Raw genomic sequence first — 55,159 nt, 5'->3', positions numbered from 1 at the left:
GCGCGATTTTCTCGATGACGATCCGTTCGAAGATCTTGCCGTCGTTGTCGTAGGACTCGACGGTCCGGAAATAGGGCGCGTGCAGGTCGAGCCCAAGGACTTCCTTCTTCGCGTAGAACTGCGGCCGGCCGGTCGGCGTTTCGTAGGTGAGCGCGACGACGCGCACGCCGTTGATCGTTTTGGCTTCCACATCGGTCGGCCGCTGCACGCCGGCTTCCAGATATTTCTTCCCTTCGGTCAGGTACAGGTTCGTGATGAACTCGGTGCCGAGATCCTTCACCTGGTGATTCGACTGGGCGCGCGCAAGTGCGCCGTCGATTGCCGTCCACAGCGGAATCTTGCCGAGCAGGCCGCCAAGGTGTCCGTACATCTCGTCCTTGCGCTGCGTCGTGTCGTAGATGGTCTCCTGTCCGGCATGCGCGCCGCCTGGCAGCCATTTCGCATAGACGCGCAGCGGTTCGCGGGTGGTCTTCACGAGCATGCGGTCGGGCGTATCGGACCATTTCCCGCTGATGCGCTCCTGGCGCACCATCGTGAACTGGTAGGACGGGTAGCCGTTCGGACCGTTACGGATATAGAGCGGCACGGCGAGCGGATCGAGTGCCTTGAAGAGCGCCGTGAGCGTTGCGTCGTCGAGTTGCACGAGCGTGCCGCGCTGCGCGGCCGTGCGCAGCCAGCGTGCCTGCTGCACGACCGGCTCGCGTACGACTTTCGCGAGATCCGCCGGCAGTGCGACCTCCTGCGCTGCGCTCACGGCGCTGGCCGTTTCCTGTGCATGCAGGCCAGTCTGGGCGAGCGACAGCATGCACGCCGCTGCCACGGCGGCGGCGTGCCGCGCGTGGTGCTTCTTTCCTTCGTTCATCGACGGCGTCTCCGGGGGCGATGGATCGTTCAGCCTTGCTTCGCGGCCTTGATTTTGGCGAGTTCCTCGTCGCGCAACGCGCGGCGCAGGATCTTGCCGACGTTCGTCTGCGGCAGCGCGTCACGGAACTCGACGAATTTCGGCATCTTGTAGCCGGTCAGGTTCTTGCGGCAGTGCGCGAGCACGTCGTCGACCGTCAGCGACGGGTCGCGGCGCACGACGAACACCTTGATCCGTTCGCCCTGGACCTCGTCAGGAATGCCGATCGCCGCCGCTTCGCTGATGCCCGGATGCATCACCAGCACTTCCTCGATCTCGTTCGGATACACGTTGAAGCCCGACACGAGGATCATGTCCTTCTTGCGGTCGATCAGGCGGATGAAGCCGCGTTCGTCCATCACGCCGATGTCGCCGGTGCCGAGCCAGCCGTCGGCGTCGATCACCTTGGCCGTCTCGTCGGGGCGCTGCCAGTAGCCGCGCATCACCTGCGGACCATGCACGCACAGCTCGCCCGGTTCGCCGATGGGCGCCCAGGTGCCGTCCTCGCGGCGAAAGCGCACGACGGTGGACGGCGCGGGCAGGCCGATCGAACCGCTGAACGCGGCCATGTCGTTCAGGTCCACGGGGTTCATCGTGACGATCGGCGAGCACTCGGTCAGGCCGTAGCCTTCGACGACCGGCCGCCCCGTCACCTGCTGGAAGCGCTCCGCGACCGCACGCTGCATCGCCATCCCGCCGGCCATCGCGAGCTTCAGCTTCGAGAAATCGCGCTTGCGGAATTCCTCGTTGTCGAGGAACGCGTTGTACAGCGTGTTGATGCCGGTGATCCCGGTGAACGTCTCGTTGCGGATGATCTTCATCACCATCGTCATGTCGCGCGGGTTCGCGATCAGGATGTTGCGCCCGCCGAGCCCCATGAAGATGAATGCGTTCACCGTCAGCGAATAGATGTGATACAGCGGCAGCGGCGTGAGCACGGTTTCGACGTCGCCCGAGACCTGGTCGGCGATCCACGCCTTCGCCTGCAGCAGGTTCGCGATCAGGTTGCCGTGCGTGAGCATCGCGCCTTTCGCGACGCCGGTCGTGCCGCCCGTGTATTGCAGGAACGCGAGGTCGTCGCGCGTGATCTGCACGGGCTGCGGCTTGCCGCGCGCACCGAGCGCGAGCGCGGAGCGCAACCGGATGGCCTGCGGCAGGTGGTAGGCCGGCACGAGCTTCTTCACGTGCTTCAGCACGAAATTGATCAGGCGTCCTTTTGCATTGAAGCCGTCGGCGAGCAGGTCGCCGAGCGCGGTGACGACGACGTTCTTCACCTGCGTTTCCGGCAGCGCGTCCTGCAGCGTGCGCGCGAAGTTCTCGAACACGACGATCGTCTGCGCGCCGCTGTCCTTCAGCTGGTGCGCGAGTTCGCGCACCGTGTAGAGCGGATTGACGTTGACGACGATCGCGCCGGCCTTCAGCGTGCCGAACAGCGCGACCGGGTACTGGAACGTGTTCGGCAGCATGATCGCGACGCGGTCGCCGGGCTTGATGCCGATGCTTTGCAGGTACGACGCGAACGCGTCGACTTTCTGCGCGAGCGTGCGATAGGTCATCGACGCGCCTGCGCTCACGTAGGCGACGCGCTCGGCGAAGCGGCTCGTGCATTCGTCGAAGAACTGCACGAGCGATGCGTATTGCGTGACGTCGATCTCGTGCGGGACGCCGGGCGGGTATGACGCGTACCAGATGCCGTCGGTGTTCGGCGGAACCTGGGCCGCTGCGGTTGCTGCGGAAGATGACATGACGAGTCTCCGGTCTTTGCTCTCGGCGAGGGCGGGCGCTTCAGCGCCGGCCCGTGCCCCGTGCCGCACGGTCGATCGACGGGGCGCCTCGACGCCCCGCACGACCGCGCGTTTCAATCAAATCGTGAACAGGAAGCCGCGCGTGGCCTCGCGCGTTCAGTTCGTGGAATGCAGCGTCGCCGTATCGACGGCGGTCGCAGCCGACTGCGGCAGCCCGAACGCTTCGCTGGCCCCCGCGTCGTCGAGCACGGCCGCGAAGATCGACAGTTGCGCACTGTCGGGCATCGGCGCTTTCAGGGCGGCGACGATCAGCGACGACAGTCGCGCGATCATCTGCACGTCGTTCATCGTGCGACCCTGCGAGAATTCGTCGATCAGGCTTTCCGTCTCGGCGCCCGCGAGCGCGCCGGACAGCGCGCCGATCGCGAAGTGCAGTCGCCAGCCGAGCTCCGTGCGCGGCAGGTGCGGCAACGCGCGCTGGAACGCGTCGAAGAAGCGGCCAGCGACGCTCGCGTAGTGCGCGGTCAGGAAGTTGCGCACGAACGGTGACGGATCGGTGTACGCACGACCGATCAGCCGCAGGAACCCGGGCCCGCCGCGCTCGGGATTGCGCGATGCCTTCAGCGCGGGAATGAACATCGCGCCGAGCACGTGCTCGCAGGTGATGTGCGTGCCGAGTTGCGCATCGAAGCGGTCGAGGATGCCGAGGCGTTCCTGGTTGAGCTGGTCGAGCCGGCGCGACAGCATCGCGTGGATCAATGCTTCCTTGCTGCCGAAGTGGTAGTTGACCGCGGCGAGGTTGACCGCCGCGCGCGAGGTGATCTGGCGCATCGACATCGCCTCGAAGCCATGCTCGATGAACAGATCCTCGGCCGCATCGAGGATGCGCGCCTTCGTCCCGCCGGTCTGCCGCGTGCCGGATGACCGTGCCCCGGACGGCCGTCCCGCGGATGGCCGTCCCTCCTGACTTACTGCCATGTCCCGCCTCCCATGCCGGTCGCCCGGCCGCGAACTGGTGATTTGTTTGTCTGATTCAAACAGTCGTTTTTATTAAGATAAAAAATCGCGGACGGAGCGGGCAAGCAGGGAATCTGGACAAATTCCTCTAGTTCGATGTGCGAATGCGGAAAGTTTCGCGCGTGCCCTCGGCAGGACGGGGCACGCACGATGATGCGGTGCGGCAATGCGCGGGTTCAGGTGACCGTGCTACGCGTATTGACCGATTGCGTCATGTCGATGCCGCGCCGCTCGCGGCTGAACAGGATCAGCACGGCGATCACGACGGCGACGATGCCGGCCACGAGCGCGAGCGCGAAGCTGTAATTGTTGTTGTTCGAAACGGCGAGCGAGGCCTGCATCGTCGCGTTGCCCGACGCGAGCAGGTTGCCGAGCTGGTAGACGACGCCGGGGAAGGTCGCGCGGAGCTCGTCGGGCGAGATTTCGTTCAGGTGAACCGGGATCACGCCCCACGCACCCTGCACCGAGATCTGCATCAGGAACGCCCCCGCGGCGAGGGCGACCGGGCCGCTCGAGAACGCCCACAGCGGCAGCACGGGCAGGGCGATCAACGCCGCGATGAAGATGGCGCGACGCCGGCCGATCCGCTCCGAGATCGCGCCGAACGACAGGCCGCCGACGATGGCGCCGATGTTCAGCACGATCGTGATCCACGACACGGTATGCGGATCGAAGTGATGCTGTTCGCGCAGGAACGTCGGATAGAGATCCTGCGTGCCGTGCGAGAAAAAGTTGAACGCGGTCATCAGCACGATCGCGTAGATCGTGAGCTTCCAGTTCTGCTGCAACGTTGTGCCCAGGCTCGGGCGTGGGCGCTTCTCCATCTGTTTCCACGCCGGCGATTCGGGAACGTGAGCGCGGACGTACAGCACGAGCAGCGCGGGCAGCACGCCGACCATGAACATCCCGCGCCAGCCGATGTACTGGTAGAACAGGCCGAACACGACGGACGCGAGCAGGTAGCCGCTCGGATAGCCGGCCTGCAGCAGCCCCGACACGAAGCCGCGCGCATGGGTCGGCACGGTTTCCATCGTCAGTGCCGAGCCGACACCCCATTCGCCGCCCATCGCGACGCCGAACAACGCGCGCAGCACGAGCAGCGCGGTCAGGCTCGGCGCGAAACCGGATGCGAGTTCGAGCAGGGAGTAGCACGCGATGTTGACCATCAGCGTCGGGCGGCGGCCGAAGCGATCGGCGAGCCGGCCGAAGATCAGCGCGCCGAGCGGGCGCATCGCGAGCGTCAGTGTGAGCGCGAACGCGACGGCGGGAATCGTCGACCCGAATTCGGCGGCGATGTCCTTCAGCACGAAGACCATCAGGAAGAAGTCGAACGCATCGAGTGTCCAGCCGAGGTAGGCGGCGATCGTGACGTTGCGTTGTTCGCGGGTCCAGCTCATGTCCGAGGTCTCCTCGTTGGCTTGCGCGCTTACGATGTGCATGCGGATGCCGGCCGGCTTGCGCGCGGTGCGGGGGCATTGATCGAGTGTAGGCCGCGACACCGGACGATGTGGGGCGCGATAACGTCGAATCGGGAATAATCCCTAGGAAATGAACTGTTTCGGAATTGGAAACGCCGTCGCACGAAACACGCGACAGGCATCTGTATCATTCCGGAAGGCTGTTTGTATCTGTTTTGTAATGCGCTCGTGCGTACCATCACCGAATCAGGAGTCCCGATGACCGAACGTTCCGCCGCCACGCTGCCCGTGCTCGAAACTGCGCGGCTGTGGCTGCGTCCGCGTGTGCTGGCCGACCTCGATGCGTGCATCGAGATGGATCGCGATCCCGAGGTCACGCGGCACATCGCGGGGCCGTGGCACGATCCCGTCGAGCATCGGCGCTTCGTCACGCACCGGATCACGTGCGACTATCCGCCGGGCCTTGGCTACTGGTCGATCTTCGAGAAGGCCGCGCCCGATGCGTTCATCGGCTGGATCCTGCTGATTCCCGACTACGTGGACGGCGCGCGCGACGTCGAGATCGGCTGGCGGCTGGTGCGTGCGACATGGGGGCGTGGCATCGCGAGCGAGGCAGCGGCAGCCGTCATGCACCACGCCTTCGACACCGTGCGCCTGCCGCGTGTGATCGCCGATATCGCGGAGGCCAACAGCGGCTCGCTGAATGTCGCGCGCAAGCTCGGGATGCGTCGCGTGAGCGTCGTGCACGATGGCATTCCTTACATTCGACATCGTCTCGAACGCAACGATCTGCGCACATAGCGCGGCGCTGCGAGTGCGCGGGAGGGTGTCAGAGATCGTCAACCGGTGGCGTATCGAGGTCATGACGTATTAACGGCCCGCGCGATCAGGAGTATCGTTGCCGGAATTTCGCAACATGGGGTACGACCATGGCACTCGGCAACGATGTTCACCTGATTCCCGTCAAGCTGGAAGAACTGCGTCCCACGCAGATGACGGTCGGCTATCGCGAAGTCAAGGCGAAGCGCAAGCACTGGAAGGCGCTCAGCAAGCGCGCGCGCAAGGCCGCGATCGAATCGCACTGGTTCCCGGCGGTGCTCGGCCCGGACGGGCTGCACTACATCACCGATCACCACCATCTCGGCCTCGCGCTGATCGAGGAAGGCGAGGCGCGCGTGAACGCGATGCTGCTGAAGGATCTGTCGTGGCTCGACGACACGATCTTCTGGCGGATGATGGAACACAACCAGTGGGTGCACCCGTTCGGCGCGGACGGCACGCGCCGCGACTACGAGAATCTGCCGAAGGCGCTGACGGGGCTCGTGGACGATCCGTACCGCAGCCTTGCCGGCGAGCTGCGCACGGCGGGCGGCTATGCGAAGGATGCGACGCCGTTCAGCGAATTCCTGTGGGCCGACTACCTGCGTCAGCACGTGTCGCTCGACCAGATCCGCAAGAACTTCGCGAAGGCGCTCGACATCGCACTGCATCGCGCGCATGAGCAGGATGCGCGCTATCTGCCCGGCTGGTCGGGCGTCATCGCCGTCAAGCCCTGACCTCTCATGACGACCGCCCCGATCCGCCCCGATGCCGGCCCGCAGCATGCCGACCATTTCGCCGCGCTCGACGCGGCCTCGCCGCCGCCCACGCGACGCATCGGCCTCGATGCGCTGGCTGGCCTGTCGATCGCGGGCCTGCTGATCCCCGAGGCGGTCGCATACGCAGGGCTGGCCAACCTGCCGCCACAGGCCGGTCTCATCGCGCTGCTGTCGGGGCTAGTCGTCTATGCGCTCACCGGCAGCAGCCGCTTCGCGATCGTGTCGTCGACGTCGTCGTCGGCCGCCGTGCTCGCGGCGACCGTCCTCGCGGAGTCGGGGATGGCGCTTGCCGCGCAGCTCGCGCTCGCCGCCGCGCTCGTCGCGATGACGGGCGTGCTGTTCATCCTGGCCGGTGCCGCGCGGCTCGGCGGCATGTCGGACTTCGTCGCGCGGCCGGTGTTGCGCGGCTTCACGTTCGGCCTCGCGCTGACGATCGTCATCAAGCAGTTGCCGAAGATTCTCGCGATCTCCGTGCAGCACAGCGATGCGCCGCATGTCGCGCTCGACCTGATCACCGGCGCGCCGCATGCGAACCTTGCGAGCGTCGTGCTCGGTGCGATCGCACTGGCGTTGCTGTTCGCGCTCGGGCGGAGCTCGCGCGTGCCCGCGACGCTCGTCGTGATCGTGCTGTCGATCGCGGCCGGCTATGCGATCGACTGGCAGCGATACGGGATTGCGATCGTCGGTCATATCGATTTCAAGCATATCGAGTTCGGCCTGCCGACCCTCGACCGCAACGCGTGGATGCAGACCATCGAGCTTGCATTCGCGCTGATGTTGATCCTGTACGCGGAATCGTACGGATCGATCCGCAACTTCGCGTTGAAGCACGGCGACAGCGTGTCGCCGAACCGCGACCTCGTCGCGCTCGGCTGCGCGAATCTCGTGTCGGGCCTGCTGCACGGGATGCCGGTCGGCGCCGGGTATTCGGCGACCTCGGCAAACGAAGCGGCCGGTGCGCAGTCGCGCTTTGCCGGCCTGTGGGCGGCGGGCGTGGTCGCGCTGATCGTCTGGCTGCTGCTGCCGCAGCTCGCGCGCACGCCGGAGCCCGTGCTCGCGGCGATCGTGATCTTCGCGGTCAGCCACTCGCTGCATCCGTCCGTATTCCGGCCGTACTGGGCCTGGCATCGCGACCGGCTCGTCGTGATCGCCGCGCTGCTCGCGGTGCTCGTGCTCGGCGTGCTGCACGGGTTGCTCGCGGCCATCGGCGTGAGCCTGCTGCTGACGCTGCGCAAGCTGTCCGAACCGAACGTCAGCGTGCTCGGCAGGCTGCGCGACAGTCACGATTTCGTCGACGTGGCGAGCCATGCCGACGCGAAGCCGGTGCCGGGCGTGCTGATCGTGCGGCCCGAGGCGCAACTGTTCTTCGCGAATGCGGACCGGATGCTGAACCGCGTGCGTGCGCTGATGAAGGCCGAGCCGGACGCGCATACCGTGATGCTGAGCCTCGAGGAAACGCCGGATGTCGACAGCACGACGATCGAATCGTTGCGCACGTTCGCGGCCGAATGCACGGCGCGCGGGTTGCGGCTCGCCATCGTGCGGCTCAAGGTGCACGCGCTGCATGCGTTGCGTCGCGCGGCCGACGATACGCTGCACGAGGATGCCATGTCCGAACTGAGCGTCGACGAGAGCCTGCAACTGCTGCAGGCCGGGATGCCGCCGGACGGCAGCGACGGCACGACCGCCGCGTGACGAGGCGGCGCGCCGGCGCGTGCTATTGCGACACCACGGTGTCGGCGGAGCGATCGATCATGTCGGTCACTTCGGCCGCTGTCGGCGCATAGGCGCCTGCATGCGCACAGGCGACCGCCGCGCACGCCGCTGCGTAGCGCAAATGCTCGGCGGCTGATGCATCTGGACGCGTGAGCTGGCTCGCAAGCCAGCCGCCGATGCTCGCATCGCCGCAGCCGACGGTGTCCGCCACGTCGGTCGGGAACGCGGGCTGAAACAGCACGGTGTCGCGATGCAGGAGCTGCATGCCCGATGCGCCGCGCGTGACGAGCATTGCCGCGTCGGGCGCCCACGTGCGCAGTTGCGCGAGCGCGGCGGCTTCATCGAGTTCGGGAAACAGCCCGCGCAGATCCTCGTCCGATACCTTGATCCAGTCGGCGAGCCCGGCCAGCTTGCGCAGCGTGTCGCGATACGACGGTGCCGCCATCGGCGCGCGGAAGTTCGGGTCGAACGAGATCCGCTTGCCGGCCGCCCGCGCAGCTTGCGCCACGTCGATCAGGCGCGACGCGAGCGGCTCGCGTACGACGCCGAGCGAACCCACGTGCACGATCTCGGCCGCGTCGAGTGCGCCGGCGGGCAGGTCCGCCGGATCGAATGCGAGATCGGCGCTGTTCTCGCCGATGAAGAAGTAATGGGGCGGCTGCTTCGATACGACCATCGCGAGCAGCGGCGCGCGATCGACCTGCCGGATGAAGCGCAGGTCGAGCCCTGCGTCGGCGCTCTTGCGCATCAGCTCGTCGCCGAAGGTGTCGCGGCTGACCGTGCCGGCGAAGGCCGTCGGCACGCCGAGTCGTGCACCGACGCGCGCGACGTTCCAGCATGAGCCGCCGGCGACGCTGTGCCAGTGCTGCGCGTCGTCGCGGATGAAATCGGTCAATGCTTCGCCGAATACGATCAGGCGGGGAAACGTCGTCGTCATGTCGAACCTTGTGCCGCGGCGTTGTGCGCGGCCATGCAGCGATTGATCTGAAAAGACGGGCCGTGCGGGCCGTCGCACGTTGCGACGCGGCCCGGCACTGCCCGGTTGCGTGGGCGGACGGGCGGCGCGATCAGCGCGGGGTGCTCCAGCCCTTGTAGCTCTTCACGTTGTCGCGCGTGATGAGCGTCGGTTCGATCAGGATCATCGGGTTGGCCGGCTTCTGGCCATTCATGATGCCGTAGCCGACGTTGACGGCCTGCTGCGCCATCGCCCAAGGATCCTGGCTCGACGACGCCTGCACGAGCGTATTCGACTTGAGCGCGACCTCGATATCGGGCGCACCGTCGACCGACGTGATCACGATGCCCGGGCGGTTCAGCTGTTTCGCGGCGAGATCGCTGCCGATCGCTTGCGGGTCGTTGATCGTGAACACCGCATCGAGCTTCGGAAAGCGCGTCAGGTAGCCCTGCATCGCGTTCATCCCGCCTTCGCGCGAGCCCTTGCCGTCCTGGTCGCTCGACAGCACCTTGATGCCGGCGTTTTTCGCGAGCACGGTCTTGCAGCCGTTGACGCGATCGATCACGGCCGATACCTGCGGGCCGTTCTCGATGATCACGTTGCCTTTGCCGCTGAGTTTCTTCGCGATGTAGTCGCATGCCAGCTCGCCGGCCTTCACGTTGTTGGTCTGCACGGTCGCATTCGCGCCCGCCGCCGCGACGTCGACCGCGACGACCGTGATGCCGGCCGCCTGCGCCTTCTTCACCGCCGGCTCGATCGCCTTCGGATCGGTAGCGTTGAGCAGGATCATGTCGACGTGCGCGGAGATGAAGTTGTCGATCTGCGTGAACTGCTTGTTCAGGTCGTAGTCGGCCGACACGGCCGTGACTTTCGCGTTCGGGTTGATCTGCCTGGCGCGCGCCTCGGCGCCCTTGACGATCGTGACGAAGTACGGGTTGCCGAGCGATCCGACCGTGACGCCGATCGATTTGAGCGGCTTGTCGGCCGCGTGCGCGGCGGAAGCGCCGAAGGCGAGTGCGCAGGCGACGGCGGTCAGGGCGGCTTTGTGCTTGAACATGTCGTTGTGTCTCCGTGAAGTTGCTTGGCGAGCGGGCGCAGGGATCGGCCTGCGCCGCAAGATTGAATGGACGGGAAGGGGTTCAGGTACGCGCGGAATCGCGCTGGCGGTAGCGGTCGAGCGCGACCGCGCCGATGATCACGAGCCCCTTGATGATGTACTGCCAGATGTCGGACACGCCGAGCAGCACGAGGCCGTTCGTCAGCACGGCGATGATCAGCGCACCGATCAGCGTGCCGACGATCGAGCCGACGCCGCCGACGAAGCTCGTGCCGCCGAGGATCACCGCGGCGATCGCGTCGAGTTCGTAAGACTGGCCGAGCTGCAGGCCGTTGGCCGCATAGAGCCGCGCGGCCGACATCACCGCGCCGAGGCCGGCGAGCAGACCCGACGCCGCATACACGAACATCTGGATCGCCCGCACGTTGATGCCCGACAGGCGGGCGGCTTCCGGATTGCCGCCAACCGAATAGATGCGCATCCCGAGCACCGTGCGGCGCAGGATGAACCACGAAATCGCGATGACCGCGCACGCGATCACGACGAGCCACGGTACGCCGAGGATCGTGCCGTTGCCGATGAACGCGAACGGCAATTGCGGATTGAACACGGTCGTGTCGTTGCCGATCAGGCGCGCGACGCCGCGCACGGCCGTCATCGCGCCGAGCGTGACGATGAACGGCGGCAGGCGCAGGAACGAGATCAGGCCGCCGTTGATCGCGCCGAACACGAGGCCGACGATGAGCGCGAACGGCACGCCGAGCCAGCCCCAGCCCGGGATGGTCGACGCGAGCAGCGCGGCGACGGCGGCGGCGGCGAGCACCGAGCCGACCGACAGGTCGATGCCGCCGGTCAGGATCACGAAGGTCATGCCGGCGGCGAGCACGATGTTGATCGACGCCTGCTGCGTGACGATCGACAGGTTCTGCAGCGTGAAGAAACCGTCGGTCAGGAAGCCGAAGCCGATGCACAGGACCAGCAGCACCGGCAGCATGCCGGCGGTGCGGATCAGCGATTGCATGCGGGCGCGGTGATCGGCGCCGCGCAATAGCGGCGTACGGGTGGCCACCGGCTGGGCCGTCGCGGAAGCGAGGTTCCGCTGCTTGGTCGGGTTGATCATTTCGGTAACCTGAATGTAAGAAGGAAATGAAAAGGGCGAGGCTCAGTGCGCGTCGGCGACTTCGGCTTGCGAGCCGGTGGCGAGCGCGATGATGGCTTCCTGCGTGATGGGCGTCTGCGTGTAGCCGCCGAGTTCGCCGGCGATCTCGCCTTCGCGCATCACGAGCACGCGGTCGGCGACACCGATGATCTCCGGCAGTTCGCTCGAGATCACGATCACGCCCACGCCGGCCCGGGCCAGCTCGTTGATGATCCGGTAGATCTCTGATTTGGCGCCGATGTCGACGCCGCGGGTCGGTTCGTCGAGGATCAGCACGCGCGGCTTCGTCTCGAGCAGGCGCGACAGCAGCACTTTCTGCTGGTTGCCGCCCGACAGTGCGCCGACGTTGACGTTCGCGTTCGGCACGCGGATCGACAGCGACGCAATGGCGTCCTGCGCGCGTTCGGCACCGCGCGCGAGATCGAGCGCACCGAGCCGCGCGTCGCGGTTGCAGACCGAAATGTTGATGTTGTCGCGCACGCTCATGTCGAGGAACAGGCCCTGGCGCTTGCGGTCTTCGGTCAGATAGACGAGGCCCGCATCGATCGCGTCGCGCGGCGAGTGCGCGCCGAACGTGCGCTCGCCCACCTTTACGTCGCCGCGCACGCGCGGTTCGGCGCCGAAGATCAGCCGCGCGAGTTCGGTGCGGCCTGCGCCGACGAGCCCCGCGATGCCGAGCACCTCGCCGGCGTGCAGATCGAGGCTGCAGCCGCGCACGCGCGCACCGTCGGCGATGTCGCGGACCGACAGCAGCAGGTGGCCGGGGTCGTACGGCGCGTGTTCCTTCTTGTAGAAGCCGGAGATGTCGCGGCCGACCATCATTGCGACGAGACGCTCGGCCGACAACGAAGCGCGTTCCAGCGTGCCGACGTACGTGCCGTCGCGCAGCACCGACACCCGGTCGGACAATTCGTAGATCTCCGCCATCCGGTGGCTGATGTAGATGATCGCGAGACCTTCCTCGCGCAACTGGCGGATCAGGCGGAACAGGTGTTCGGTCTCGCGCGACGACAGCGGCGTGGTCGGCTCGTCCATCACGAGGATGCGTGCACGGGTGTGCACGGCGCGCGCGATCTCGACGAGCTGTTGCTCCGCGATCGACAGCGTACCGACGAGCGTGTCGGGCCCGAACGATGCGCCCAGGCGCGCGAGCACGTCCTCGCAGCCGCGCGCCATCGCTGCGCGGTCGATCGTGCCCCAGCGCCGGTTGCCGCGCCGCAGTTCGCGGCCGATGTAGATGTTTTCCGCGACGCTCAGGTTCGGCGACAGGCACAGCTCCTGGTAGATCACCGCGACGCCCGCATCGCGCGCGGCAAGCGGGCCGTCGATGTCGATGCGGGCACCGTCGATCAGGATCTCGCCGCCGGCGTCGGCGCGGTATGCGCCCGACAGGATTTTCATCAGCGTCGATTTGCCCGCGCCGTTTTCGCCCATCAGCGAATGGATCTCGCCGGGATAGACGGTCAGGCTGACGTTGTCGAGCGCGCGCACGGCCGGGAACGTCTTGCTGATCCCGCGCATCTCGAGCAACGGGCGGGGCGACTCAGATCGCGACATGGTTGACCTCCTGCGAGTCGGTGCGGGCGCCCTTGAGGATGCCGGCCCGCGGGGAGAAGTTGAAGAACATCGGCAGCGTGGCCGCACCGATCGCACCGGCGTCGGCGCCGAACGTGCCGCGTACGAGCACCGGCGTGCCGCGCGCTTCGGGCGCGGTGGCCACGAGCGCCGCGCGCAGGCGCGTCGTGACCGCGTCGAGCAGGCCCGCGTCGGTATCGGCATCGAGCACGACCACCGGCGCATCGACCACGCACAGCACTGCGCGCAACGCCGGTGCCAGCGCGTCGACGCAATCGTCGATCCATTCGTCGACGGCCGGCAGGCCGCGAGCGATGCACGCTTCCAGATCGGCCCGGTTGTCGACCGTCTCGCCGTGATGGCGCAGGTGGCGCACCAGCGCGTGCAGCGACGCGCGCGCGAGCAGGATGTCCCACGGGCCGCGCGGCGGCGGCGCGGAAGCCAGCCGGCTCGGCGGCACGGGAATCACGGCGATGTCGCCCGCATTGCCGGTCACGCCGCGCAGGCAGTCGCCATCGATCGCGATGCCGCCGCCGATCGCCGGCCCGATGAACAGGTAGACGAAGTCGTCGCACTGCCGGCCGTATCCGTAGAACAGCTCGGCGATCGCGGCTGCGTTACCGTCGTTTTCGCCGAAGACGGGCAGCGACAGCATGCGACCGAGGTCGGCCGCGAAATCCACGTCTTCCCACGCGCGGAACGTGTCGGGTGCGAGGCCGAGTTCACGCATCCACGCGCCGAGGTTGTACGGCTGTGCGACGCCGATGCCGGTCAGGCGCGCGCGCTCGTGGTCGGGGAGGAGGGCCTGCATTGCGTCGATGTCGTGGCGGACGATCTCGAGCACGTCGGCGGGCGGCGGCAGCAGTGTGTCGTGCGAGCGGCGGCCGAGTACGTCACCCGCGAAGTTGACGAGCGCCGTTTCGATGCGCATCCGGTCGAGATGGACGCCGATGCCGAACGCGCCGCGCGGGTCGAGGCGGATCAGCGAGGCCGGCTGGCCGCGCTGGCCTTCGGTGCGGCCCGCGAATTCGATCAGCTTCGCATCGGCGAGTGACCCGATGATGCTGCCGACTGCCGTTCCCGTCATGTTCGCAAGGCGGGCGAGGTCGGCTTTCGATGCGCTGCCTGCGCGGCGCAGCGTCTTCAGCAGCAGGCGCTCGTTGTAACGGCGCACGTTGGCCGAATTGCTTCCCTGGCCGAAGTGCGGGCTTCTCATGGCGTCTCCTTCCATGGCGCGCCGTTCGGTGGCGCATTAAATAAATCACGTTGATTTATTTAACCGCGTGAGCGTCGGCATGTCAGCCTAGGGAAATCCCGGTTTGGGGTGGAGGCGGGGATGCTGGTGCGGGGTGTCCGGAATCGGGGGTGGAACGCGGGGATCGAGAAAGTCAGATTCGGGATGGCTTGCGGGGTGATCCGAACCCTGGGCAACGGGTTGCTGCCGGATTTACCGTATGCCGTCACGGTTCACTGGTGCTGGCCGCGCAAACCGAAGCGACTCGTTTGCGCTCGGAGATGAAGAGGGGTGTTTCCGGATCCGGAAATGAAAAAAGGCCGGCTAGAAGCCGACCTTTTTATAAAACAGATGGTGCCCAGGAGAGGACTCGAACCTCCACGATGTTGCCACCGCTAGGACCTGAACCTAGTGCGTCTACCAATTCCGCCACCTGGGCACGTTTTGCAGTAGCTGCTTGCTGCAAAGAAGCGAAATTATAGCGCGTATTGCGAGGCTGTCAACAGGATTTGAGGTCGCGAACGAAAATAATTTGGCGGGCTTGCTCGGGGTAGCGAGTGGGGTGCGCAAGCGCCGCGGTGGCCGACGTGCGCCGTCGAATGTGTGATTCCGGTTGAGCGCGCGGGCGCATCAATTCCGCGGTCGGGAATGAAAAGAGGGCGACTGCGAACTGATCGCTTTGGAAAGCAGATGGAGGTCAGGAGGGAGTGGGCTCGGTCACACATGCGCGCCACGACCTCACTTGCAAGCTCGGCCGTTCGAGGCGTCGCGCAAACCGCGCAGGCGCTTTGTTTTCTGCGCTAGAAATGAAAAAGGCCGGCTAGAAGCCGACCTTTTTAGAAAACAGATGGTGCCCAGGAGAGGACTCGAACCTCCACGATGTTGCCACCGCTAGGACCTGAACCTAGTGCGTCTACCAATTCCGCCACCTGGGCACGTTTCGCTTATTACTGCAGTGCGAAGACCGCTATTCTAGCGTGTCGGCGGAGTCTGTCAACACAATTTCACTCAAGGCGATAAAAATATTGCCCCTTGCGCGATGGATTCTCACGCGCCGACCGGATCAGCGCGTTTCGCGATGAAATTCCAGCGCTGCGCCTGGCTCGTGTCGACGCGGGCAGGCAGCAGCCCGGCTGCGAGGAACGTGTCGGCGATCTTCTGCTGTTCGCCGAAGTTTTGCGCGACCACCGCGCGGACGACATAACTGCGCCGCGCGTTCGCGCGCGCGATCGTCGCCGCGTCGAGCCCCCAGATCGGCGCGAGGGTATTCGCAGCCTCCTGCGGGTGGTCGCGCAGCCACGTGCCGGCCTGCGACAGCTGGTCGAACAGGATCTGGACGACGTCGGGCCGCGCGGCGGCGAAACTGCTGGATGCGAGGTAGTAGCGCTGGTACGACGCGAGTCCGTTGCCGTCGGCCAGAATCCGCACGTCGGGATTCCGGTCGACCGACGCGACATAAGGATCCCACGTGATCCAGGCGTCCACGCTGCCACGCTCGAACGCCGCGCGGCCATCCGCGGGCGTCAGGTAGTGGATCGCCGCATCGGCTGGCCCGAGCTTCGCGCGCGCGAGCGCGGCAAGCAGCAGGTAATGGCTGCCGGCCGCCTTCGTGACCGCAATGCGCGTGCCCTTGAGATCGGCGAGCGTGCGCAGCGCGCTGTCCTGCTTGACGACGATCGCCTGTGCCTTCGGCGAAGGCGCCTCCTGCGCGACGTATACGAAACGCGCACGTGCGGCTTGCGCGAAGACCGGAACCGTATCGGCCACGTCGGCACTGAAATCGACGGCGCCGACGTTGAGCGCTTCGGTCAGCGGCAAGCCGCTTGCGAATTCATGCCACGACACGCGCAGGCCGAGTGGCGCCAGTGCCTGCTCGAGCGCGCCGCGCGTCTTGAGCAGTGTGATGAGTGTCGACGACTTCTGGTAGCCGATGCGCAGTACATCGGGTGCGTTCTCGGCGTGCGTTCGGGCGCCGGCGGCAGTCAGGCCGGCGGCCAGCATCACGCGCGCAAATGCGCGGCGGTTCATCGACGTCATGGGTTGTGCTCCTCGTGTCTGGTTCGTTGCATTGAAGCGAGCCGGCTAACGTACCAACGGGGCAGGCGGACGATAACCGATAAATTCTGCTATCGATCCGGCTGACGGGCATAAGAGCGGGGCGCACGGAATCGCGGTGCGCCCATACACGTGTGGGTGGGCGATCGATGCCTCCCGCTTGCATTTGATTGCATAGTCAAATATAGTCATTGCAGAAAACTCAGAGTCAGCGATTGGTGTTGACGCGGGCAGCTCCCGTGCGTCGCGCCGATCGCTTTTTTTCCGTTATTTATCTGACTTGTCAGATAGTTTTGTCCGGCGCCGAAGCCGCTGTTTGGCGCCCGATCAGAAGGACATCCGATGAAGCCGTCCGAAACGCCGGGTACGCCGGCGCCCCTGACCGGCGCCCGCTTCGCGCTGGGCACGCTCGCCGTGGCGCTCGCCACGTTCATGAACGTTCTCGATTCGTCGATCGCCAACGTCGCGATTCCAACCATTTCCGGCAATCTGGGTGTGTCTACCGACGAGGGCACGTGGGTCATCACGCTGTTCTCCGCAGCCAACGCGGTGTCGATCCCGCTGACCGGCTGGCTGACGCAGCGGGTTGGGCAGGTGAAGCTGTTCGTCTGGGCCATCCTGTTGTTCGTGCTGTCGTCGGCCGCGTGCGGGATCGCGCCCAACCTCACCACGCTCCTCGCGGCACGGATCGTCCAGGGTGCGGTGGCCGGGCCGCTCGTGCCGCTGTCGCAGGCGTTGCTGCTGGCTTCGTTCCCGAAGGGGAAGAGTTCGAGCGCGCTGGCGCTGTGGGGGATGACGGCGACCGTCGGGCCGATTGCCGGCCCTGCGCTCGGCGGCTGGATCACGGACAACTACAGCTGGTCGTGGATTTTCTATATCAATGTGCCGGTCGGGTTGTTCGCCGCCGCCGTGATCTGGGCGCTCTATCGCAACCGCGAGACGCCAACCAGCAAGCTGCCGATCGACAAGGTCGGGCTGATTGCGCTGGTCGTGTGGGTGGCCGCGCTGCAGGTGATGCTCGACAAGGGCAAGGATCTCGACTGGTTCAATTCGTCGACGATATGGATCCTGACCATCGTGGCGGTGGTCGGCTTCGTGTTCTTCCTGATCTGGGAGTTGACCGAGGCGCGCCCGATCGTCGATGTCAGGCTGTTTGCACAACGAAATTTCCTCGGCGGGACGGTGGCCATTTCGATTGCGTTTGCAGTATTTTTCGCCAATCTCGTGATCCTGCCGCAATGGATCCAGGGTTCACTCGGCTACCCGGTCATCAATGCCGGCCTTGTGACTGCGCCGCTCGGCATCTTCGCGGTGATCCTCGCGCCGGTGGTCGGCAAGGTAATGCCGAAATCGGATATGCGCGTGCTCGTCACGCTCGCCTTTCTCGGGTTTGCCGGTGTGTTTTTCATGCGCTCGCGCTATACGACGGGCGTCGATACGTGGACGCTCGTCGTGCCCACGTTGCTGCAAGGGATCCCCACGGCGTTCTTCATGACGCCGCTTACGTCGATCATCCTGTCGGGACTGCCGCCCGAGCGCATCCCGGCGGCCGCGGGCCTGTCCAATTTCGCGCGGGTGTTCATGGGTGCGGTCGGCACGTCGCTCGCGAGCACCGCGTGGAACGACCGCACGATCCTGCATCACGCGCAACTGGCCGAGCAGGGCAGCGTGAACAACCCGATCTTCGCGAGTGCGCTTTCCAGTGTGCAGAGTGCGCTGGATGCCGGTACGCCGAAGGCGCTGACGTTCCTCGAGGCGACGTTGAATGCGCAGGCGACGATGCTGGGGCTGAACGATGTGTTCTGGCTGTCGTCGGTGATCTTCGTGCTGATCATCCCGCTGGTCTGGGTGACGAAGCCAGGCCGGGGTGTGGCAGCCGGGGCTGCGGCCGCCGGCGGGCATTGAGCCGGTGCGGGCGGCGCGCGCGGGATTCCGCGTGCCTTGAAAAATCAAGATGTCGCAATTATTGTGTGGGTCAATAAATTGCGACTCAGCGAGCACGATGGAACACTACACGCCGAAGAATTTCCTGCACACCGAAAGCGTGGGGTTCATGCTCGTGAAGGCGCGCAATCTGATCACGTCCGAGATGGATGCGGCGTTGAAGGATCTCGATATCACGGCGCAGCAAATGGGCGTTCTGCTGTCTCTGCGCACCGGCAGCGCGGCGACGCCTTTCGAATTGTCGAAGCTGCTCGGCGTCGACACCGGGCTGATGACGCGCGTGCTCGACAAACTGGAGGGCAAGGGGCTCGTCGAGCGGTCGCGCAGCGTGAGCGATCGACGGGTGGTGAACCTCGCGCTGACCGAAGCGGGGCAGGCGGTGGCCGTGCAGATTCCGGAGATCGCGCCGAAGGTGCTCAACGCCCGCTTGCGGAAATTTTCGAAGGCCGAGTTTGACGAACTGTCCCGGCTGCTGCACAAGTTCATCGGCGAGTAAGCCGGGCGCTGTTCCTTGGCGCTAGAAATGAAAAAAGGCCGGCTAGAAGCCGACCTTTTTAGAAAACAGATGGTGCCCAGGAGAGGACTCGAACCTCCACGATGTTGCCACCGCTAGGACCTGAACCTAGTGCGTCTACCAATTCCGCCACCTGGGCACGTTTTGCAGTAGCTGCTTGCTGCAAAGAAGCGAAATTATAGCGCCCCAATTATTCGTGTCAACACTTTTTTGCGATGCATCGCAAACCGGGCTTCGCCGCGCCTGCTGGCGGCATTCCGGTCATTTGGCGACACAGGCGGGTGATAGAATGACCCGCCGCCGTCAATATAGAACTGTCTGAAGGACACCTCTATGTTGATGCCGTGCACCATCAATCAACGCAACGAGAACAACCATCGACAAACCCTTGAGCAAATATCCGTACCCCATTCCGAGCCGTGAAGAAATTCTCGGCGTGCTGCGTACGAGCGACGCGCCGCTGGCCGCCAACGACATCGCCGAAGCACTGTCGATCAAGCGTCAGGAGCGCGAGGGGTTCTTCCGGCGTGTCGCCGCGATGGAACGCGACGGCCAGATCCGCCTCGACAAGCGCGGCCACTACCAGTTGACCCATCCGTCGAACTTCGTCGCCGGGCGCGTGCAGGGGCATCGCGACGGCTACGGGTTCGTGATCCGCGACGACGGCCAGGACGACCTGTTTTTGCCGAACGGCGAAATGCAGAAGGTGATGCACAACGATCGCGTGCTCGCGCGGATCGTCGGCTACGATCGCCGTGGCCGCCCGGAAGGGCATGTCGTCGAAGTCACCGAGCGCGCGAACAAGCGCGTGATCGGCCGCCTGCTCAACGAGAACGGAGCGCTGATCGTCGCACCGGAAGACAAGCGCATCGGCCATGACATCCTGATCACGCAGAACGTGAAGAAGGCGAAGGTCGGGCAGGTCGTCGTCGTCGAGCTGACCGATTTCCCGAGCCGCCATTCGCAGCCGCTCGGCCGTGTGGTCGAGGTACTCGGCGACATCGACGATCCGGGCATGGAAATCGAAATCGCGGTGCGCAAGTACGGCGTGCCGCACGAATTCAGCCAGCCGGCGCTCGACGAAGCCGCCGCGCTGCCCGACAAGGTGCGGCCGACCGACCTGCGTTTCCGCGTCGATCTGCGCGACGTGCCGCTCGTGACGATCGACGGCGAGGACGCCCGCGACTTCGACGACGCCGTCTACTGCGAGCCGGTCAAGGTCGGCCGTGGCGACGGCTACCGCCTGATCGTCGCGATCGCTGACGTGTCGCACTACGTACAGCCGGGCAGCGGGCTCGACGCCGACGCGCTCGAGCGCAGCACGTCGGTCTATTTCCCGCGCCGCGTGATTCCGATGCTGCCGGAGAAACTGTCGAACGGCCTGTGCTCGCTGAATCCGCAGGTCGACCGCTGCGTGCTCGCGTGCGACATGGTGATTACCGCGCGCGGCGAGATCAAGGCGTACCAGTTCTACCCGGCCGTCATCCATTCGGCTGCGCGTCTCACGTACACCGAAGTCGCCGCTGTCCTGTCGAACACGAAGGGGCCGGAGGCTGCGCGCCGCGCGGACCTGCTGCCGCACCTGCAGGATCTGTACGGCGTCTACAAGTCGCTGTTCGCCGCGCGGCAGAAGCGTGGCGCGATCGACTTCGACACGACCGAGACCTACATCGTCTGCAACTCGCAGGGCAAGATCGAGCAGATCGTGCCGCGCCAGCGTAACGATGCGCACAAGCTGATCGAGGAATGCATGCTGGCCGCGAACGTCTGCGCGGCCGATTTCCTGAAGCGCAACAAGCATCCGGGCCTGTACCGCGTGCACGCGGGGCCGACGCCTGAGAAGCTCGAGAACCTGCGCGCGTTCCTGCGCGGCATGGGCCTGTCGCTCGGCGGCGGCGACAAGCCGCATGCGAGCGACTACGCGGCGCTGATGGCGCAGATCCGCGACCGGCCCGACGCACAGATGCTGCAGCCGATGCTGCTGCGCTCGATGCAGCAGGCCGTCTACAGCCCGGACAACATCGGTCACTTCGGCCTGGCCTACGAGGCGTACGCGCACTTCACGAGCCCGATCCGCCGTTATCCGGACCTGCTCACGCACCGCGCGATCTACGCGATCCTGTCCGGCAAGAAGTACGCGCCGAAGGCGCCGGACGGTTTCGAGCTGAACACCGCGCTGTCGCCGCGCGCCCGCGCGATGCAGCAGGCCGACGACGAATCGCGCGGCCGCTCGCGTTCGAACACGGCGATCTGGGAAGAGCTCGGCCTGCACTGCTCGGCGAACGAGCGCCGTGCGGATGAAGCATCGCGTGACGTCGAAGCCTGGCTCAAGTGCTACTTCATGCGCGACAAGCTTGGCGAGGAGTACGGCGGGATGGTGAACGGCGTCACGTCGTTCGGCATCTTCGTGCAACTCGACACGCTCTTCATCGAAGGGCTCGTGCACGTCACGGAACTCGGCTCGGACTACTTCCAGTACGACGAGATCAAGAACGAGCTGCGCGGCGAACGCACGGGCATCCGCTATCGCCTGTCGGATCGCGTGCGCGTGCAGGTGAGCCGCGTCGATCTCGATGCACGCAAGATCGACTTCCGCCTCGTGCGCGATATGCCGGTGAAGGCGCCGCGTCCGTCGCCCGCGCCGGCCTCCGCGGGTGGCGGTGTCGACCGCGGCAATGGCCCGCGCGTACGTGCGCTGCCGCAGGCGGAAGAGCCCGCGCCGCGCCGCAAGAAGGCTGCGAGCGCGCCGCGCGTCTCGGTGAATGAAGCGCGCGCCGCCCGTGCCGCCGCGAAGAAGAAAGGCGGCAGCGGTGGCGGTGCCGCGGCGAAGCCGACCGCGAAGAAGACACGCGCCCGCAAGAAGTATTGATGAGCGTTCGGGGCGGCGCCAGCGACCGCCCTGCAGTATCGAGAGACGCCGCGTCACCGGTCATCAGCCGGCAACGCGGCGCTTTCCTTTTCCATGGATCGCGGCTGCGCGCGTCGCGCGGCCGCACGTTTGATCGAAGGTTGTTCCAGTCATGTCACGTCTGAAGGTTCTTTACGGTTTTCATGCGGTGACCGCACGTTTGCGGCACGATGCATCGACGGTTGCGGAGGTGCTGTACGACCAGACGCGCCGTGACCGCCGGATGCAGGACTTCCTGCACACCGCGAAGGAAGCGGGCGTGCGGCTGATCGCGGCCGACGAAACGCGCCTGTGGGGCCTCGCGCATACCGAGCGTCACCAGGGCGTCGTCGCGCGTGTCGAGGACATCCCGCTCGCGCAGAACCTGTCGGAGCTGCTCGACGGCATCCAGGGCCCGGCGTTGCTGCTGGTGCTCGACGGTGTCACCGATCCGCACAACCTCGGCGCGTGCCTGCGTGTCGCCGATTCGGCTGGCGCACACGCGGTGATCGCGCCGCGCGACCGGGCGGTCGGCCTGAACGCAACCGCGGCCAAGGTCGCGAGCGGCGCGGCCGATACGGTGCCGTACATCACGGTGACGAACCTCGCCCGCGCGCTGCGCGAGCTGAAGGAGGCCGGCGTGTGGATCATCGGCACGTCGGACGAGGCATCGGCGACGCTCTACGAAACGAAGCTCGACGGCCCCGTCGCGCTCGTGATGGGCGCGGAAGGCGAAGGCATGCGCCGGCTGACGCGCGACACCTGCGACGAAGTGATGAGCATTCCGATGGCCGGCAGCGTGGAAAGTCTGAACGTATCGGTCGCAAGCGGCGTGTGCCTGTACGAAGCCGTGCGCCAGCGGCGCGTGAAGGGCTGACGCAGCCCGTCCCGCGCGCCCTGCGCGGGCCTCGAATGACCCGAACGACGCGTGCCGCGATCCGATGCGGCACGCGGCTCTCCGGAGTTCGCGACCGATGACCCTGTTACGCGTTGGTGCATCCTGCGCCGTGCTGTGCCTGCTGGCCGCCTGCACGTCGCCGTCGCTCGTCGAACGCGGCACCTACTACGCCGACACGAGCCTGCATGCGCGCGGCGCCGATTCGCGGGTCCGCTTTCTCGTGATGCATTACACCGAAAGCGACGAGGCGAAATCGCTGCGCACGCTGACGGGCGATTCGGTCAGTGTGCATTACGTCATCCCGCCGCAGCCGCGCATCGAGCGCGGGATACCGGTCGTCTACCAGCTCGTTCCGGAATCGAAGCGCGCATGGCACGCGGGCGTCAGCGAGTGGCAGGGGACGACCGAGCTGAACGCGGTGTCGATCGGCATCGAGAACGTGAACCGCGGGCCGCTCGATCCGCAAAACCGCACCTGGCAGCCTTATCCGCCCGAACAGGTCGCGGCGCTGACCCGGCTGTCGAAGGACATCGTCGCGCGCTACGGGATTCCGCCGACGCGCGTGATCGGGCACAGCGACATCGCGCCGCAACGCAAGATCGATCCGGGGCCGCTGTTTCCGTGGCGTGTGCTGGCCCAGGCCGGCGTCGGTGCGTGGCCGGACGATGCGACCGTGACTACGCGGCTCGGCGGTCGTGATCCGCATGCGCTGGTCGACGTGCGCGAACTGCAGCTGAAGCTCGCGCGCTACGGTTACGACGTGGCCACCGATGGCGTGCTCGACGCACGCACGCGACGCGTGTTCGCGGCGTTCCAGATGCATTTCAGGCCGTCCGACTATGCGGGCAACCCGGACGCCGAAACCGACGCAATCGCGCAGGCGTTGCTCGACAAGTACTTCCCCGGTACGCAACCGGCGGACAACGCGCCCGCGGCGGGCGCGCCCTGAATCGACAGCGCACGGCACGCCGAAAAACGCGGGCCGTCATCCGAGTCCGGTAAACTGGCGGTTTTCCGCAATCCCGCAGCATTACCACTCCATGACTCAAGACGAACTCAAACGCCTCGTCGGCCAGGCCGCCGCTGATTACGTGATCCAGAACGTGCCGGAAGGCGCCGTGATCGGCGTCGGCACCGGCTCGACCGCCAACTGCTTCATCGACGCGCTCGCCGTCGTCAAGGCGCGCTATCGCGGCGCCGTGTCGAGCTCCGTCGCCACGACCGAGCGCCTGAAGTCGCACGGCATCAAGGTGTTCGACCTGAACGAGGTCGACTCGCTGCAGGTGTACGTCGATGGCGCCGACGAGATCGACGCGAGCGGCGCGATGATCAAGGGCGGTGGCGGCGCGCTGACGCGCGAAAAGATCGTCGCGTCGGTGGCCGATACGTTCGTCTGCATCGCGGACGCCAGCAAGCGTGTGCCGGTGCTCGGCGCATTCCCGCTGCCGATCGAAGTCGTGCCGATGGCGCGTACGGCGATCGGCCGGCGCGTGACCGCCCTCGGTGGCGTGCCGGTGCTGCGCGTGACGAAGGACGGTGCGCCATACATCACCGACAACGGCAACGAGATCATCGACGTGAAGGGGCTGCAGATCGCCGATCCGCGTGGTTTCGAAGCGCAGGTGAACGCATGGCCGGGCGTCGTGACGGTCGGCCTGTTCGCCGAGCGCGGCGCGAATCTGTGCTTGCTCGGCACGGAAAACGGCGTTGAAACGATCGTTTATTCGGCTAATTGAAAGATATGACAAGCAGTCCGTAATGACATGTCATATGTCGTAATGGACTGAATGTTTAAATCTTGTGGAAATCGGGGCCCGGTAGGCGCAATGCGCTTCCCGGGCCTTATTTTTAGCCGTATAAATCACCCCGTCAAAAAGAGGGATAACCCTGTCAGGTGTTTACCAGATAGCGAAATATCCTCGAACTCATCAACTTATAGATCATAAGAACAGTCGTAACCAGGGCCGGCGGAACTGCGGAGCAGGTGTTCGCAAATCGACGCACGGGGAGGTGTCATGGAGCAGGGCAAAGACCGGTCACTGGTCGCCAAAGTGATGGATGGGCTTGTCTCGGGTATCGTCGAGGACAAGTACGGCGGCATCTTGCCGCCGCAGGACGTGCTGTCGAAAGAGTTCGATGTGAGTCGCACCGTGATGCGGGAAGCGCTATCGATGTTGCTTGCGCGCGACATGCTGGACGTGCGGCCGAAAGTCGGCACGCGCGTGCGGCCGATGCGCGACTGGCGGATGATCGATGAAGACGTGGTGAGCTGGCGGTTCCGGGCGAAACCCGATCCGCAGTTCATGCGCGACGTCATCGAATTCCGGATGCTGATCGAACCGCGCGCAACCGCGCAGGCGGCCGTGCGTGCAACGGCTGCCGACATTGCGGGCATCCGCGAAGCGTTCGATGCGTTCAAGGTGCTGCAGCCGGGCGACCCCGGCTACGACACGGCGGACGAGTTGCTGCACACGCGGATCGTTCAGGCGAGCGGCAACCAGTTTTTCCAGCAGATGGCGGCGATCGTGCGCGGTGCGGTGCGTCTCGTGAATCCGCGTGTCGTGCAGAAGGAAGGTGCGCACGAGATCGTGGTGAAGGCGCATGCGCGGGTGGTCGACGCGATCGAGCGTCGCGATCCGCGCGAAGCCGAAGCCGCTTCGCTCGCGCTGATCGATTTCAGCGCCGACGAGATTTCACGCGATTTCTCCGTCGACGTACCCATGCGCGCCTGACGCTGTGCGTGTCGCTCATCCGTGTGCCGCCGGGCCGTTTATCATGACGACCGGCCGGCAGCGTGCCGGCCATCGTCATACGACCGACACGGAAGATCAGGATGAACGACAACGACCATCGCCCGGTGCGCTTCGGCATCGTCGGTGCAGGCAGCATTGCGCGCCGCTTCGCGCAAAGCCTCGCTCACGTGCCGGGCGCCACGCTCGCCGGTGCCTGGGCCCGCCGCACCGATGCCGCGGCAGCCTTTTGCGAAACGCACGGCGGTACGCCGGCCGCGAGTCTCGAAGCACTCCTTGCGAGCGACATCGACGCGGTTTACATCGCGACGCTCCATGACAGTCATGCGCAGTACACGCTGGCCGCGCTTGCTGCCGGCAAGGCCGTGCTGTGCGAAAAGCCCGCGACGCTGAACGCGGCGCAGCTCGACACCGTGCTGCGTGCGGCACGCGACGCCGGGCAGCTTTTCATGGAGGCGATGAAGCCGCCGTTCTTTCCGCTGTATCGTCAGTTGCGCGCGCATCTGCGTGACGATCCGATTGGCGAGATCCGGCTCGTGCGGGCAGGGTGCGCGTCGTCGTCGGTCCCGGACGACCATGCCGTCTATCGCCTCGATCGCGCGGGCGGCGCGCTGCTCGATATCGGGATCTACGAGGCGTTTCTCGCGGTCGACTGGCTCGGCGCGGCGCGCGACGTGCAGACGCTCGGCCGTGTCGGTGCTACGGGTGTCGATCTGTTCGCCAGCCTGAACAGCGTGCACGCGAACGGCGGGATCGCGCAGCTCTTTTGCGGGCTCGACGTGATGGGGCGTGGCGACGCGCTGATCGCTGCGGCCGGCGGCCACGTGACGATTCACGAGAAGTGGTGGAACCCCGCACGTGCGACGATTCGCTATGCGGACGGGCGCACCGTCGAACTCGATGCGCCGGTCGACGGCGGCGGGCTGAACTACGAGACCGCGCATTTCTGCGACCTGCTGCGCGCGGGCAAGACCGAAAGTCCGATCGTGACGCACGACCATTCGCGGCAGATGATCGCGATGACCGATGCCGCGCGAGCGGCGCTCGGCGTGCGTTATTCGGGGGAGTAAGCGGGAAGCGGGGTGCCGGGCACGCGCGAGCGGCCCGGCGAACGGCGTGCGCTCAGTGCCGCGACGGCAGCGACAGGCGCTTTTCGTACCAGCGCTGCACCCATTCGAGGATCTGGCACAGGATCCAGTACACGGCCGCGGCGGCGAGATAGAGCGGCAGCGGCTGATAGGTCGCCGCGATCACTTCCTGCGCGCTGCGCAGCAGTTCGGTCACGGTGATCACGGACACGAGCGACGTGTCCTTGATCAGGCTGATCAGGCTGTTCGACAGGCTCGGCACCGCGATGCGCAGCGCCTGCGGGCCGATCACGTAGCGCAGCGTCTGCCCCCACGACAACCCGAGGCTGTACGCGGCGAGCCACTGGCCGCGCGCGATCCCGTTGATCGCGCCGCGCATGCTTTCCGACATGTAGGCGGCGACGTTCGCGGACAGCGCGATGACGCCGGCGGGCGTCGGGTCGAGCGAGATGCCGAGGCTCGGCAGCCCGTAATAGATGACGAAGATCTGCACGAGCAGCGGCGTGCCGCGCATCAGGCTCACGTACGCGCGTGCCAGCCACGCGAGCGCGTTGACCCAGATGCGTTCGAAGCCGTCGAGCGCTTCGCTTTGCCGGATGCCCATCATCGCGAGCACGACGGCGCCGAGCAGGCCGAACACCATCGACAGCACGGCGAACTTGACGGTCAGAACGGCGCCCTGGGCGAGCACCGGCAGCGATTGGACGAGCAGGGACGTTGTCGACATGGAATACGAATCGAATGTGTGCGCGAAAGCGCAATCATAAACCGGACGAATAAAACAAAGGGCGGCATCGTTACGGATGCCGCCCTTTCCGGCCCGCCATCAGGCGGGAAATGCAGGCGTGCTTACTTGATCGGCTTCGTCACGTCGATGCCGAACCATTTGTCCGAGATCTTCGTGAAGGTGCCGTCGGCTTCGAGTTGCGCCATCGCATCGTCGATCGCCTTCTGGAACTTCGGGTTGCCCTTCTTGAACGGGATGCCCGACGGGTTCGCCGAGCCGACGTTCGCGCCCGGGCGCAGCGGCAGCTGCGAATTCTTCGTCAGGTACGCGAGCATCAGGCGGTCGTTGAGCGCCGCGTCGAGACGGCCGGCCGCGAGATCGCGCAGGTACTCGGGGGCGCCCGGGTACGTCTTCACGTCGATGCCCGGCACCGACTTCGCCATGTCCATGTAGTTCGTGCCGAGCGCGACGCCGAGCTTCTTGCCTTTCAGGTCTTCAAGCGACTTGAACTGGCGCGTGTCGTCGTTGCGCTGGATCAGTTGCGCGGACGAGTACGTGTACGCCGGCGAGAAGTCGAGCGTTTCCTTGCGCTTGTCGGTGATGCCGACCTGGTTGGCGATCACGTCGAACTTGCCGGCCTGCAGGCCCGCGATGATGCCGCTCCATTCGGTCGTCACGAATTCGGCTTTCACGCCGAGCTTCGCGGCCACGGCCTTCGCGATGTCGACGTCGAAGCCGACGAGTTCGCCTTGCGGGTTCTTCGAGTTGAACGGCGGGAACGTGCCTTCGAGGCCGACCCGCAGCGTGCCGCGTTGTTTCACCTGGTCGAGGAGGTCAGCCGCATGCGCGGTGGCGGCAGCGAACGACGTGCCGATCAGGCCGGCAACCAGCAGCTTCTTCAGCAGCGCAATCTTCATCGTGTGTTTCCTTGCCCTGTCCGGGTCATTGATTCTGATAACGGGGTCGATGATAGCAAAAACGCAATCGACCACTAAATACCGTTTGTTTATGCCTATATTACGCGGTGCGGTCGCGTGCGACGGCCTTCACGCATTCCGCGACGAGCGCGGGGCCACGGTAGATGAAACCCGTATAGAGCTGCACGAGTGCCGCGCCGGCCGCGAGCTTTGCCCGGGCATCCTCGCCCGAGAAAATGCCGCCGACGCCGATGATCGGCACTTCGCTGCCGACTTCGGCGTGCAGCTTGCGGATCACTTCGTTCGACGCGTCGAACACGGGGCGGCCCGACAGGCCGCCGGCTTCGTCCGCATGCGGCAGGCCTTGGACGGCCGCGCGCGACAGCGTCGTGTTGGTGGCGATGACCGCCTCGATCTTGTGGCGCAGCAGCGTGTCGCCGATTTCCTTGACCTGTTCGTCGTCGAGATCGGGCGCGATCTTCAGCGCGAGCGGCACGAGCTTGCCGTGCAGGTCGGCGAGGCGCTGCTGCTTGTCCTTCAGCGCGGCGAGCAGCGCGTCGAGCTCGCCCGCGCCCTGCAGCTGGCGCAGGTTCTTCGTGTTCGGCGACGAGATATTGATCGTCACGTAGCTTGCGAACGGGTACACGCGCTCGAGGCAGTACAGGTAGTCCTCGGCGGCGCGCTCGATCGGCGTATCGGCGTTCTTGCCGATGTTCAGGCCGAGGATGCCGCGATAGCGGGCGGCCTGGACGTTCTTCACGAACTGGTCGACGCCGTGGTTGTTGAAGCCCATCCGGTTGATCAGCGCTTCGGCCTGCGGCAGGCGGAACATCCGCGGGCGCGGGTTGCCGGGCTGCGCGCGCGGCGTGACCGTACCGACCTCGATGAAGCCGAAACCGAGCGCCGCAAGGCCGTCGATGGCCGCGCCGTCCTTGTCGAGGCCGGCCGCGAGGCCGACCGGGTTGCGGAACGTGAGCCCCATCACGGTGCGCGGCGCGTCGGGCACGCGGGCCGACAGCGCGCAGGCAAGGCCCGTACGGCCGGCCGCGCCGAGCGCGCGCAGCGTGAGGTGGTGAGCGTCTTCCGCATCCATCTTGAACAGGGATGCGCGGGCCAGCGGATAGAGGGAACTGAACACGGGAATTGGGCGGACAGCCGGAATGAATGACAACCCGCTATTTTACCGGGAGTTGGGCGGCAGGGGCGCGCTTCGCTTCGTCATCCCCGCGGCGCGCGTCAGCCCGAGCCCGAATGCCCGCCCGGCAACGGCGCACGGGCCAGCGCCGCGTCGACGGGCGGCAGGTCGATCCGTTCCGGATCGAGTATCTTCCAGCGGCCGTCGATCAGCCCTTCGAGCGGGTGGAAGTTCGCCTTGTAGGCCATTTTCGGGCTCTCGCGGATCCAGTAGCCGAGGTACACGTAGGGCAGGCCGAGGCTCTTCGCCTGCTCGATCTGCCACAGGATGTTGTAAGTGCCGTAGCTCGTGTGCTGGTCGTCGGGCTCGAAGAACGTGTAGACGGACGACAGCCCGTCGCCGAGGATGTCGATCATGCTGACCATGCGCAGCTTGCCGGGCTCGCCGCCGGGGGCGTCGAGGTCTCGGAATTCGACGAGGCGCGAGTTGATCCGGCTCTGCAGCAGGAATTGCTCGTACTGGTCGCGGCTGTCGCGATCCATGCCGCCGCCCGCGTGGCGCGCCGACTGGTAGCGCATATAGAGCGCGTAGTGCTCTTCGTCGTAATGCAGCGGCGAAACCGTCGCAACGAGCGTGCGGTGCCGCTTCCACATCCGGCGCTGCGTGCGCGACGGCGCGAACGCGTCGACGGGGACGCGCACCGGCACGCAGGCACGGCAGCCGTCGCAGTACGGGCGATAGGTGAAGACGCCCGAGCGCCGGAAGCCGGCCTTGACGAGTTCGGTGTAGATGTCGGAATTGATCAGGTGGCTCGGCGTCGCGACTTGCGAGCGCGCGACGCGGCCGTCCAGATAGCTGCACGGATAGGGCGCCGTTGCATAGAATTGCAGCGCCGAAAGCGGTGAAAGCGGCAGCTCAGTCGGGTGAGTCATGGGCAGCTCTCGTTGCAGGGAGGGAGTGCCGCGCTAGCGCTCGATCCCGGAGGGGGGCGCCGTTTCGGCGCGGCCCGTCAGCGCGGCGAGCACGCGCTTGTCGAACTGCCACGGAATCGGCGGTTCGGCTACCGCGCTGCGCACGTGAGCGACAAAGGCCTTGCGTGCGATCTCGCGGCCGCCGAGCGACGCTAGATGCGACGTATTCTGCTGGCAGTCTATCATTTCCAGCCCCTGCTCGCGAAGGTGCGCGATGAGCGTGGCCAGCGCGATTTTCGATGCGTCGGTCGCGTCCGCGTACATCGATTCGCCGAAAAACATTCGCCCGAACGACACGCCGTACAGGCCGCCGACGCGCCGCCCGCCGTGCCACGTCTCGATGCTGTGCGCGTTGCCAGAGCGGTAGAGCGACGTGTACGCGTCGATGATCTCGGCCGTGATCCACGTGCCGCGCTGCCCGCGGCGCGGCGCCTGCGCGCAGGCGCGCATCACACCCGGAAAGTCGTAGTCGACGCGCACTTCCCATTCGGGTTCGCGCAGCACGCGCTTCAGCGTCTTGCGCAGCGAAGGCGACACCTTGAATTCGGCCGGCACGAGGATCATGCGCGGGTCGGGGCTCCACCACAGCACGGGCTGGCCGTCCGAGTACCACGGGAAGATGCCGCGCAGATACGCGTCGATGAGGCGTGAGGGCAGCAGGTCGGCGCTCGCGGCGAGCAGCCCGGGCGCGCCGGTGGCGGGACCGAGCGCGCGTTCGATGGGCGGAAACGGATCGTCCGGGCCGAGCCAGGGGACCATGGGGCGGGGGCTCAGCCGTTGCGCAGCGAGCGGAAGATATCGCCGGTGTGCACGCCGTAGTCGCCCGCGGCGCGATCGGCGAAGAAGAATCGCAGGGTCTGGCTGACGGTCGGGAACGCGATCTCGTCCCACGGGATGTCGGCTTCGTCGAACAGCTTCACTTCGAGACTTTCCTCGCCGGCCTCGAAAGCCGGATCGGTGAGCCGCGCGAGGTAGAACAGGTGGACCTGGTGCACGTGCGGCACGTTGAGCAGCGTGAACAGGTTCTGCACCTCGACGCGCGCGCCGGCTTCCTCGAGCGTTTCGCGTGCGGCGGCTTCGGCCGTCGTCTCGCCCATTTCCATGAAGCCCGCGGGCAGCGTCCAGAACCCGTAGCGCGGTTCGATCGCGCGGCGGCACAGCAGGATCTGATCGCCCCAGACCGGGACCGTGCCGACGACGTTGCGCGGATTCTGGTAGTGGATCGTGCCGCAGTGATCGCAGACGAAGCGCTCGCGGTTGTCGCCCGGAGGAATGCGCGCGATGACTTCGTGACCGCAGACGGAGCAGAATTTCATGTCGAGTGGAAGGGACGAGGTGATGCGAGTGTATCACCGGGGCGCGGCATTCTTGAACGCCTGCGCGTGCAGGCCGCGTGTCGTAAGAAGCGGGGCGGGGAGTGCGACGGAAAAACAAAAAGCCCGGCACTGGGCCGGGCTTTTTGCGTAATTCTGGACGTTGGTTGCGGGGGTAGGATTTGAACCTACGACCTTCGGGTTATGAGCCCGACGAGCTGCCAGACTGCTCCACCCCGCGTCCGTCGAAGAAATGAATTATAAGGAGTAACCCGAGTGCGTGCAAGCGTTTTCTGACAATTTCTTGTCGCTGCTTGTGGGGCCGGTACGGTGGGTGGGTGCGCTAGAATCGAGCGGTTTGTTTCGTTTCTTCTGCAGCGGGGCCGTGTGCGATCGCTCCGGCGCTGTTGCGACTCTCATTACTGTATCGACGGATTCATGGACATCGCTCACGATCTGCAATCGATCGGCGCGCAGGAACAGGCGCTTGTGTTTCCCCATTTCGACCCGGCCCGTGCGTGGGCGCTCGGCAACCGGATGCACGCGCTCGCGACGTCGCGCGGCCATGCGATCGCAATCGACATCGTCACGTTCGGCCAGCCGCTGTTCTACGCGGCGCTCGCTGGCGCCACGCCCGACAATGCCGACTGGGTGCGCCGCAAGCGCAACGTCGTCGCGCATTTCCGTCGCAGCTCATACGCGATCGGCCTGCGCATGCAGCAGGCCGGCGCGACGCTTGCCGACAAGCACGGGTTGCCGATCACCGAATATTCGCCGCACGGGGGCTCGTTCCCGCTGACCGTTGCCGGTGCCGGCGTGATCGGCTCGATCACTGCGTCGGGGCTGCCGCAGCGCGCGGACCACGAATTCGTCGTCGAGGCGTTGTGTGCCGAGCTCGGTCACGACTACGCCGTGTTGGCCCTCGCCAGGAGCTGAGTGATGCAACTGCCCGGTTACGCATGGCTCGCGATCGCGATCGTCGCGGAAGTGATCGGCACGTCGGCGCTGCGCGCGGCGGACGGCTTCACGCGCCTCTGGCCGTCGTTGCTGGTCGTTGCCGGCTACGGCATCGCGTTCTACTGCCTGTCGATCACGTTACGCACGATGCCCGTCGGCATCATCTATGCAGTCTGGTCGGGCGCCGGCATCGTGCTGATCACGCTCGTCGCGATGCTGCTCTATCGCCAGGTGCCGGACCTGCCGGCCGTGATCGGCCTTGGCCTGATCATCGCCGGCGTCGTGGTGTTGAACCTGTTTTCGAAGATGCAGGCGCACTGAGCGTGCGACTGCCATTTGCCGGATGACCCTCATGACCGATTCCACTTCCGCAGCCGTTTCCGCCGAATCCACTCAGCCCGACGTACGCGCGCATGTCGCGAACCGCATCGGGTTTCTCGAACTGAACCGGCCGAAGGCGCTGAACGCGCTGTCGGTCGGCATGATCCGGCTGATGCAGCAGGCGCTCGATGCGTGGTGCGACGATCCCGAAGTCGTCGCGGTCGTCGTGCACAGCCCGCATCCGCGCGCGTTCTGCGCGGGCGGTGACGTACGCTTCTTCCACGATGCGTGGCAGCGCGGTGACCGCGATGCGGTCGACGCGTTCTTCATCGAGGAATACACGCTCAACCACACGATCTTCACGTATCCGAAGCCCTATATCGCGCTGATGCACGGTGTCGTGATGGGCGGCGGCATGGGTATTTCACAGGCGGCGCGGCATACGGGCGGCCTGCGTGTCGTGACCGACTCGACGAAGATGGCGATGCCGGAAACGCGTATCGGCCTGTTCCCGGACGTCGGGATGAGCTGGTTCCTCGCGCGCACGCCCGGCGCGATCGGCCGCTATCTCGCCGTGACCGGCGCGACGCTCGACGCGGCAGGCGCGCTTTACGCGCAGCTCGCTGACGTCTATCTGCCCGATGCCGCACTGCCGGCGCTGCTCGATACGCTGCGCAATGCGCGCATCGACAGCGGCGAGCAGGCGGTCGCGTGCGTGGCCGACGCGGCGGCCGCACACAAGGTCGTACCGACGCCCGACACGTCGGTGCTGGCCGACGCGCGCGCCGGGATCGACCGGCATTTCGCGCAGCCGGACATCGGCGCGATCCTCGCGTCGCTCGACGCCGAGCAGGATTGCGCAGCCGTCGACGGATGGGTCGAGAAGGCGACCCATGCGATGCGCGAACAGTTGTCGCCGCTGTCGATGGCCGTGTCGCTGGAAGTCGTCGAACGTGCGCGCGGCGCAACGATGGCCGACTGCCTGCGGCGCGATCTCGATCTCACACGCTCGACGTTCGCGCACGGCGACGTGATCGAAGGCGTGCGCGCGCTGATCGTCGACAAGGACCACCAGCCGGTCTGGCGCTTCAAGTCGTCCGCCGATATCGATCGCGCAGACGTGCTTGCGATGTTCGACAGCCCGTGGACGCCGGACACGCATCCGCTGCGGAAACTGCAGGACTGACGCCGGTCGGACTGACCGAACGCGAGCTGGAAACAAAAAGGCCGCCTGCATGTGCAGGCGGCCTTTTTCATGGGTGTCGACCGCGTTATTCGTCGCCGGTGTCGTCCGACATGAACGCACGCATGAACACGAGCGCGCCGAAGCCCCACACCGCGTTCGCCGCGAAGCCGGCCGCGAGCACGGGCATCATGTTGCCCGACGGCCAGATGCCGCGCAGCGGATCGATCGCGAATACGCGGGCGGCCGTCAGCACGATGCCGCCGAACACCAGCGCGCCGATCCACGAGGCCTCGCGCTCCGGCGAGACGCGCAGCAGCCACGCCATCGGGATCGCACAGCACGCGCTGATTAGCGCATTCGCGACAAATTCAGGAATGCCGAGCGGCGCGAATGGTTGCGTGGAGAAGCCGGTTGCGGCGATCAGGTCGGCTGTATGAAGGAGTGCGAGCGTGGCTTCGCGGAAGAACAGGGCGGCCAGGAAGCCGGACAGGAATGGCAGGATGACTTTCTGCATCGATGAGTGCACCGCAGGCGCGCACGGCCGGGGCCGTCCGCGCGGAGTTATTCGGAGAGGTGCGTCATTATAGGGCCCGCCCGCCGCGATATTCGCTCCAGCGTCGTGCTAATCACGAAAGCGGAAAACCTAAGCTCAAAAAAATCGTTCCAAAGCCCTGCACCGATCCCTAGACTGATTTCCCAGAAACAGCCGTGCAATCGCGTCCTCGCCCGCTGCACGGCCTGACCGGCGAGCCATCCCGATTCGAACGCACACCATGCATGCGCCGCATATCCGCGACGCGAGCAGGGCGGTGTTTTTCTCAAATTCCGGCAAGGACAGTCAAGCAGGAGCAGCAGATGAATGTGTTCTGGTTTATCCCCACGCACGGCGACAGCCGCTATCTCGGTACGGCCGAAGGTGCGCGCGCCGCGGATTACGATTACTTCAAGCAGGTCGCGGTGGCGGCCGATACGCTCGGCTACGAGGGCGTGCTGCTGCCGACCGGCCGTTCCTGCGAGGATGCGTGGGTCGTTGCATCGAGCCTCATCCCGGCGACGCAGCGCCTGAAATTCCTGGTTGCGATCCGTCCCGGCATCGCATCGCCGGGGCTGTCGGCGCGCATGGCCGCGACGTTCGACCGCCTGTCGGGCGGCCGCCTGCTGATCAACGTGGTGACGGGCGGCGATGCCGCCGAGCTCGAAGGCGACGGCCTGTTCGCGGATCACGACACACGCTACGAAATCACCGACGACTTCCTGAACATCTGGCGCGGGCTGCTGTCCGCGTCGCACGACAACGGCGGGTTCGACTACATCGGCAAGCATCTGCAGTCGAAGGGCGGCAAGGCGTTGTATCCGCCCGTGCAGCGTCCGCATCCGCCGCTGTGGTTCGGCGGTTCGTCGCCGGCCGCGCATGAGATCGCGGCCGATCACATCGACACCTATCTGACCTGGGGCGAGCCGCCTGCGGCCGTTGCAAAGAAGATCGCCGATATTCGCGCCCGCGCGGAGGCACGTGGCCGCAAGATCAAGTTCGGCATTCGTCTGCACGTGATCGTGCGCGAGACCGAGGACGAAGCATGGCGCGACGCCGAGCGCTTGATCAGCCGCCTCGACGACGAAACCATCGCGCGTGCGCAGAAGGCGTTCGCGAACATGGATTCGGAAGGCCAGCGCCGGATGGCCGCGCTGCACGGCGGCAAGCGCGGCGGCCGCGAGGCGCTCGAGGTGTATCCGAACCTGTGGGCCGGCGTCGGCCTCGTGCGCGGCGGCGCGGGCACTGCGCTCGTTGGCAATCCGGAGCAGGTCGCGGAGCGCATGCGCGAATACGTGGATCTCGGCATCGAGACCTTCATCCTGTCCGGCTATCCGCACCTGGAGGAGTCGTACCGTTTCGCGGAACTCGTGTTCCCGCTGATCAAGGGCAACGGTGCGGCGAAGGCGACCGGCCCGCTGTCGGGCCCGTTCGGCGAGATCGTTGGCAACAGCTATCTGCCGAAAGCGGCCCAGAGCTGAGCGACAGGAGGCCTGCGATGACAACGAAAACGTCGACGGCGGGCGCGGCCGTGGCCGCCCGCGCATGGCGCGGCATTGCGCCGTGGCTCGTGCCGCTTGCGCTGCTGGTGGCATGGGAAGTCGGTGCGCGCACCGGCTGGCTGTCGACCCGCGTGCTGCCCGAACCCGTGGCGGTCGTGCGAGCGGCCTGGTCGCTCGTGACGTCGGGTGAAATGTGGGCGAACGTGAAGGTCAGCACCTGGCGCGCGCTGTTCGGTTTCGCGATCGGCGGCGGTGTCGGCCTCGCGCTGGGGCTCGCGACCGGCTTGTCGAAGGCGGCCGAGGTCGCGCTCGATTCGACGATCCAGATGATCCGCAACATCCCGGCGCTCGCGATGATTCCGCTCGTGATCCTGTGGTTCGGCATCGACGAGAAGGCGAAGCTGTTCCTCGTTGCGCTCGGCGTGTTCTTCCCGGTCTACATCAACACGTATCACGGGATCCGCTCGGTCGACGCGAACCTGATCGAGATGGCGAAGAGTTACGGCGTGCGCGGCTTTGCGCTGTACCGCGACGTGATCCTGCCCGGTGCGTTGCCGTCGATCCTCGTCGGCGTGCGCTTTGCGCTCGGGCTGATGTGGGTGATGCTGATCGTCGCGGAAACGATCTCCGCGCAGTCGGGCATCGGCTACATGACGATGAACGCACGTGAATTCCTGCAAACCGACGTGGTGGTGGTCGGCATCCTGCTGTACGCGGTGCTCGGCAAGCTGGCCGACGTGCTGGCGAAATGGCTCGAGCGCGTGACGCTGCGCTGGCACCCCGCTTATCAATCAGGAGCAAAGGCATGAATGCGACGACTTCGGCGGCCGCCTACGGCCCGCTCGCCGGCGCAGACCTCGAGGCCGAACTGGCGCAGGCGCGTGTCGCGGACGGCGACGCGCGAGACGCGGCGGTTCTCGAACGTGACGGCAGCGCATCCGTCGTTCCGCTCGCGCGGCGACGGCCAGGAAGCCCGGTACCCGACGATGCAGTGACACTGTCGGGTGTCAGCAAGCGCTTCGGGGCACGCACGGTGCTCGACAACGTCGAACTCGGGATCGCGCGCGGCAGCTTCGTCGCGATCGTTGGCCGCAGCGGCTGCGGGAAATCGACCCTGCTGCGTCTCGTTGCCGGGCTCGAGCAGCCGAGCAGCGGCGCGCTCGAGACGCGCGGCGAGGGCGGCGGTGTGCTCGATACACGGATCATGTACCAGGATGCGCGCCTGCTGCCGTGGAAGACCGTGCTGCAGAACGTGATGCTGGGCCTCGGGCGCGGCGCGCGCGACCAGGCGCGCGCGGTGCTCGATGAAGTCGGCCTGCTGGAACGTGCGAACGACTGGCCCGCGCAACTGTCGGGCGGCCAGCGGCAGCGTGTCGCACTGGCCCGCGCGCTCGTGCACCGGCCCCAACTGCTGTTGCTCGACGAGCCGCTCGGCGCGCTCGACGCGCTGACCCGCATCGAGATGCATGCGCTGATCGAGCGGTTGTGGCGTGAGCATCGATTCACCGCGCTCCTCGTCACGCACGACGTGCAGGAGGCCGTCGCGCTCGGCGACCGCATCCTGCTCATCGAGCAGGGGCGAGTGGCGCTGGATCAGCCGGTGCCGCTCGACCGGCCGCGCGCCCGCGCATCGGCGGCGTTCGCGGCGCTGGAGGATCGCGTGCTGAAACGTGTGCTCGCCGGCGGGCCCGGTGCGGCCGACCACGGCGCGCCACATGAGGCAGACAACGTTCGACCGGTCGGGCAGATCCGCTGGGCCGTTTAAATCCGGGCGGCAGCGGCCGCCCGTTCTGAGATCTTTTTCTTCGGAGCGATCAACCTGATGAGCATCACCGCAATCAACGTACGTAACCAGTTCAAGGGCAAGGTCAAGGAGATCATTCGCGGATCGGTGGTCTCCGAGGTCGACGTCGAGACGCCGTTCGGCATCGTCACGTCGGTGATCACGACCCGTTCGGTTGACGAACTCGAACTGAAGGTGGGCGCGGAAGTCGTCGCGCTCGTGAAATCGACCGAAGTATCGATCGCGCGCCTCTGAGCCTGCGTGTCCTGCACCGGCGCGGCGCCGCGGGCAACCTGCCCGTTGGCGCCGCCCGGCATTTGCGCAGCGCGTTTGCCTTGGTATTCGACGTCCGGACGAAGTGCTAGGATGGAGCGACACCGATGCCGGAGGCCAACGCATGACCCCCATCCTTTCCCCCGAAGCCATCGAAGCGCTGAAATGGATCGACCAGTTCGGTGAAAGCCGGCCGGTTCCCGCTGCGTTCGACGACGTCGTCTACGCGTTGCTGAACGAGGGGCTGATCTACCAGGCAGCGGCCGACCGGGTCGACCTGACGGCCGATGGCAAATCCTTTTTATCCGACGAATACGATTGAGCGCACGGCGCCGGCCGCGCGGGCGGCTTGGCGCTGCGTCGCCACGGAGCGTGCGATGGAACCGAGAGGCAGCGACCTCGGCGATTTCAGCGAGCCGTACCGCGGCTTCGAGATCGAGGTGAAGACCGAGCAGGTCTGGGACGGCGAGCATGCGCATTACCGCGTGCTGCAGGGCGATGCCGTGCGGATCGACTGGCGGCTCGTCAAGGTCGACGGGATACTGCTGACCGAACGACGCGTGATCGAGCGCGTGCTCGACGAGGCGCGGCGGGCGGTCGATGCGGAGCTGGGCGAGGGGTAGCACGCGTGTCGGGCAGGCACAGCCCGTGTTGCGGTAAAATACCGGGTTGTTTCCGTGCCGTCTGGCCTGTTGCCCGAAATCCATGTCCGTACCGTCTTCGCTTCCTCCCCGCCGCGTATCCGTCGCGCCCATGCTCGACTGGACCGACCGCCATTGCCGGTCGTTCCACCGTACGCTGACGCGTGACACGTGGCTGTATACGGAGATGATCACGACGGGCGCGCTGCTGTTCGGCGATGCCCGGCGGCATCTCGCGTTCACGCCGAACGAATCGCCGGTCGCGCTGCAACTGGGCGGCAGCGAGCGCGACGATCTCGCGCGCGCGGCGAAGCTCGGCGAGCAGTGGGGCTACGACGAAATCAACCTGAATTGCGGATGCCCGTCGGAGCGCGTGCAGCGCGGCGCGTTCGGCGCGTGCCTGATGAACGAGCCGCAGCTCGTCGCCGACTGCGTGAAGGCGATGCGCGACGCGGTGTCGGTGCCGGTCACGGTCAAACACCGGATCGGGGTCGACGCGGTTGAGGACTACGCGTTCGTGCGCGACTTCGTCGGCAAGGTGGCCGAGGCTGGCTGCGAAACGTTCGTCGTGCATGCGCGCAACGCGATCCTGAAGGGCCTGTCGCCGAAGGAGAATCGCGAGATCCCGCCGCTCAAGTACGACTACGCGTATCAGTTGAAGCGCGATTTTCCGTCGCTCGAGATCGTCATCAACGGCGGTATCACGACGCTCGACGAGGTTGCGCAGCATCTCGAGCATGTCGACGGCGTGATGCTCGGCCGCGAGGCGTATCACAACCCGTATGTGCTCGCGGAGGTTGATGCGCGCTTCTACGGATCGACCGCTGCGGTGCCGACGCGCGAAGAGGCCGAGGCGAAGCTGATCGAATACTGCGCGGCCGAACTGAAGCGCGGGACCTACCTCGGCGCGATCGTGCGACACGCACTTGGGCTGTATCGCGGCATGCCCGGCGCACGTGGTTGGCGTCGTGTGCTGTCCGACAACAAGAAGCTTGCGCGTGCTGATCTGGCCGTGTTCGACGAGGCGCGCGCGCATCTGAACGAGGCCGAAGAAGTTTTTGAAAAAAAAGCTTTGCAAGATTCAAAAGTGTTCGTATAATCTTGTTCTTCGCTGCTGAAACACAAAAGCAGCGAAGAACAAAAAGCAGTAACAGTGGTGGCTGTAGCTCAGTTGGTAGAGTCCAGGATTGTGATTCCTGTCGTCGTGGGTTCGAGTCCCATCAGCCACCCCAAAGAATTCCTAGCGGTATCAAGTTGTTAAAAACGGCACTGTCCCAAAAGACAGTGCCGTTTTTGTTTTGGGATTCCAAAATCGGGAATTACGTTTCTCGTCGCTTTACGAACTTCGTTCGAGCCTTGTGCTGTCCGCGTAACCGACCAACAATACGACACTCCGGTCTTTGTTCCGTGATCGTGAACTTGGTCGAAGCGAGAAACACCTGGGCGAACAGAAGCGAAACGACGACATCCTCGGCAATGAACAACGCCGCCATACGCGCAACCCGTTCTTAACGATCGACCACATTGCTCGCGATCCCTGCCTGAACCGTTCGAGTGTTTCGAAAAACCACCCACGACCACAAAGCGCCGCCCGCTACCTTCGCGACGAACTGCAATGCCGCGATCGTCGGGAACACTGTCCCGAACGCAATAAGCGGAAAGATGATGGAGTCGACAGCCGCACCCGCGACGTTCGCGCCGTTTGCGCGGGCCAGTATCGGAAAGCGACGTGCGAGTTGAAACACGATTGCACTTGCTAAGGCCGCCGAACCGAACGCGACGAGAGACGCGAGGGCGATTTCCTTGGCAGCGGGATTGAGCGCGTAACTGACAACGCCAGCGGCCGCGATCAACGCAAACATCCGTGACCAAAGCGCGCGGCCGCGCCAGTCCAGATGGAGTCGGTCGCGAATCGCGAGATCGAGTCCGATCAGAAAGAACGCGATGATCGGAGTCGCGGCGGGTCCGAAATGAGCGACCATCAAGTTCGCGACAGCAACTGCTGCGATATAGATCAAGACGTACATGATTCCCCTGCAGTAAAGAGTGCGCGCTGCGTCGATGCGGAGCCGAAGTTTGCCATACATGGCCGATTAAACGGACTGGCGCTTCGCGACGAGCAAACCGGGTGGAACTTGCGCACAACTGGCGGACGGCCAGAGTCGGGAGCGACAGGATGTCGTCACTGTGTCGCCGGTTTTCATCAATGAATCTTCGACGCGAGATTGAATGGCGGTATCCCGTCGACATGATGTTGTGAAGTTTCCTGTCCCGGCTAAGGTTCTTGCGCCTCATGCCGTTATCTTCCATGGACAGCCCTCGTGCCTCGAATGCTGATCCGTTTTCTTGCCTGCTCGCGTTCCGCGTGAGCAGGCTTTTTTCGTTTATGGCCGCGCTTTGCCGTATGAATGGCGGAATGGGACAGGGGCTTGGCGCGAATCGACAATGCGTAACAGTCTTACATTGGTGTAATGTGTCGGCTTCCTCGTGCCCTCATGCTTTGCAGGGCCGTTCGATCCCGATGACCAATGACGGTGTCGGGATTTTTTTTGCCTGAATCCCGTTGCGCAGGCAACGAGTTGCAGCGACGCCCGGAAGGCTGGCGCTGACGCGATCGCGTCAGGCGTGAAGGAGACGAACGCCTGCGAACGTCACGAGCCAGTGGGCGACGGCGACGCATGCAAGGTACGCGACGATAACGTGCGGAGGGCGACGCCGTGAAAACAGATAAGCGCCGAGCACCGCGAACAGGATGGGCGCGCGCGAACAGATGCGCGAGCAATCCGATGGTGGCGAGCGTCCGTCGTTGCTGCGCACGCATCCACACCGCCACCGCAGGAACCGGCCGGCGGCACGCATAACCGATCGAACGCGACGCACAGGCGGCTGTCGATCGTGGCTCAGGCGATTACGCGGATGAGGCACGATCGCAAGCCCGATCGCTCCAAAGAGACGTCGCATCGCTTGAGTTTCCCAAACTCCATCTTCCGTCGTCCCTGGGCAAGCCGACACGGTATCGTTCGAGCCCGGCGACATCGAGGGTTGCATGCCGCAACGCGCGGTATATTTTGCGGCGAGACGTCCGATCAACAGAACAAGCTGAAGGAGCGACCACCGATGCCGGAAACCCGGGCCACGCTGCGTGCCGCGATAGCGCAAGACGCAAACCACATCGCTCGCCTGCACACGCTGAGCTGGCAAACCGCGTACAGCCACATCCTGCCGGCGGCCTACTTGTCCGACGAGGTGCCGGTGGAACACGCGATCCGGTGGCGGCACTATCTCGATCGCAATGAAAAGGAGTGGGGCCTCGTGCTGATCGCCGAGGCGGACGGCGAGCCCGTGGGCTTCGTCAGCGCCGAGCGCCCCGTCGATCCAGCGCTTGGCGTGCTGCTCGACTGCCTGCACGTCCATCCCTCGTATCACGGAAGCGGCACGGGCAAGGGCATGATCGAAGCCGTTCGCGCCTGGGCGCGCACGCTCGGCGTGGGCAAGGTCCACCTGAAGGTGCTGGCGGACAACGAACGCGCGATCGGCTTCTATGAGCACAACGGTTGGCAACTGGCGGGTATCGAAACGAGCCGCATCGGCCAGACGGAGGTCACCGACCGGATCTACGCGATACAGGCGTAGCGGCCTGGCGACATTCGCGCGAACGGCGGCATGAGGTGCGGCCCTCGCCGGGCAAAAGTCGAACGTATGCCGTTGTTACTCGCCGCAGTACCGCACGAGCAGATCGGCTTCCGTCTCGTGCACCTCGACGGGCAGGGTCGTTGCGCCTGCATAGGCAAGATAGCGCGCGCGATGCTGGCCGTTGCGGAACGACGCGACGCCGACTTTCGACAGACCCGGGATCCCGAGCAGCGTTCGCGTTCTCGTCTCGCGAAACGTGATGTACGGCATGTCCGGAATCCTGTCCTGTTCAGGGGCGAGAAATTCGCGAATGCCCGCGGCCTTTCCTGGGGCCCAGTACAGCACGGACGGCAACACGTAGTCCGTCGTGTCTCGGTCGGCACATGCCAGCAGTTTCGTCAGGTCGATCGTCACGACCCGGTGTCGCGTATCGTCTGACGAGAATACCCGCTTGAGATGCGTATAGGCATAGGGGGCGTGCCCGGGAAGCTGGATAACCCAGACTTCCACGCCATTCTCCTGTGCGTGGGCGAGTGCCATTGTTTCCTCTGGTGTTGCAAGCGACCTTATTGATTCCAGTTTAGCAGCGCGATTGCGGCGGCGAAGCAGGGCAATACCCGGAATAGGAAAACGGAGCGAGTCGCGGCAGAACCTGAATCGCGAACAAAGGCGGAGAGGGGACGGGTGGGTAAATCGAATGCAGTCATGTGTCGGCGATCGATATCGACAGGTCACGAGAATATCGCGATACTGCCAGCGGACATGACGCACCGCGCGAATTTCATCGAAGATTCACACAGTGTCGCGAAACCCGGTGCGTGCGGCTCAACATAAGAACAGAGAGGTCAGATTGACCGGAAAAAACATGTCGTCGAAACTTGAGATCGAGTACCTCGATTACTGTTTTACCGCGATGCTCGAAATCAGGGAGTCCGGTCGGACAGGCGTTGTCGACTGGCATCTCGAATCCGATTCGCAAAGCAAGACGCTTGCGTGGATCGTATTCGACCGCTTTCTCGAACGGCATGATTTCGTCGATGAAGAGGATGCGCGCGCCAACATCGTTGACTGGCTGGAGCGGCTGGCCGATCCGAGATCGGGCGCGTCGGTCGAAATGGCGAAGGTGAATGCGGTAGCTGCCGGAGCGGTGGCCACGGGCGCATCGACCACATCGACTGCCGAAATCGTCGGCGAAACCGTCATCGATATCGCTGGCGATCTCGACTGGATCGAGATGGTCGCAGAATGGCTGTTCAGCTGACCGTCACGATGACGAAACCCGGTTGTCATGACGCGAGTTCCTGTGTTCGCGAAACGCGGTTTCTAAAAAAACGGTACAGAAAAACGAAGCCCGAATCCGGCCGATCGAAAAAATAGAATAAACCTGCTTTGACAACCCCTGCGACTTACCCGAAACTGGGCCCGGGCCTGAAAATATACGGTTGAATTAAAACAAAATAAAACTCCAGACATGCAAAGAAGAACGCTGCTGACGGCGGGTGCGATCATTGTCGCTGCCGGTCTGACAGGTTGCACTGCAATGCTGTTCGAAGACGGTCAATACGAAGAGACGGTCGACCGATTCCTCGTCAGCGAGGACGGCAAGAAATTCGTCGTGCTCGGCAAGAAATATCACTACATCTTCGATATGCCGGAGCATCTCGGCGCCGTGCTGGCATCGCCTTACCGGAAGTCGATCAATGCGTCGCTATATGGGTTCGTCGCGCAGGGCAGCAAGATCTCGGGCGAGTTCTCGCTGAGGCTCCACCGCAATGGCATGACCGACGAGGATTGGGATCGGGCGCTGGAGGATGGCTTCACGAAGCTCGGAAGCGTAGATCTGGGGATGAAGGGTGCGCTGGCCGGATCGCGCTATCTCGCCGATGGTTTTGCGCAGGGCAAGACGTGGTCGTCGTTTACGCATTCATACAAGATTCAGGTCACCGACCGCATCACGACGGCGGGCAAGGCCGTGCGCGTGCTCGCGACGCCCGTCACGCTTGCGGCCGACGGCGTGATGATGATCGGGGCAGTGGTGCTGTCGCCCGTCATCGTGGTGATGCTCGCGCCGGTCGCGGGCGTTGCGCTCGGACCGTGACGCGATCCGCGCGGCACGCGAGCGAACCAATTGCTGCGGCATTGTCACCAAATGGTGAGTTGCCGCACAGATCGTTGCGCGGCCCACGCTCACAATTTGGCCGGTTGACCGTTCTTCCCCGGCCCGGTCAACTGTTTCCCCGCTCGCTCGCGCAGGAGCGGGGGCTTTTTGCCCGTCCGACGCCGGAAGGCTGCGTCGGCGGAACCGGACAGGCGTCCGGCGGGCGGCGTAATCGCATCGGTTGCGCGCCCCGGCATCCGTTCGCCTGATCCGCACGAATCGCTTTCCTCGTGCCTGAGCGAACCCTCAGGCCCATCGCCGGTTTCGACCGGTGATGCCTTGGTCCCGGCGGCGCGCAAGCATGCCGCCGGGATATTTTTTGCGCCGGATGCATGGCATCACATGTCGCGCAGCGGGCGGGGCAACCCGCTCAGCCAGCCTGTTCGACGCTGGTTTCCCACCCGTCGTATTCCCCTCCGAGCGAACGGACCTCGCGGTTGATCGCGACCGTATGGCCGGTGATGTCAGCCAGCGCCATCGTGCCTTCATGCGAAAACCGGACGGCCGACTTGCCGTCTTCGGTGGGCGCAACCGACTCGACCGGATAGCCTTTCGATTCGGCCCAGTCCGCGAACTGATGCGCGTCGCTCGGGTCGGGGAAGTACGCCCAGTGCATCACGCGCCGGCTTACGTCGCTGGCGTCGCCTTTCTTCCGCAATTCATCCAGCACGCGCATGTCGCGCATGATCAGCCAGTCGTCGTCGGTCGGGTAGAGCGTTTGCCAGTACGCTTCCTTGTCCGCATCGTCCTGGTGCGCGTACTGCAGCGCGTAGGTTGTCTGATCGGCCAGCGCGTCGACGATCTCGGCCGCTGACTCTTCGTCGAACGGCACGTAGAACAGGAAATCGCGATGGCCGTCGACGGTGATGCGGCCAACCTGCACGCCACCTTTCGCGGCGATCGTGGCGTCGAGCAGATCCTCGATCGTCGCGAGACCGGCGAATTCGTCGCCGGTCGGCAGGCCTTCCGGCGTCGGATGTGCAAAGGGGACGCGCACGCTGAGCAGCGACGTGCGCGGATCGCCTTCGGCGAGTTCCGCAAAGCTGTGGTTGAAGCTGATGAAAGCCTGATGGTCGCCCATTCTGGCAGGGAAGGTTCCCCAGGCGTCGGTCATGTGTTTCTCCCGTGCACGATTGTCTGTTGACGGTTGTAAAGCGCCTCAATGTATCATCGAAAATCGCGTTGGCCGGAGAAGCGCACATGATCGCGAGTCTGGGCATCCTGGTGCCGGTCGAAGACGATCGCTTCCGGGCGGTGGTGGATTTCTATCGGTTGGCGCTCGCGCTGCCTGTGCATTCCGAAGGCGTGTCGGCGGCGGGGAATCCATGGCATCGCTTTGTCGTGGACGGAGCGACGCTGACCATTCATACGGGCCGCGGTGGCGTGTTTCCGTATCCGGAGTTTCGACCGACCGGCCACGGGATTGCGCTGGCCATCGAAGTCGTGCATGTCGCGGAAGCCATTGCGCGACTTGAATCGTGCCGCGTCGGCATCCTGAACGAGTGGGACTACGGCGACGGTACGATCGCGATTTCCGTGGCGGATCCGGCGGGAAACGTCTGCGAAATATGGGGCCGTCCGTGACCGCGCATCGGTACGACGGGCCGTAAAAAAATTCGAAGGAGATGCCGATGTCGATGTTTGCGGTGAATGGAGTGCGAATCGATCCGCTCAGCGCGCGCGTGACGCATGTGCGCTGGGCGGCCGTGAATCCGGCTGACCGGTCGTGGGCGGCGACGCCAAGCGAGGCGCCGGTGGCGGACGTGGCGCGCGCGCTCGCGTCCGGTAACGACGTCCGCGCCATCTTCTCGGCATCGGACGACACCGCGATCGGACCCAGGCTGAAACGCGTGCTGTATCGCGATGCATCGGAAGGCATCGAGCTCGACATCGATGCGACGAACGAGTCGCGCACGCTGCGTGATCTGCCGCAAATCTGACCGGCGCGGCATGCGTCAGCGATAGCGGGTGTCGTCGCATGGATGGCGATGCCTGGCCGAACGGCCGGTCGCACGACGTCGATCGCGAGGAGTAGTATTGGCTGATCGTCATGCTGCATGGGCGGTTGCGCCGAACGGTCTGACGGGGCACGTGATCTTCAGCGAGCCCGTTTTACCGGAAGCGAATATCGCAAACGCGTACGAGACCATGTCCAGACCGCTCATCGCCCCGTTGGCATCCGCTCTTTGCCTGGCGCTATCGGCTTGCCAGACCGCGCCCGAGTCGTCTCTGCTACCGTCGCCCGACACCGCGTCGGCAGCCGCTGCCGTTCCGGCCTCGTCATCGTCCGAGCCGATTCGTGGCGTCGGCCAGGCGCCTCATCTGGCCGGGCAGAGTCACTGGGCCATCGGTCAATGTACGACCAACGGCACCGTCAAGGTGTGCAACTGAACATGACCGATGCCGGCGGAGCGTGGCCCGTTCCGCGCGGACGAAGGCGCGTCGTCGTGCATCGATGCCTGCCTTCGTCGATCCCGACCATTTTCGGTCGACACGCTGTCCGTCTCGGCGCGTCGATCGGGTGTCCGACCTCGATGAGCCGGTTGTCGTCGATGTGAGCGATCGCGCGATGAATGATGAAGGCGAAACCACCGATTCCGGCTGGCACGTCGATCCCGTCGCGGGAACCGTCGTCGGCCAGTTGCCGGTGACGCTGGCGGTCGACAGCCGGAGCCTGAAGAGAAGGGCGATCGCGTGCATGGTGCTGGCCGCCGCGAGCCTGTGCGGCTATGCGGCCGCGCCGGCGCTCTGGCCGGTGGCGGCACTGGCCGTGTTGCTGGCGCTGGCAGGGGCCGCCTTCTTCGCGTCGTCGCGGCGCAGGATGGCGCTGCAGGTCGACGAGACGGGCTTCAGGTTGACCGGGGCCTTACGCGAACAACCCGTCACGCCATGGCGTGACGTCACCGAATTCCGGATCGTCAGCGTCGCCGGAAATCGCTACATCGGCTACCAGTTCTCGGCGCTTTCATCGCGCACCAGGGTACCGGGTGGCGTGATGCTGCCGATCGCCGGGTTTGCCGATCTGCCGCTCGATGCGGTGGCCGGATTGCTGGAGGCGTGCCGCCGTCAGTTCGGCGTGCCGGACAACGAGGGCGACCGAACGGGCCGATGACGCCCGATGCGGGGAGCCCGCGTGCGCCGATATCCGTGAAAACAAAAAAATGTCGGGTGCCGTGTCGATTTCCGCCGGAGTCGTCCGTCGTAGCATCGGAGGCGTGCGCATCGCGCGTCCGTCCCGATTCCGATACGACAACCGACCGAAGGAGCGATACCCATGTCCACGTCCGTCAAACCGATCCCGGAAGGGATGCGCACGCTGACGCCGCACCTGATCTGCGCCGGCGCAACAGCAGCGATCGACTTCTACAAGCGCGCGTTCAATGCGAGCGAACAGTTTCGCCTGGCGATGCCCGACGGCCGGCTCGCGCACGCGTGTCTCGTGATTGGCGATTCGACACTGATGCTGGTGGATGAAATGCCCGATCACGGCGCGCTCGGGCCGAAGGCGCTGAAAGGCACGCCAGTCTGCCTGCACCTGTACGTGCCTGACACCGACGCGGCGATCGCAAAGGCGGTCGAGGCCGGTGCGACGGTCACGATTCCGGCTGCCGACATGTTCTGGGGCGATCGCTACGGGCAGGTCGAGGATCCGTTCGGTCATCGCTGGTCGCTCGCGACGCATCAGCGCGACCTGACGCCCGAGCAGATCACGGAGGCCATGGCCAGCGCGCCGCCGTGCGGAAGCTGACGCAGCCACGCAACCGCAGTTGAGCGGCGGGACGGCGGCACGCGCGCGCTTACGCGCCGGCCGCCTTGCTGCGCTGCTTGTCCTCGTACATCCGTTGATCGGCCGATGCAAGCAGGTCGGCCACGTCGCGATGGTGCGCGGGATCGTAGTCGACGTGCCCGACGCTGAACCGGATGTCATAGCCGCGTGCGTCGGCCGCGTTGCGCAGCGCGAGCGCCTGCGTCACGCGTTCGACCGGCTCGGCAACGTCGCCCGGATCGGTGGCGCTCAGCAGCACGACGAACTCGTCGCCGCCAAGCCGTGCGATCACGTCGCTGTCGCGCAACGCGCCCGTCAACGTATCGGCGAATGCCTTGAGCGCGTGGTCGCCTTCGGCGTGGCCGAAGCGGTCATTGATCGACTTGAAATCGTTCAGGTCGAAAAACAGCAGCGCCGCGTGACGGTCGAGGCGATCGCACAGGCTCAGCACGTGGCGGGCCAGGATCTCGAAGCCGCGCCGGTTGGTCAGTTGCGTGAGTTCGTCGGTGGTCGCGAACTGCAGTGCGGCGATCTCGCGTTCGGTCATGTGGGCGAGATCGCCGAGCAGCGCGAGTTCGTCGGGCTCGAGCGAGCGCGGCCGCGTGTCGATCAGGCACAGCGTGCCGATGGGCGCACCGTTCGGCGCCGTAAGCGGCCGGCCGGCATAGAAGCGGATGCCGGGCGCGCCGGTGACGAGCGGGTTGTCGTGGAAGCGATTGTCGTTCAGCGCATCCTGGATCACCATCGTATTGCCCTCGAGCAATGCATGGGAGCAGAACGACACGTCGCGCGACGTTTGCGTGACGTCGAGCCCGGCATGGCTCTTGAACCACTGGCGATCGTCGTCGACGAGGCTGACGAGTGCGATCGGTACGTCGAACAGCCTGCGTGCGAGACGCGTCAGGCGATCGAAGCGCTCTTCGGGCGGCGTGTCGAGGATCGAGAGCGAATGAAGCGTATCGAGCCGGGCCGCCTCGTCGGCCGGTTTCGGTGCGATTTGCATGGGCCTTGTCTTTTGTCCCGGCTGCGAGGCCGGTCACGGGATCGTATGTCGGACAGTATCGCGCATTGTTCGGCGCATCGCCACGTTGGCAATCTGCCGACGGGTGATTTCGGTCCGGTACGGATCGATGCAGATGGGGTGAGAAGCGTGCGCCATGGGGCCGTGTTTCATCCCGATGCGCAATCGGATGCGCGATGCCTCAAGGTGCCCGGCGCGGTGCCGTAAACAGGGCGAGTCCATTTCTTCATCGCTTCCCATCGCACCATGGTTCGATTTCTTTACGCGGGTTATCTCGCGTTTGCGCTGTATCTTCTTTATCCGATGGTTCAGAACACGCTGGCATTCGGTGTCGTTTGTGTGAGCAGCGCGCTGCCCGGCGGCGCCGGCGGCTTGTCGCCGTCTTCGGCAAGCGGCGCGAGCGGACAGGCGACTCGCTGTGCGCCGACGACGCATGCCGGTGCAGCGACCGGGCGGACGCCCGAAATCCACTAAGTGCGGCGGCGCGCTGGCCATTTGGTCGAATTGAACTTCGCGCCATGCTCGCCGATCATCAGCAACACGGCGGATCGAACACGGAGACGTGCGCCGCGCGGCCTGCGTCAGTAGCTGGAGCGGTACGGCGTGCCCTGGTCGAAGCGGCTTTGCCAGTGCGTGAGATAGCGCGACGCGAGTTGCGGGTTGTTCCACACCACGACGACGTTCTCGGAGTTGCGGCTGGCCGCCGACGCGCTGTAGTTGAACGAACCCGTTTCGACGTGCTCGGCGTCGATCACGAGGTATTTGTCGTGATGGATCGCGTAGGCGTCGATCGTGCGCGTCGGGATACCTGCGTTGACGAGCAAGTTCAACGCCTGTTTGCTGCTCTTGGCGCGATTGCCTTTGTCGTCGACGACCACCGCGACATTCACGCCGCGTCGCTTGGCGGCGAGCAGTGCGCGCGTGACAGGCGGCGACGTGAACGAATAGGCGGCGACGCGGATCGAGCTGCGCGCGGCGCCGATCGCTTTCAGCACGAGCGCTTCGGCACCGCCGTCGGGCGAAAACGCCGATTCGACGACCTGTGTCGCAGGTGCTTCGTGAGTGGGGGCAGGCAGCCAACGCGACACGAAGTCGATCGCCTGCTGGAGCAGCGATTCACTTTGCGTCTTGCCGAAGGCGGCGAACGGAGTGGCGAGCAGGGAGGCGGCGAGACAGGCAGCGGCGAGACGATTGCGCGACAACATCTTGGACAGCGAACAATTTCGAGACAGCGGGCCGTGAGTGTAACGCAGACGTGGCGGCCCGGTCACGTGTCGATGAGACGGGATGACGCATCGCGATGCCCGGCGATGGCAGAGGCGGCGACGCAAAGTTGCGTTGTGCGATATCCGAATGCGGAATCGGTTCAATCAGCGGATGGGGGCGAAAGCAGTGCGCGATTGCGCGTGCGGCGGTGGCGGAATAGCGGCGTGCAAGCCATGCATGAGTGCAGCCGGGAGGGCTCGATGCGGCGCGCGACAGCAGCGCGAGCGCGACTAACGATCCGTGCGCGTCGCGCGTTCAGTCATGGACGCACGACGCTGCGTCAGTCCTCGTCCGCGGGCGCTCCGGCTGCCTCGGCTGCGATCCACCCGGGGCCACGCTCCGGCTGCACGTCGCATGCGTCGAGCGGTTCGCCGCACGCCGAGCATACGGTGACCGCATGCATCAGATGGCCGCAAGTGCGGTGGCGCAACTGCACCGGCGGCCCCTTGCCGTCGTCTTTCCAGCGGTCGCCCCACGCCGTCAGCGCGAGCAGGGTCGGGTAGAGGTCGAGGCCCTTGTCCGTCAGCCGGTATTCGAAACGCGGTGGTCGCTCCTGGTACGCGCGCTTGACCAGCACGCCTTCGTCAACGAGCCGCGCGAGCCGCTCGGCCAGCACATGGCGCGTGAGGCCAAGCTGGGTCTGGAACGCGTCGAAGCGGCGGCAGCCGAGGAACGCGTTGCGGAGGATCAGCATGGTCCAGCGGTCGCCGAGCACGGCGAGCGTGCGCGCGATCGAACAGTTCAGCGTGCCGATGTCATCCCATTTCATCGTCGAGTCTCTTGCCTCTCTTGCGGCGGTTCAGCGAAATAGCGGGTTCGATTATAGAACCCGCCTTCGGTTGCAACGGGCCCGGCCACGTTGACAACGACCGTCATCGTTGTCAATAATGAGTTCCAATTTAGAACTTACTCGCGCGGCGACGCGCTTTCAACCCGGAGACAACCCGATGAACCCGCTTTCCTTGTCTGGTCTCGATTTGCTGCGCGCAGCGGTATCGGGTGATGCGCCGCTCGCGTCGATTTCCGAGACGATTCCGATGCGTCCGCTCGACGTCGAGCTCGGTTATGTGAAATTTTCGGCGCGTGCGGACGGCCGGCACCTCAATCCGCTTGGCGGCGTGCACGGCGGGTTCGCCGCGACCGTGCTCGATTCGGTCACGGGGTGCGCGGTGCATTCGATGCTGGATGCGGGCGTCGGCTACGGCACGGTCGACCTGCATGTGAAGATGCTGCGGCCCGTACCGCGCGACGTCGACCTGGTAGCGGAAGGGCGCGTGATCCATCTGTCGCGTTCGCTGGGCGTCGCGGAGGGCACGCTGAAGACCGCGGACGACAAGATCGTCGCGCATGCGTCGGCGACGTGCTTCATCCAGCGGCCGCAGTAACGGCGGGCGGCAACGCCATCGTTCGGGCCGGCGCGTGAACCTTTGCGCCGGTGCCGAAGGCCGCCTGTAAGCGTATGCGGCGCGTGTCTGAAGCGGCCGCTTCAATGTGATAGCGTTCCTGCTTTCCACCGACGCGACAGGAACAGCATGGAATACCGCACACTTGGCGATTCGGGCATCGAGGTCAGCCTGATCGGCCTGGGCACGATGACGTGGGGCGAGCAGAATTCGGAGCGCGATGCGCACGAGCAGATCGACTACGCGATCGGGCAGGGCGTGACGCTGATCGATGCCGCGGAGATGTATCCGGTGCCGCCGAAACCCGATACGCAGGGGCGCACCGAGCAGTACATCGGCACCTGGCTCGCGCAGCATCGTGCGCAGCGCGAACGCATCGTGCTCGCGACGAAAATCGCGGGGCCGGCGCGGCAGCCGCACAATCCGCGCCATATTCGCGGTGAAGGCAACCAGTTCGACCGCAAGAACCTGACCGAAGCGCTCGACGGCAGCCTCAAGCGCCTGCAGACCGACTACGTCGATCTTTACCAGTTGCACTGGCCCGACCGCAGCACGACGACATTCGGCCGTCCCGCCTATCCGTGGGTCGACGATACCTATACGGTGCCGATCGAGGAAACGCTCGGTGTGCTCGCGGAATTCGTGAAGGCCGGCAAGGTGCGTGCGATCGGCGTGTCGAACGAAACGCCGTGGGGTGTCGCGCAGTTCCTGCGCGCGGCCGAGAAGCTCGGACTGCCGCGCATCGCGAGCATCCAGAATCCGTACAGCCTGCTGAACCGGACGTTCGAAAACGGGCTGTCGGAATTCACGCATCGCGACGGCGTCGGCCTGCTCGCGTATTCGCCGCTCGCGTTCGGCTGGCTGTCCGGCAAGTACGAGAACGGCGCGCGTCCGGCCGGCGCACGCATCACGTTGTTCGAACGCTTCCAGCGTTACAGCAAGCCGCAGGCCGTCGAGGCGACGTCGCGCTATGTCGCGCTCGCACGACGTCACGGGCTGTCGCCTGCGCAGCTCGCGCTGGCGTTCGTCAACAGCCGGCCGTTCACGCGCAGCAACCTGGTCGGGGCGACGTCGCTCGAGCAGTTGAAGGAGAACATCGGCAGCATCGACGTGAAGCTGTCCGACGAGATCCTCGCCGAGATCGACGCGCTGCACGAGCTGCAGCCGAACCCTGCGCCGTAAATGGCGCGCGGCCCGCGCGGCAGCGATGCCGCGACGGGCCGCACCGGCGGCGCATTGCTGCGCCGTCGTTTCTTCCGTTATCGCATCTTGAGCCGTGTGCGCGCGACGAACAGCGCGGCGAGGCTCAGCAACGCGCAACCCATCAGATAGAGCGCCGGCGACAACCGGTTGCCGGTCGTGCTGATCAGCCAGGTGATGACGAACGGCGCGAAGCCGCCGAACAGCGTGACGCCCGTGTTGTAGCTGACCGCGAGCCCCGTTGCGCGGGTCTGCGACGGGAACAGCTCGGCCATCAGCGCCGGCAGCGCGCCGCAGTACATCGCCTTCAGCGCACCGATCCAGACCAGGGCGGCGAGCATCGTCGCGAACGATGCGTGACGCGTGAGCCACGCGAACGTCGGGTACACGGTGACGAGCATCAGGACCGCCGCGACCGCCATCATGCGGATCCGCCCGGTGCGATCGGACAGGTGGCCGACGACCGGCGTGACGAGCGTGAGCACGAAGCCGGTCGCGAGCGTCGCCGCGAAGCCCGTCGATGCGGGCAGCCCGAGCTGCTTGATTGCGTAAGTCGGCATGTACAGGATCATGTAGTTGATCGCGGTCGAGATCACGAGCGCGCCGATCGACAGCAGCACCCGCACCTTTTGTTCCGCGAACAGCTCGCGCACCGGCGCTTCCGAGCGTGCCTGCGTCTTGAACTCGACACCTTCGTCGACGTAGCGGCGGATGTACAGCCCGACCGGGCCGATCGCGAGCCCGAACAGGAACGGCACGCGCCAACCCCAGCTTTCGAGTTGTGCAGTCGTCAGCGTGGATGTCAGCAGCGCGCCGAAGCCCGATGCGAGCAGCGTCGCGAGGCCCTGGCTCGCGAACTGCCAGCTCGACATGAAACCGCGCCGCTGCGGCGCGTGCTCGACGAGGAACGCGGTCGAGCTCGCGAATTCACCGCCAGCGGAAAAGCCCTGCATCAGCCGCGACAGCATGATCCCGAGCGGCGCGAGGATACCGATCGATGCGTAGGTCGGCATCAGCGCGATCAGCAGCGTGCCGGCCATCATCATCGCGATCGACAGCAGCAGCGACGCCTTGCGGCCCGCGCGATCCGCGTACGCGCCGAGCACGAAGCCGCCGATCGGCCGGATCAGGTAGGACAGCCCGAACGTGCCGAGCGTCAGCATCAGCGACGTCGCTTCGCTCGTGGCGGGGAAGAACAGCTTGGCGATCGTCACCGCGAAGAAGCCGTAGACGATCAGGTCGAACCATTCGAGTGCGTTGCCGATCGACGCCGCGAAGATGAGGCGCCGGATCTTCGCGGCCCTGGGGCGGGCGGCTTCCTGCGAGGTCAGGGTGGTCGTATTCATCGTGTGTGCAGGTCCCGTGAAAGGGGCGAAGCGCGTTACAGGGCGGCGCCGGCCGCGGCGGACGCCGCGCGGCGAACGGTCGGTGCGTCGTCGCCGAGATCCCAGAAGAGGCCGGCCATCATCTGCAGCCCCTCGCTGACGACGCTCGCGAGCAGGTGCTCGTCGGGTGCGTGCTGCGAGCACGCCGGGTATGAGTGCGGCACCCACAGCGTCGGCAGCCCGAGCGTGTCGGCGAACACCTCGTTCGGCAGCGTGCCGCCGAGATTCGGCAGGATCGCGGGTTTCTTGCCGGTGGTCCGCGCCAGCGACGCGACGGCCCAGCGCACCCACGGATCGTCCGGCGGCACGCGCGTCGCCGGTGCGCCGCGTTCGACGTCGATCTCGATGTCGGCGAAGCCGTGCGCATCGAGGTGCGTGCGCAGATGCGCATGCAGCGCTTCCCAGTCGGTGCCGACGACGAAGCGCAACTGGCAGTGCGCATACGCGGCGGGCGGGATCGCATTGACGGGGTGCTCGGGGTTGCCGGCCTTGAACGCGAGGATCTCGAACGTGTTCCAGCCGAACACGCGCTCGGCTGCGGTGAGGCCGGGCTCACGG

General features: G+C 65.4%; 57 protein-coding genes and 5 tRNA genes (1 of these 62 cut by a window edge). 33 read left to right on the top strand and 29 right to left on the bottom strand.

What is annotated here, in order from left to right; all coding sequences use genetic code 11:
- The 4 genes from G3N93_RS03180 to G3N93_RS03165 form a co-directional block, all read right to left on the bottom strand.
- A protein-coding gene (locus tag G3N93_RS03180) for a DUF1571 domain-containing protein (protein WP_206132265.1) crosses the window boundary here: on the bottom strand, positions 1-862 show its 5' portion. The gene continues 56 nt to the left of window position 1, outside the view; 862 of the gene's 918 nt are visible here — the first part of the coding sequence; it begins with the start codon at positions 860-862; its stop codon lies beyond the left edge, outside the window.
- A 29-nt stretch (positions 863-891) separates the two neighbouring features.
- Positions 892-2,646 carry an AMP-binding protein gene (locus G3N93_RS03175; RefSeq protein WP_174934382.1) on the bottom strand — a complete coding sequence of 585 codons (1,755 nt, stop codon included), beginning with the start codon at positions 2,644-2,646 and terminating at the stop codon, positions 892-894.
- A gap of 156 nt (positions 2,647-2,802) precedes the next feature.
- Positions 2,803-3,624, bottom strand: coding sequence for a TetR/AcrR family transcriptional regulator (locus tag G3N93_RS03170; RefSeq protein ID WP_089494738.1), 822 nt, complete (start codon positions 3,622-3,624; stop codon positions 2,803-2,805).
- A 215-nt stretch (positions 3,625-3,839) separates the two neighbouring features.
- Positions 3,840-5,060 (bottom strand): MFS transporter, encoded by a 1,221-nt coding sequence (locus tag G3N93_RS03165; RefSeq protein ID WP_174934380.1) that lies wholly within the window; start codon positions 5,058-5,060, stop codon positions 3,840-3,842.
- 279 nt (positions 5,061-5,339) lie between these two features.
- Here G3N93_RS03165 and G3N93_RS03160 point away from each other — a divergent pair, with 279 nt between their 5' ends.
- The 3 genes from G3N93_RS03160 (at position 5,340) to G3N93_RS03150 (ending at position 8,374) form a co-directional block, all read left to right on the top strand.
- Complete coding sequence (locus G3N93_RS03160) at positions 5,340-5,882, top strand: GNAT family N-acetyltransferase (RefSeq protein WP_174934378.1); 543 nt, start codon at positions 5,340-5,342, stop codon at positions 5,880-5,882.
- 128 nt (positions 5,883-6,010) lie between these two features.
- Positions 6,011-6,637: a ParB-like protein gene (locus G3N93_RS03155; protein WP_174934376.1), complete on the top strand. Its 627-nt coding sequence runs from the start codon at positions 6,011-6,013 to the stop codon at positions 6,635-6,637.
- A 6-nt stretch (positions 6,638-6,643) separates the two neighbouring features.
- Positions 6,644-8,374, top strand: coding sequence for a SulP family inorganic anion transporter (locus tag G3N93_RS03150; protein WP_174934374.1), 1,731 nt, complete (start codon positions 6,644-6,646; stop codon positions 8,372-8,374).
- 22 nt (positions 8,375-8,396) lie between these two features.
- On the opposite strand, the gene G3N93_RS03145 is transcribed toward G3N93_RS03150, so the two are convergent.
- From G3N93_RS03145 to G3N93_RS03110, 8 genes are all read right to left on the bottom strand, one after another.
- Positions 8,397-9,332 (bottom strand): carbohydrate kinase, encoded by a 936-nt coding sequence (locus tag G3N93_RS03145; protein WP_206132264.1) that lies wholly within the window; start codon positions 9,330-9,332, stop codon positions 8,397-8,399.
- Between the two features lie 130 nt (positions 9,333-9,462).
- Complete coding sequence (locus G3N93_RS03140; protein WP_206132263.1) at positions 9,463-10,407, bottom strand: ABC transporter substrate-binding protein; 945 nt, start codon at positions 10,405-10,407, stop codon at positions 9,463-9,465.
- A gap of 82 nt (positions 10,408-10,489) precedes the next feature.
- Entirely contained in the window at positions 10,490-11,527 is a 1,038-nt protein-coding gene (locus G3N93_RS03135; RefSeq protein WP_011351839.1) for a ribose ABC transporter permease, read from the bottom strand.
- 42 nt (positions 11,528-11,569) lie between these two features.
- Positions 11,570-13,123 carry a sugar ABC transporter ATP-binding protein gene (locus G3N93_RS03130; RefSeq protein ID WP_174934367.1) on the bottom strand — a complete coding sequence of 518 codons (1,554 nt, stop codon included), beginning with the start codon at positions 13,121-13,123 and terminating at the stop codon, positions 11,570-11,572.
- A complete protein-coding gene (locus G3N93_RS03125; protein ID WP_206132262.1) occupies positions 13,110-14,357 on the bottom strand; it encodes an ROK family protein in 1,248 nt (415 codons plus the stop codon). Before G3N93_RS03125 ends, G3N93_RS03130 begins: the two co-directional genes overlap by 14 nt.
- Before the next feature lie 370 nt (positions 14,358-14,727).
- Positions 14,728-14,814 (bottom strand) — tRNA-Leu (locus tag G3N93_RS03120).
- A 409-nt stretch (positions 14,815-15,223) separates the two neighbouring features.
- A tRNA-Leu gene (locus G3N93_RS03115) sits at positions 15,224-15,310 on the bottom strand.
- A gap of 112 nt (positions 15,311-15,422) precedes the next feature.
- A complete protein-coding gene (locus tag G3N93_RS03110) occupies positions 15,423-16,412 on the bottom strand; it encodes an aliphatic sulfonate ABC transporter substrate-binding protein (protein WP_206132261.1) in 990 nt (329 codons plus the stop codon).
- A 360-nt stretch (positions 16,413-16,772) separates the two neighbouring features.
- Between G3N93_RS03110 and G3N93_RS03105 the strand changes: the two genes are divergently transcribed.
- Together G3N93_RS03105 and G3N93_RS03100 are read left to right on the top strand one after the other, a co-directional pair.
- A complete protein-coding gene (locus tag G3N93_RS03105; RefSeq protein ID WP_206132260.1) occupies positions 16,773-18,335 on the top strand; it encodes a DHA2 family efflux MFS transporter permease subunit in 1,563 nt (520 codons plus the stop codon).
- A gap of 97 nt (positions 18,336-18,432) precedes the next feature.
- Positions 18,433-18,870, top strand: coding sequence for a MarR family winged helix-turn-helix transcriptional regulator (locus G3N93_RS03100; RefSeq protein WP_174982156.1), 438 nt, complete (start codon positions 18,433-18,435; stop codon positions 18,868-18,870).
- A gap of 70 nt (positions 18,871-18,940) precedes the next feature.
- Here G3N93_RS03100 and G3N93_RS03095 read toward each other — a convergent pair.
- Positions 18,941-19,027, bottom strand: a tRNA-Leu gene (locus G3N93_RS03095).
- Between the two features lie 249 nt (positions 19,028-19,276).
- Here G3N93_RS03095 and rnr point away from each other — a divergent pair.
- The 6 genes from rnr to G3N93_RS03065 all read left to right on the top strand — a co-directional run bounded on the left by rnr (position 19,277) and on the right by G3N93_RS03065 (position 26,493).
- Positions 19,277-21,757 carry a ribonuclease R gene (rnr, locus tag G3N93_RS03090; RefSeq protein ID WP_206132259.1) on the top strand — a complete coding sequence of 827 codons (2,481 nt, stop codon included), beginning with the start codon at positions 19,277-19,279 and terminating at the stop codon, positions 21,755-21,757.
- Between the two features lie 151 nt (positions 21,758-21,908).
- Positions 21,909-22,652, top strand: coding sequence for a 23S rRNA (guanosine(2251)-2'-O)-methyltransferase RlmB (gene rlmB / locus G3N93_RS03085; protein ID WP_011351846.1), 744 nt, complete (start codon positions 21,909-21,911; stop codon positions 22,650-22,652).
- Positions 22,653-22,749: 97 nt separating this feature from the next.
- Positions 22,750-23,622, top strand: coding sequence for an N-acetylmuramoyl-L-alanine amidase (locus G3N93_RS03080; protein ID WP_206132258.1), 873 nt, complete (start codon positions 22,750-22,752; stop codon positions 23,620-23,622).
- Positions 23,623-23,713: 91 nt separating this feature from the next.
- Positions 23,714-24,409 (top strand): ribose-5-phosphate isomerase RpiA, encoded by a 696-nt coding sequence (gene rpiA / locus G3N93_RS03075; protein WP_011351848.1) that lies wholly within the window; start codon positions 23,714-23,716, stop codon positions 24,407-24,409.
- A 279-nt stretch (positions 24,410-24,688) separates the two neighbouring features.
- On the top strand, positions 24,689-25,405 hold the full coding sequence (locus G3N93_RS03070) for a FadR/GntR family transcriptional regulator (protein WP_011351849.1): 717 nt from the start codon (positions 24,689-24,691) through the stop codon (positions 25,403-25,405).
- Between the two features lie 101 nt (positions 25,406-25,506).
- Positions 25,507-26,493, top strand: coding sequence for a Gfo/Idh/MocA family protein (locus G3N93_RS03065; RefSeq protein ID WP_206132257.1), 987 nt, complete (start codon positions 25,507-25,509; stop codon positions 26,491-26,493).
- Between the two features lie 52 nt (positions 26,494-26,545).
- On the opposite strand, the gene G3N93_RS03060 is transcribed toward G3N93_RS03065, so the two are convergent.
- From G3N93_RS03060 to G3N93_RS03030, 7 genes are all read right to left on the bottom strand, one after another.
- Positions 26,546-27,238, bottom strand: coding sequence for an amino acid ABC transporter permease (locus G3N93_RS03060; protein ID WP_006484207.1), 693 nt, complete (start codon positions 27,236-27,238; stop codon positions 26,546-26,548).
- Positions 27,239-27,360: 122 nt separating this feature from the next.
- Entirely contained in the window at positions 27,361-28,155 is a 795-nt protein-coding gene (locus G3N93_RS03055) for a cystine ABC transporter substrate-binding protein (RefSeq protein WP_011351851.1), read from the bottom strand.
- Positions 28,156-28,255: 100 nt separating this feature from the next.
- A complete protein-coding gene (locus G3N93_RS03050; RefSeq protein WP_174934346.1) occupies positions 28,256-29,293 on the bottom strand; it encodes a quinone-dependent dihydroorotate dehydrogenase in 1,038 nt (345 codons plus the stop codon).
- Between the two features lie 98 nt (positions 29,294-29,391).
- Positions 29,392-30,222 carry an arginyltransferase gene (locus G3N93_RS03045; RefSeq protein WP_011351853.1) on the bottom strand — a complete coding sequence of 277 codons (831 nt, stop codon included), beginning with the start codon at positions 30,220-30,222 and terminating at the stop codon, positions 29,392-29,394.
- Positions 30,223-30,255: 33 nt separating this feature from the next.
- Positions 30,256-31,020, bottom strand: coding sequence for a leucyl/phenylalanyl-tRNA--protein transferase (gene aat / locus G3N93_RS03040; RefSeq protein WP_174934344.1), 765 nt, complete (start codon positions 31,018-31,020; stop codon positions 30,256-30,258).
- Between the two features lie 11 nt (positions 31,021-31,031).
- Positions 31,032-31,577: an NUDIX hydrolase gene (locus G3N93_RS03035; protein ID WP_011351855.1), complete on the bottom strand. Its 546-nt coding sequence runs from the start codon at positions 31,575-31,577 to the stop codon at positions 31,032-31,034.
- 161 nt (positions 31,578-31,738) lie between these two features.
- A tRNA-Met gene (locus tag G3N93_RS03030) sits at positions 31,739-31,815 on the bottom strand.
- A gap of 197 nt (positions 31,816-32,012) precedes the next feature.
- On the opposite strand from G3N93_RS03030, the gene G3N93_RS03025 reads away from it, so the two are divergent.
- The 3 genes from G3N93_RS03025 to G3N93_RS03015 are packed head-to-tail and all read left to right on the top strand — an operon-like array spanning position 32,013 to position 34,038.
- Entirely contained in the window at positions 32,013-32,510 is a 498-nt protein-coding gene (locus tag G3N93_RS03025; protein ID WP_206132256.1) for a heme-degrading domain-containing protein, read from the top strand.
- Between the two features lie 9 nt (positions 32,511-32,519).
- The gene (locus G3N93_RS03020) at positions 32,520-32,852 is read left to right on the top strand and encodes a multidrug efflux SMR transporter (RefSeq protein WP_321200025.1); all 333 of its coding nucleotides are present in this window, start codon (positions 32,520-32,522) and stop codon (positions 32,850-32,852) included.
- 31 nt (positions 32,853-32,883) lie between these two features.
- Complete coding sequence (locus G3N93_RS03015) at positions 32,884-34,038, top strand: enoyl-CoA hydratase/isomerase family protein (protein ID WP_206132255.1); 1,155 nt, start codon at positions 32,884-32,886, stop codon at positions 34,036-34,038.
- An 85-nt stretch (positions 34,039-34,123) separates the two neighbouring features.
- Here the strand turns inward: G3N93_RS03015 and G3N93_RS03010 are convergent, their stop codons facing one another.
- Positions 34,124-34,552, bottom strand: coding sequence for a hypothetical protein (locus G3N93_RS03010; protein WP_174936847.1), 429 nt, complete (start codon positions 34,550-34,552; stop codon positions 34,124-34,126).
- A gap of 341 nt (positions 34,553-34,893) precedes the next feature.
- Here G3N93_RS03010 and ssuD point away from each other — a divergent pair, with 341 nt between their 5' ends.
- From ssuD to G3N93_RS02970, 8 genes are all read left to right on the top strand, one after another.
- Complete coding sequence (ssuD, locus tag G3N93_RS03005) at positions 34,894-36,051, top strand: FMNH2-dependent alkanesulfonate monooxygenase (protein WP_206132254.1); 1,158 nt, start codon at positions 34,894-34,896, stop codon at positions 36,049-36,051.
- A 17-nt stretch (positions 36,052-36,068) separates the two neighbouring features.
- Positions 36,069-36,881 carry an aliphatic sulfonate ABC transporter permease SsuC gene (gene ssuC, locus G3N93_RS03000; RefSeq protein WP_174934338.1) on the top strand — a complete coding sequence of 271 codons (813 nt, stop codon included), beginning with the start codon at positions 36,069-36,071 and terminating at the stop codon, positions 36,879-36,881.
- Complete coding sequence (locus G3N93_RS02995; RefSeq protein WP_174934331.1) at positions 36,878-37,837, top strand: ATP-binding cassette domain-containing protein; 960 nt, start codon at positions 36,878-36,880, stop codon at positions 37,835-37,837. The genes ssuC and G3N93_RS02995 overlap by 4 nt, the downstream gene beginning before the upstream one ends.
- 57 nt (positions 37,838-37,894) lie before the next feature.
- A complete protein-coding gene (locus G3N93_RS02990) occupies positions 37,895-38,110 on the top strand; it encodes a molybdopterin-binding protein (protein WP_006476104.1) in 216 nt (71 codons plus the stop codon).
- Positions 38,111-38,252: 142 nt separating this feature from the next.
- Positions 38,253-38,450, top strand: coding sequence for a hypothetical protein (locus G3N93_RS02985; protein ID WP_027787628.1), 198 nt, complete (start codon positions 38,253-38,255; stop codon positions 38,448-38,450).
- 55 nt (positions 38,451-38,505) lie between these two features.
- Entirely contained in the window at positions 38,506-38,751 is a 246-nt protein-coding gene (locus G3N93_RS02980) for a hypothetical protein (RefSeq protein ID WP_011351864.1), read from the top strand.
- A gap of 130 nt (positions 38,752-38,881) precedes the next feature.
- Entirely contained in the window at positions 38,882-39,868 is a 987-nt protein-coding gene (dusA, locus tag G3N93_RS02975; RefSeq protein WP_241011718.1) for a tRNA dihydrouridine(20/20a) synthase DusA, read from the top strand.
- Positions 39,869-39,925: 57 nt separating this feature from the next.
- Positions 39,926-40,001: transfer RNA gene (locus G3N93_RS02970), tRNA-His, on the top strand.
- Positions 40,002-40,277: 276 nt separating this feature from the next.
- On the opposite strand, the gene G3N93_RS02965 is transcribed toward G3N93_RS02970, so the two are convergent.
- Positions 40,278-40,796: a VUT family protein gene (locus tag G3N93_RS02965; RefSeq protein ID WP_174934302.1), complete on the bottom strand. Its 519-nt coding sequence runs from the start codon at positions 40,794-40,796 to the stop codon at positions 40,278-40,280.
- A 1,090-nt stretch (positions 40,797-41,886) separates the two neighbouring features.
- Here G3N93_RS02965 and G3N93_RS02960 point away from each other — a divergent pair.
- A complete protein-coding gene (locus G3N93_RS02960; RefSeq protein WP_206132253.1) occupies positions 41,887-42,402 on the top strand; it encodes a GNAT family N-acetyltransferase in 516 nt (171 codons plus the stop codon).
- 75 nt (positions 42,403-42,477) lie between these two features.
- Here the strand turns inward: G3N93_RS02960 and G3N93_RS02955 are convergent, their stop codons facing one another.
- Positions 42,478-42,942 (bottom strand): hypothetical protein, encoded by a 465-nt coding sequence (locus G3N93_RS02955; RefSeq protein ID WP_206132252.1) that lies wholly within the window; start codon positions 42,940-42,942, stop codon positions 42,478-42,480.
- Between the two features lie 325 nt (positions 42,943-43,267).
- On the opposite strand from G3N93_RS02955, the gene G3N93_RS02950 reads away from it, so the two are divergent.
- Both G3N93_RS02950 and G3N93_RS02945 read left to right on the top strand, forming a co-directional pair.
- Positions 43,268-43,663, top strand: coding sequence for a hypothetical protein (locus G3N93_RS02950; RefSeq protein ID WP_206132251.1), 396 nt, complete (start codon positions 43,268-43,270; stop codon positions 43,661-43,663).
- Positions 43,664-43,942: 279 nt separating this feature from the next.
- Complete coding sequence (locus tag G3N93_RS02945) at positions 43,943-44,500, top strand: hypothetical protein (RefSeq protein ID WP_241026377.1); 558 nt, start codon at positions 43,943-43,945, stop codon at positions 44,498-44,500.
- Positions 44,501-44,930: 430 nt separating this feature from the next.
- On the opposite strand, the gene G3N93_RS02940 is transcribed toward G3N93_RS02945, so the two are convergent.
- Complete coding sequence (locus tag G3N93_RS02940; protein ID WP_174936859.1) at positions 44,931-45,674, bottom strand: DUF695 domain-containing protein; 744 nt, start codon at positions 45,672-45,674, stop codon at positions 44,931-44,933.
- An 86-nt stretch (positions 45,675-45,760) separates the two neighbouring features.
- On the opposite strand from G3N93_RS02940, the gene G3N93_RS02935 reads away from it, so the two are divergent.
- From G3N93_RS02935 to G3N93_RS02920, 5 genes are all read left to right on the top strand, one after another.
- On the top strand, positions 45,761-46,144 hold the full coding sequence (locus G3N93_RS02935; protein ID WP_206132250.1) for a VOC family protein: 384 nt from the start codon (positions 45,761-45,763) through the stop codon (positions 46,142-46,144).
- A 47-nt stretch (positions 46,145-46,191) separates the two neighbouring features.
- On the top strand, positions 46,192-46,500 hold the full coding sequence (locus G3N93_RS02930) for a phosphatidylserine/phosphatidylglycerophosphate/cardiolipin synthase (protein WP_174912433.1): 309 nt from the start codon (positions 46,192-46,194) through the stop codon (positions 46,498-46,500).
- A gap of 208 nt (positions 46,501-46,708) precedes the next feature.
- Positions 46,709-46,951 (top strand): hypothetical protein, encoded by a 243-nt coding sequence (locus G3N93_RS42200; RefSeq protein WP_307873383.1) that lies wholly within the window; start codon positions 46,709-46,711, stop codon positions 46,949-46,951.
- A 178-nt stretch (positions 46,952-47,129) separates the two neighbouring features.
- On the top strand, positions 47,130-47,672 hold the full coding sequence (locus tag G3N93_RS02925) for an aspartyl-tRNA synthetase (protein ID WP_206132267.1): 543 nt from the start codon (positions 47,130-47,132) through the stop codon (positions 47,670-47,672).
- Between the two features lie 162 nt (positions 47,673-47,834).
- Complete coding sequence (locus tag G3N93_RS02920; RefSeq protein WP_174934289.1) at positions 47,835-48,308, top strand: VOC family protein; 474 nt, start codon at positions 47,835-47,837, stop codon at positions 48,306-48,308.
- Between the two features lie 49 nt (positions 48,309-48,357).
- Here G3N93_RS02920 and G3N93_RS02915 read toward each other — a convergent pair whose 3' ends face one another.
- The gene (locus G3N93_RS02915) at positions 48,358-49,329 is read right to left on the bottom strand and encodes a diguanylate cyclase (protein ID WP_206132249.1); all 972 of its coding nucleotides are present in this window, start codon (positions 49,327-49,329) and stop codon (positions 48,358-48,360) included.
- 264 nt (positions 49,330-49,593) lie between these two features.
- On the opposite strand from G3N93_RS02915, the gene G3N93_RS41410 reads away from it, so the two are divergent.
- On the top strand, positions 49,594-49,821 hold the full coding sequence (locus G3N93_RS41410) for a hypothetical protein (protein WP_241026376.1): 228 nt from the start codon (positions 49,594-49,596) through the stop codon (positions 49,819-49,821).
- A 107-nt stretch (positions 49,822-49,928) separates the two neighbouring features.
- On the opposite strand, the gene G3N93_RS02910 is transcribed toward G3N93_RS41410, so the two are convergent.
- Both G3N93_RS02910 and G3N93_RS02905 read right to left on the bottom strand, forming a co-directional pair.
- A complete protein-coding gene (locus tag G3N93_RS02910) occupies positions 49,929-50,552 on the bottom strand; it encodes a phospholipase D family protein (RefSeq protein ID WP_011351878.1) in 624 nt (207 codons plus the stop codon).
- A gap of 341 nt (positions 50,553-50,893) precedes the next feature.
- On the bottom strand, positions 50,894-51,382 hold the full coding sequence (locus G3N93_RS02905) for a helix-turn-helix domain-containing protein (RefSeq protein ID WP_174934285.1): 489 nt from the start codon (positions 51,380-51,382) through the stop codon (positions 50,894-50,896).
- A 178-nt stretch (positions 51,383-51,560) separates the two neighbouring features.
- Between G3N93_RS02905 and G3N93_RS02900 the strand changes: the two genes are divergently transcribed.
- Positions 51,561-51,998: a PaaI family thioesterase gene (locus tag G3N93_RS02900; RefSeq protein WP_039358790.1), complete on the top strand. Its 438-nt coding sequence runs from the start codon at positions 51,561-51,563 to the stop codon at positions 51,996-51,998.
- A gap of 147 nt (positions 51,999-52,145) precedes the next feature.
- The gene (locus G3N93_RS02895) at positions 52,146-53,198 is read left to right on the top strand and encodes an NADP(H)-dependent aldo-keto reductase (RefSeq protein ID WP_174934283.1); all 1,053 of its coding nucleotides are present in this window, start codon (positions 52,146-52,148) and stop codon (positions 53,196-53,198) included.
- Between the two features lie 77 nt (positions 53,199-53,275).
- Here the strand turns inward: G3N93_RS02895 and G3N93_RS02890 are convergent, their stop codons facing one another.
- Both G3N93_RS02890 and G3N93_RS02885 read right to left on the bottom strand, forming a co-directional pair.
- Positions 53,276-54,562, bottom strand: coding sequence for an MFS transporter (locus G3N93_RS02890; RefSeq protein ID WP_206123089.1), 1,287 nt, complete (start codon positions 54,560-54,562; stop codon positions 53,276-53,278).
- Positions 54,563-54,597: 35 nt separating this feature from the next.
- Positions 54,598-55,159, bottom strand: a 562-nt coding sequence (locus tag G3N93_RS02885; protein WP_206132248.1) for a peptidase dimerization domain-containing protein, incomplete at its 5' end; no start/stop codon positions are given.

The organism is Burkholderia sp. Se-20378 (genome assembly GCF_017104665.1).
In the GTDB taxonomy this organism is placed as follows: Bacteria; Pseudomonadota; Gammaproteobacteria; order Burkholderiales; family Burkholderiaceae; genus Burkholderia; species Burkholderia lata.
Note: the sequence above shows the minus strand (reverse complement) of the source record. Positions and strands in the feature narration are given on the sequence as shown.

Bases quoted from the DNA above. Each gene is read 5' to 3' on its own strand.
- G3N93_RS03175 (WP_174934382.1), bottom strand. From the start codon at position 2,646: ATGTCATCTTCCGCAGCAACCGCAGCGGCCCAGGTTCCGCCGAACACC.
- G3N93_RS03170 (WP_089494738.1), bottom strand. From the start codon at position 3,624: ATGGCAGTAAGTCAGGAGGGACGGCCATCCGCGGGACGGCCGTCCGGG.
- G3N93_RS03165 (WP_174934380.1), bottom strand. From the start codon at position 5,060: ATGAGCTGGACCCGCGAACAACGCAACGTCACGATCGCCGCCTACCTC.
- G3N93_RS03160 (WP_174934378.1), top strand. From the start codon at position 5,340: ATGACCGAACGTTCCGCCGCCACGCTGCCCGTGCTCGAAACTGCGCGG.
- G3N93_RS03155 (WP_174934376.1), top strand. From the start codon at position 6,011: ATGGCACTCGGCAACGATGTTCACCTGATTCCCGTCAAGCTGGAAGAA.
- G3N93_RS03150 (WP_174934374.1), top strand. From the start codon at position 6,644: ATGACGACCGCCCCGATCCGCCCCGATGCCGGCCCGCAGCATGCCGAC.
- G3N93_RS03145 (WP_206132264.1), bottom strand. From the start codon at position 9,332: ATGACGACGACGTTTCCCCGCCTGATCGTATTCGGCGAAGCATTGACC.
- G3N93_RS03140 (WP_206132263.1), bottom strand. From the start codon at position 10,407: ATGTTCAAGCACAAAGCCGCCCTGACCGCCGTCGCCTGCGCACTCGCC.
- G3N93_RS03135 (WP_011351839.1), bottom strand. From the start codon at position 11,527: ATGATCAACCCGACCAAGCAGCGGAACCTCGCTTCCGCGACGGCCCAG.
- G3N93_RS03130 (WP_174934367.1), bottom strand. From the start codon at position 13,123: ATGTCGCGATCTGAGTCGCCCCGCCCGTTGCTCGAGATGCGCGGGATC.
- G3N93_RS03125 (WP_206132262.1), bottom strand. From the start codon at position 14,357: ATGAGAAGCCCGCACTTCGGCCAGGGAAGCAATTCGGCCAACGTGCGC.
- G3N93_RS03110 (WP_206132261.1), bottom strand. From the start codon at position 16,412: ATGACGTCGATGAACCGCCGCGCATTTGCGCGCGTGATGCTGGCCGCC.
- G3N93_RS03105 (WP_206132260.1), top strand. From the start codon at position 16,773: ATGAAGCCGTCCGAAACGCCGGGTACGCCGGCGCCCCTGACCGGCGCC.
- G3N93_RS03100 (WP_174982156.1), top strand. From the start codon at position 18,433: ATGGAACACTACACGCCGAAGAATTTCCTGCACACCGAAAGCGTGGGG.
- rlmB (WP_011351846.1), top strand. From the start codon at position 21,909: ATGTCACGTCTGAAGGTTCTTTACGGTTTTCATGCGGTGACCGCACGT.
- G3N93_RS03080 (WP_206132258.1), top strand. From the start codon at position 22,750: ATGACCCTGTTACGCGTTGGTGCATCCTGCGCCGTGCTGTGCCTGCTG.
- rpiA (WP_011351848.1), top strand. From the start codon at position 23,714: ATGACTCAAGACGAACTCAAACGCCTCGTCGGCCAGGCCGCCGCTGAT.
- G3N93_RS03070 (WP_011351849.1), top strand. From the start codon at position 24,689: ATGGAGCAGGGCAAAGACCGGTCACTGGTCGCCAAAGTGATGGATGGG.
- G3N93_RS03065 (WP_206132257.1), top strand. From the start codon at position 25,507: ATGAACGACAACGACCATCGCCCGGTGCGCTTCGGCATCGTCGGTGCA.
- G3N93_RS03060 (WP_006484207.1), bottom strand. From the start codon at position 27,238: ATGTCGACAACGTCCCTGCTCGTCCAATCGCTGCCGGTGCTCGCCCAG.
- G3N93_RS03055 (WP_011351851.1), bottom strand. From the start codon at position 28,155: ATGAAGATTGCGCTGCTGAAGAAGCTGCTGGTTGCCGGCCTGATCGGC.
- G3N93_RS03045 (WP_011351853.1), bottom strand. From the start codon at position 30,222: ATGACTCACCCGACTGAGCTGCCGCTTTCACCGCTTTCGGCGCTGCAA.
- aat (WP_174934344.1), bottom strand. From the start codon at position 31,020: ATGGTCCCCTGGCTCGGCCCGGACGATCCGTTTCCGCCCATCGAACGC.
- G3N93_RS03035 (WP_011351855.1), bottom strand. From the start codon at position 31,577: ATGAAATTCTGCTCCGTCTGCGGTCACGAAGTCATCGCGCGCATTCCT.
- G3N93_RS03025 (WP_206132256.1), top strand. From the start codon at position 32,013: ATGGACATCGCTCACGATCTGCAATCGATCGGCGCGCAGGAACAGGCG.
- G3N93_RS03015 (WP_206132255.1), top strand. From the start codon at position 32,884: ATGACCGATTCCACTTCCGCAGCCGTTTCCGCCGAATCCACTCAGCCC.
- G3N93_RS03010 (WP_174936847.1), bottom strand. From the start codon at position 34,552: ATGCAGAAAGTCATCCTGCCATTCCTGTCCGGCTTCCTGGCCGCCCTG.
- ssuD (WP_206132254.1), top strand. From the start codon at position 34,894: ATGAATGTGTTCTGGTTTATCCCCACGCACGGCGACAGCCGCTATCTC.
- ssuC (WP_174934338.1), top strand. From the start codon at position 36,069: ATGACAACGAAAACGTCGACGGCGGGCGCGGCCGTGGCCGCCCGCGCA.
- G3N93_RS02995 (WP_174934331.1), top strand. From the start codon at position 36,878: ATGAATGCGACGACTTCGGCGGCCGCCTACGGCCCGCTCGCCGGCGCA.
- G3N93_RS02990 (WP_006476104.1), top strand. From the start codon at position 37,895: ATGAGCATCACCGCAATCAACGTACGTAACCAGTTCAAGGGCAAGGTC.
- G3N93_RS02985 (WP_027787628.1), top strand. From the start codon at position 38,253: ATGACCCCCATCCTTTCCCCCGAAGCCATCGAAGCGCTGAAATGGATC.
- G3N93_RS02980 (WP_011351864.1), top strand. From the start codon at position 38,506: ATGGAACCGAGAGGCAGCGACCTCGGCGATTTCAGCGAGCCGTACCGC.
- dusA (WP_241011718.1), top strand. From the start codon at position 38,882: ATGCTCGACTGGACCGACCGCCATTGCCGGTCGTTCCACCGTACGCTG.
- G3N93_RS02965 (WP_174934302.1), bottom strand. From the start codon at position 40,796: ATGTACGTCTTGATCTATATCGCAGCAGTTGCTGTCGCGAACTTGATG.
- G3N93_RS02960 (WP_206132253.1), top strand. From the start codon at position 41,887: ATGCCGGAAACCCGGGCCACGCTGCGTGCCGCGATAGCGCAAGACGCA.
- G3N93_RS02955 (WP_206132252.1), bottom strand. From the start codon at position 42,942: ATGGCACTCGCCCACGCACAGGAGAATGGCGTGGAAGTCTGGGTTATC.
- G3N93_RS02950 (WP_206132251.1), top strand. From the start codon at position 43,268: ATGTCGTCGAAACTTGAGATCGAGTACCTCGATTACTGTTTTACCGCG.
- G3N93_RS02945 (WP_241026377.1), top strand. From the start codon at position 43,943: ATGCTGTTCGAAGACGGTCAATACGAAGAGACGGTCGACCGATTCCTC.
- G3N93_RS02940 (WP_174936859.1), bottom strand. From the start codon at position 45,674: ATGACCGACGCCTGGGGAACCTTCCCTGCCAGAATGGGCGACCATCAG.
- G3N93_RS02935 (WP_206132250.1), top strand. From the start codon at position 45,761: ATGATCGCGAGTCTGGGCATCCTGGTGCCGGTCGAAGACGATCGCTTC.
- G3N93_RS02930 (WP_174912433.1), top strand. From the start codon at position 46,192: ATGTCGATGTTTGCGGTGAATGGAGTGCGAATCGATCCGCTCAGCGCG.
- G3N93_RS42200 (WP_307873383.1), top strand. From the start codon at position 46,709: ATGTCCAGACCGCTCATCGCCCCGTTGGCATCCGCTCTTTGCCTGGCG.
- G3N93_RS02925 (WP_206132267.1), top strand. From the start codon at position 47,130: ATGAATGATGAAGGCGAAACCACCGATTCCGGCTGGCACGTCGATCCC.
- G3N93_RS02920 (WP_174934289.1), top strand. From the start codon at position 47,835: ATGTCCACGTCCGTCAAACCGATCCCGGAAGGGATGCGCACGCTGACG.
- G3N93_RS02915 (WP_206132249.1), bottom strand. From the start codon at position 49,329: ATGCAAATCGCACCGAAACCGGCCGACGAGGCGGCCCGGCTCGATACG.
- G3N93_RS41410 (WP_241026376.1), top strand. From the start codon at position 49,594: ATGGTTCGATTTCTTTACGCGGGTTATCTCGCGTTTGCGCTGTATCTT.
- G3N93_RS02910 (WP_011351878.1), bottom strand. From the start codon at position 50,552: ATGTTGTCGCGCAATCGTCTCGCCGCTGCCTGTCTCGCCGCCTCCCTG.
- G3N93_RS02905 (WP_174934285.1), bottom strand. From the start codon at position 51,382: ATGAAATGGGATGACATCGGCACGCTGAACTGTTCGATCGCGCGCACG.
- G3N93_RS02900 (WP_039358790.1), top strand. From the start codon at position 51,561: ATGAACCCGCTTTCCTTGTCTGGTCTCGATTTGCTGCGCGCAGCGGTA.
- G3N93_RS02895 (WP_174934283.1), top strand. From the start codon at position 52,146: ATGGAATACCGCACACTTGGCGATTCGGGCATCGAGGTCAGCCTGATC.
- G3N93_RS02890 (WP_206123089.1), bottom strand. From the start codon at position 54,562: ATGAATACGACCACCCTGACCTCGCAGGAAGCCGCCCGCCCCAGGGCC.